The 56,789-nt window shown below is 66.5% G+C and carries 53 protein-coding genes and 1 other RNA gene (1 of these 54 running past the window's edge); 27 read left to right on the top strand and 27 right to left on the bottom strand.

Annotated elements, in window-relative coordinates:
- The 9 genes from B4E96_RS06340 to B4E96_RS06300 form a co-directional block, all read right to left on the bottom strand.
- A protein-coding gene (locus B4E96_RS06340; protein WP_286956816.1) for a pilus assembly protein TadG-related protein crosses the window boundary here: on the bottom strand, nt 1-452 show its 5' portion. It extends 10 nt beyond the left edge of the window; only the first 452 of its 462 coding nucleotides appear in the window; the start codon lies at nt 450-452; its stop codon lies beyond the left edge, outside the window.
- Nucleotides 449-901, bottom strand: coding sequence for a hypothetical protein (locus tag B4E96_RS06335; protein ID WP_102162987.1), 453 nt, complete (start codon nt 899-901; stop codon nt 449-451). Before B4E96_RS06335 ends, B4E96_RS06340 begins: the two co-directional genes overlap by 4 nt.
- Nucleotides 902-909: 8 nt before the next feature.
- The gene (locus B4E96_RS06330) at nt 910-1,350 is read right to left on the bottom strand and encodes a TadE family protein (RefSeq protein ID WP_257995222.1); all 441 of its coding nucleotides are present in this window, start codon (nt 1,348-1,350) and stop codon (nt 910-912) included.
- A gap of 2 nt (nt 1,351-1,352) precedes the next feature.
- Nucleotides 1,353-1,649, bottom strand: a complete 297-nt coding sequence (locus B4E96_RS13370; protein WP_375544673.1) for a hypothetical protein — start codon at nt 1,647-1,649, stop codon at nt 1,353-1,355.
- Nucleotides 1,650-1,727: 78 nt separating this feature from the next.
- Complete coding sequence (locus tag B4E96_RS06320) at nt 1,728-2,705, bottom strand: type II secretion system F family protein (RefSeq protein ID WP_102162986.1); 978 nt, start codon at nt 2,703-2,705, stop codon at nt 1,728-1,730.
- A gap of 12 nt (nt 2,706-2,717) precedes the next feature.
- The gene (locus B4E96_RS06315; protein WP_102162985.1) at nt 2,718-3,590 is read right to left on the bottom strand and encodes a type II secretion system F family protein; all 873 of its coding nucleotides are present in this window, start codon (nt 3,588-3,590) and stop codon (nt 2,718-2,720) included.
- Nucleotides 3,591-3,596: 6 nt separating this feature from the next.
- Nucleotides 3,597-4,823: a CpaF family protein gene (locus tag B4E96_RS06310; protein ID WP_286956815.1), complete on the bottom strand. Its 1,227-nt coding sequence runs from the start codon at nt 4,821-4,823 to the stop codon at nt 3,597-3,599.
- A gap of 350 nt (nt 4,824-5,173) precedes the next feature.
- Nucleotides 5,174-5,647, bottom strand: coding sequence for a RidA family protein (locus B4E96_RS06305; protein ID WP_286956814.1), 474 nt, complete (start codon nt 5,645-5,647; stop codon nt 5,174-5,176).
- Nucleotides 5,648-5,789: 142 nt separating this feature from the next.
- Nucleotides 5,790-6,248 (bottom strand): GNAT family N-acetyltransferase, encoded by a 459-nt coding sequence (locus B4E96_RS06300; protein ID WP_170274575.1) that lies wholly within the window; start codon nt 6,246-6,248, stop codon nt 5,790-5,792.
- A 138-nt stretch (nt 6,249-6,386) separates the two neighbouring features.
- Here B4E96_RS06300 and B4E96_RS06295 point away from each other — a divergent pair, with 138 nt between their 5' ends.
- The 7 genes from B4E96_RS06295 to B4E96_RS06265 all read left to right on the top strand — a co-directional run bounded on the left by B4E96_RS06295 (nt 6,387) and on the right by B4E96_RS06265 (nt 14,591).
- Complete coding sequence (locus B4E96_RS06295) at nt 6,387-7,256, top strand: FAD-dependent oxidoreductase (protein ID WP_414632678.1); 870 nt, start codon at nt 6,387-6,389, stop codon at nt 7,254-7,256.
- Entirely contained in the window at nt 7,253-7,552 is a 300-nt protein-coding gene (locus tag B4E96_RS06290) for an FAD-dependent oxidoreductase (protein ID WP_414632677.1), read from the top strand. Before B4E96_RS06295 ends, B4E96_RS06290 begins: the two co-directional genes overlap by 4 nt.
- 3 nt (nt 7,553-7,555) lie before the next feature.
- Nucleotides 7,556-10,411, top strand: a complete 2,856-nt coding sequence (locus tag B4E96_RS06285; RefSeq protein WP_219722641.1) for a DEAD/DEAH box helicase family protein — start codon at nt 7,556-7,558, stop codon at nt 10,409-10,411.
- A 59-nt stretch (nt 10,412-10,470) separates the two neighbouring features.
- The gene (prfB, locus tag B4E96_RS06280; RefSeq protein WP_259845001.1) at nt 10,471-11,601 is read left to right on the top strand and encodes a peptide chain release factor 2; all 1,131 of its coding nucleotides are present in this window, start codon (nt 10,471-10,473) and stop codon (nt 11,599-11,601) included.
- Nucleotides 11,602-11,732: 131 nt separating this feature from the next.
- Nucleotides 11,733-12,422 carry a cell division ATP-binding protein FtsE gene (ftsE, locus tag B4E96_RS06275; RefSeq protein ID WP_286956813.1) on the top strand — a complete coding sequence of 230 codons (690 nt, stop codon included), beginning with the start codon at nt 11,733-11,735 and terminating at the stop codon, nt 12,420-12,422.
- Nucleotides 12,419-13,333: a permease-like cell division protein FtsX gene (gene ftsX / locus B4E96_RS06270; RefSeq protein ID WP_286956812.1), complete on the top strand. Its 915-nt coding sequence runs from the start codon at nt 12,419-12,421 to the stop codon at nt 13,331-13,333. The genes ftsE and ftsX overlap by 4 nt, the downstream gene beginning before the upstream one ends.
- 10 nt (nt 13,334-13,343) lie before the next feature.
- Nucleotides 13,344-14,591: a peptidoglycan DD-metalloendopeptidase family protein gene (locus tag B4E96_RS06265; protein ID WP_286956810.1), complete on the top strand. Its 1,248-nt coding sequence runs from the start codon at nt 13,344-13,346 to the stop codon at nt 14,589-14,591.
- A 182-nt stretch (nt 14,592-14,773) separates the two neighbouring features.
- Here the strand turns inward: B4E96_RS06265 and B4E96_RS06260 are convergent, their stop codons facing one another.
- Nucleotides 14,774-16,405 carry an HNH endonuclease signature motif containing protein gene (locus B4E96_RS06260; RefSeq protein WP_286956809.1) on the bottom strand — a complete coding sequence of 544 codons (1,632 nt, stop codon included), beginning with the start codon at nt 16,403-16,405 and terminating at the stop codon, nt 14,774-14,776.
- Nucleotides 16,406-16,766: 361 nt separating this feature from the next.
- On the opposite strand from B4E96_RS06260, the gene smpB reads away from it, so the two are divergent.
- Together smpB and ssrA are read left to right on the top strand one after the other, a co-directional pair.
- Nucleotides 16,767-17,237 (top strand): SsrA-binding protein SmpB, encoded by a 471-nt coding sequence (gene smpB / locus B4E96_RS06255; RefSeq protein ID WP_102162974.1) that lies wholly within the window; start codon nt 16,767-16,769, stop codon nt 17,235-17,237.
- A gap of 613 nt (nt 17,238-17,850) precedes the next feature.
- Nucleotides 17,851-18,227: a transfer-messenger RNA gene (ssrA, locus tag B4E96_RS06250) on the top strand.
- Nucleotides 18,228-18,323: 96 nt separating this feature from the next.
- On the opposite strand, the gene B4E96_RS06245 is transcribed toward ssrA, so the two are convergent.
- Nucleotides 18,324-18,743, bottom strand: coding sequence for a hypothetical protein (locus tag B4E96_RS06245; RefSeq protein ID WP_259835342.1), 420 nt, complete (start codon nt 18,741-18,743; stop codon nt 18,324-18,326).
- 591 nt (nt 18,744-19,334) lie between these two features.
- On the opposite strand from B4E96_RS06245, the gene B4E96_RS06240 reads away from it, so the two are divergent.
- The 8 genes from B4E96_RS06240 (at nt 19,335) to B4E96_RS06205 (ending at nt 28,811) form a co-directional block, all read left to right on the top strand.
- A complete protein-coding gene (locus tag B4E96_RS06240; protein ID WP_286956807.1) occupies nt 19,335-21,149 on the top strand; it encodes an ABC transporter substrate-binding protein in 1,815 nt (604 codons plus the stop codon).
- Nucleotides 21,150-21,305: 156 nt separating this feature from the next.
- Nucleotides 21,306-22,358: an ABC transporter permease gene (locus B4E96_RS06235; protein ID WP_259835349.1), complete on the top strand. Its 1,053-nt coding sequence runs from the start codon at nt 21,306-21,308 to the stop codon at nt 22,356-22,358.
- A 1-nt stretch (nt 22,359) separates the two neighbouring features.
- Nucleotides 22,360-23,370, top strand: coding sequence for an ABC transporter permease (locus tag B4E96_RS06230; protein ID WP_239557071.1), 1,011 nt, complete (start codon nt 22,360-22,362; stop codon nt 23,368-23,370).
- Nucleotides 23,370-25,181 carry an ABC transporter ATP-binding protein gene (locus B4E96_RS06225; RefSeq protein WP_286956806.1) on the top strand — a complete coding sequence of 604 codons (1,812 nt, stop codon included), beginning with the start codon at nt 23,370-23,372 and terminating at the stop codon, nt 25,179-25,181. The genes B4E96_RS06230 and B4E96_RS06225 overlap by 1 nt, the downstream gene beginning before the upstream one ends.
- Nucleotides 25,178-26,164, top strand: a complete 987-nt coding sequence (locus tag B4E96_RS06220) for a S66 peptidase family protein (protein WP_259835355.1) — start codon at nt 25,178-25,180, stop codon at nt 26,162-26,164. Before B4E96_RS06225 ends, B4E96_RS06220 begins: the two co-directional genes overlap by 4 nt.
- A complete protein-coding gene (locus B4E96_RS06215) occupies nt 26,161-26,964 on the top strand; it encodes a serine hydrolase (RefSeq protein WP_259796825.1) in 804 nt (267 codons plus the stop codon). Before B4E96_RS06220 ends, B4E96_RS06215 begins: the two co-directional genes overlap by 4 nt.
- A 75-nt stretch (nt 26,965-27,039) precedes the next feature.
- Nucleotides 27,040-28,089 (top strand): dipeptidase, encoded by a 1,050-nt coding sequence (locus B4E96_RS06210; protein WP_102162953.1) that lies wholly within the window; start codon nt 27,040-27,042, stop codon nt 28,087-28,089.
- Nucleotides 28,086-28,811, top strand: coding sequence for a type 1 glutamine amidotransferase (locus B4E96_RS06205; protein WP_102162952.1), 726 nt, complete (start codon nt 28,086-28,088; stop codon nt 28,809-28,811). The genes B4E96_RS06210 and B4E96_RS06205 overlap by 4 nt, the downstream gene beginning before the upstream one ends.
- 78 nt (nt 28,812-28,889) lie before the next feature.
- Here the strand turns inward: B4E96_RS06205 and B4E96_RS06200 are convergent, their stop codons facing one another.
- From B4E96_RS06200 to speB, 3 genes are all read right to left on the bottom strand, one after another.
- The gene (locus tag B4E96_RS06200) at nt 28,890-30,353 is read right to left on the bottom strand and encodes a sodium:solute symporter (RefSeq protein ID WP_170274564.1); all 1,464 of its coding nucleotides are present in this window, start codon (nt 30,351-30,353) and stop codon (nt 28,890-28,892) included.
- A 187-nt stretch (nt 30,354-30,540) separates the two neighbouring features.
- Entirely contained in the window at nt 30,541-32,244 is a 1,704-nt protein-coding gene (locus B4E96_RS06195) for a thiamine pyrophosphate-dependent enzyme (RefSeq protein ID WP_102162950.1), read from the bottom strand.
- Nucleotides 32,241-33,272: an agmatinase gene (speB, locus tag B4E96_RS06190; protein ID WP_102162949.1), complete on the bottom strand. Its 1,032-nt coding sequence runs from the start codon at nt 33,270-33,272 to the stop codon at nt 32,241-32,243. The genes B4E96_RS06195 and speB overlap by 4 nt, the downstream gene beginning before the upstream one ends.
- 156 nt (nt 33,273-33,428) lie before the next feature.
- Here speB and B4E96_RS06185 point away from each other — a divergent pair, with 156 nt between their 5' ends.
- Nucleotides 33,429-34,943, top strand: coding sequence for a PucR family transcriptional regulator (locus B4E96_RS06185; protein WP_180964827.1), 1,515 nt, complete (start codon nt 33,429-33,431; stop codon nt 34,941-34,943).
- Between the two features lie 43 nt (nt 34,944-34,986).
- Here B4E96_RS06185 and B4E96_RS06180 read toward each other — a convergent pair whose 3' ends face one another.
- The 6 genes from B4E96_RS06180 to B4E96_RS06155 are packed head-to-tail and all read right to left on the bottom strand — an operon-like array spanning nt 34,987 to nt 40,269.
- Nucleotides 34,987-35,940: a hypothetical protein gene (locus tag B4E96_RS06180; RefSeq protein WP_286956803.1), complete on the bottom strand. Its 954-nt coding sequence runs from the start codon at nt 35,938-35,940 to the stop codon at nt 34,987-34,989.
- Nucleotides 35,937-36,965, bottom strand: a complete 1,029-nt coding sequence (locus B4E96_RS06175; protein ID WP_146004406.1) for a vWA domain-containing protein — start codon at nt 36,963-36,965, stop codon at nt 35,937-35,939. The genes B4E96_RS06180 and B4E96_RS06175 overlap by 4 nt, the downstream gene beginning before the upstream one ends.
- Nucleotides 36,962-37,948, bottom strand: coding sequence for a vWA domain-containing protein (locus B4E96_RS06170; protein ID WP_286956802.1), 987 nt, complete (start codon nt 37,946-37,948; stop codon nt 36,962-36,964). Before B4E96_RS06170 ends, B4E96_RS06175 begins: the two co-directional genes overlap by 4 nt.
- Entirely contained in the window at nt 37,939-38,400 is a 462-nt protein-coding gene (locus B4E96_RS06165; protein WP_102162945.1) for a hypothetical protein, read from the bottom strand. Before B4E96_RS06165 ends, B4E96_RS06170 begins: the two co-directional genes overlap by 10 nt.
- Nucleotides 38,384-39,271, bottom strand: coding sequence for a DUF58 domain-containing protein (locus B4E96_RS06160; RefSeq protein ID WP_170274557.1), 888 nt, complete (start codon nt 39,269-39,271; stop codon nt 38,384-38,386). Before B4E96_RS06160 ends, B4E96_RS06165 begins: the two co-directional genes overlap by 17 nt.
- Complete coding sequence (locus B4E96_RS06155; protein ID WP_102162943.1) at nt 39,271-40,269, bottom strand: AAA family ATPase; 999 nt, start codon at nt 40,267-40,269, stop codon at nt 39,271-39,273. Before B4E96_RS06155 ends, B4E96_RS06160 begins: the two co-directional genes overlap by 1 nt.
- 610 nt (nt 40,270-40,879) lie before the next feature.
- Here B4E96_RS06155 and nrdH point away from each other — a divergent pair.
- The 6 genes from nrdH to B4E96_RS06125 all read left to right on the top strand — a co-directional run bounded on the left by nrdH (nt 40,880) and on the right by B4E96_RS06125 (nt 47,298).
- On the top strand, nt 40,880-41,131 hold the full coding sequence (nrdH, locus tag B4E96_RS06150; protein WP_259835373.1) for a glutaredoxin-like protein NrdH: 252 nt from the start codon (nt 40,880-40,882) through the stop codon (nt 41,129-41,131).
- Between the two features lie 7 nt (nt 41,132-41,138).
- Nucleotides 41,139-41,552 carry a class Ib ribonucleoside-diphosphate reductase assembly flavoprotein NrdI gene (gene nrdI / locus B4E96_RS06145; protein ID WP_165883417.1) on the top strand — a complete coding sequence of 138 codons (414 nt, stop codon included), beginning with the start codon at nt 41,139-41,141 and terminating at the stop codon, nt 41,550-41,552.
- Nucleotides 41,522-43,684, top strand: coding sequence for a class 1b ribonucleoside-diphosphate reductase subunit alpha (gene nrdE / locus B4E96_RS06140; protein ID WP_286956801.1), 2,163 nt, complete (start codon nt 41,522-41,524; stop codon nt 43,682-43,684). Before nrdI ends, nrdE begins: the two co-directional genes overlap by 31 nt.
- Nucleotides 43,685-43,732: 48 nt before the next feature.
- The gene (gene nrdF / locus B4E96_RS06135; RefSeq protein ID WP_102162939.1) at nt 43,733-44,707 is read left to right on the top strand and encodes a class 1b ribonucleoside-diphosphate reductase subunit beta; all 975 of its coding nucleotides are present in this window, start codon (nt 43,733-43,735) and stop codon (nt 44,705-44,707) included.
- A 128-nt stretch (nt 44,708-44,835) separates the two neighbouring features.
- Nucleotides 44,836-46,074, top strand: coding sequence for a Fic family protein (locus B4E96_RS06130; protein ID WP_286956800.1), 1,239 nt, complete (start codon nt 44,836-44,838; stop codon nt 46,072-46,074).
- 60 nt (nt 46,075-46,134) lie between these two features.
- Nucleotides 46,135-47,298: a CobW family GTP-binding protein gene (locus B4E96_RS06125; RefSeq protein WP_286956798.1), complete on the top strand. Its 1,164-nt coding sequence runs from the start codon at nt 46,135-46,137 to the stop codon at nt 47,296-47,298.
- 9 nt (nt 47,299-47,307) lie between these two features.
- Here the strand turns inward: B4E96_RS06125 and B4E96_RS06120 are convergent, their stop codons facing one another.
- Nucleotides 47,308-48,300, bottom strand: coding sequence for an NAD-dependent epimerase/dehydratase family protein (locus B4E96_RS06120; RefSeq protein WP_286956797.1), 993 nt, complete (start codon nt 48,298-48,300; stop codon nt 47,308-47,310).
- A 419-nt stretch (nt 48,301-48,719) separates the two neighbouring features.
- On the opposite strand from B4E96_RS06120, the gene B4E96_RS06115 reads away from it, so the two are divergent.
- The gene (locus B4E96_RS06115) at nt 48,720-49,055 is read left to right on the top strand and encodes a hypothetical protein (protein WP_102162932.1); all 336 of its coding nucleotides are present in this window, start codon (nt 48,720-48,722) and stop codon (nt 49,053-49,055) included.
- Nucleotides 49,056-49,122: 67 nt separating this feature from the next.
- On the opposite strand, the gene B4E96_RS06110 is transcribed toward B4E96_RS06115, so the two are convergent.
- The 5 genes from B4E96_RS06110 to B4E96_RS06090 form a co-directional block, all read right to left on the bottom strand.
- A complete protein-coding gene (locus B4E96_RS06110) occupies nt 49,123-49,893 on the bottom strand; it encodes a crotonase/enoyl-CoA hydratase family protein (protein WP_286956796.1) in 771 nt (256 codons plus the stop codon).
- On the bottom strand, nt 49,890-50,870 hold the full coding sequence (locus B4E96_RS06105) for an NAD(P)H-dependent flavin oxidoreductase (protein WP_286956795.1): 981 nt from the start codon (nt 50,868-50,870) through the stop codon (nt 49,890-49,892). The genes B4E96_RS06110 and B4E96_RS06105 overlap by 4 nt, the downstream gene beginning before the upstream one ends.
- 147 nt (nt 50,871-51,017) lie before the next feature.
- The gene (locus B4E96_RS06100) at nt 51,018-51,794 is read right to left on the bottom strand and encodes an enoyl-CoA hydratase (RefSeq protein ID WP_286956794.1); all 777 of its coding nucleotides are present in this window, start codon (nt 51,792-51,794) and stop codon (nt 51,018-51,020) included.
- Nucleotides 51,791-52,837: an enoyl-CoA hydratase/isomerase family protein gene (locus tag B4E96_RS06095; RefSeq protein ID WP_286956793.1), complete on the bottom strand. Its 1,047-nt coding sequence runs from the start codon at nt 52,835-52,837 to the stop codon at nt 51,791-51,793. The genes B4E96_RS06100 and B4E96_RS06095 overlap by 4 nt, the downstream gene beginning before the upstream one ends.
- Nucleotides 52,838-54,004: an acyl-CoA dehydrogenase family protein gene (locus tag B4E96_RS06090; RefSeq protein WP_259835382.1), complete on the bottom strand. Its 1,167-nt coding sequence runs from the start codon at nt 54,002-54,004 to the stop codon at nt 52,838-52,840.
- A 282-nt stretch (nt 54,005-54,286) separates the two neighbouring features.
- Between B4E96_RS06090 and B4E96_RS06085 the strand changes: the two genes are divergently transcribed.
- Nucleotides 54,287-54,820, top strand: a complete 534-nt coding sequence (locus B4E96_RS06085) for a putative immunity protein (protein ID WP_286956792.1) — start codon at nt 54,287-54,289, stop codon at nt 54,818-54,820.
- A gap of 6 nt (nt 54,821-54,826) precedes the next feature.
- On the opposite strand, the gene B4E96_RS06080 is transcribed toward B4E96_RS06085, so the two are convergent.
- Nucleotides 54,827-55,330, bottom strand: coding sequence for a MarR family winged helix-turn-helix transcriptional regulator (locus B4E96_RS06080; RefSeq protein WP_180964825.1), 504 nt, complete (start codon nt 55,328-55,330; stop codon nt 54,827-54,829).
- 72 nt (nt 55,331-55,402) lie between these two features.
- On the opposite strand from B4E96_RS06080, the gene B4E96_RS06075 reads away from it, so the two are divergent.
- The gene (locus B4E96_RS06075) at nt 55,403-56,131 is read left to right on the top strand and encodes an SOS response-associated peptidase (protein ID WP_217007646.1); all 729 of its coding nucleotides are present in this window, start codon (nt 55,403-55,405) and stop codon (nt 56,129-56,131) included.
- Nucleotides 56,132-56,789 lie beyond the last annotated feature (658 nt).

The following is a 56,789-nucleotide window of genomic DNA, read 5'->3' as shown; positions in this document are numbered from 1 at the left end:
AGACGCAGGCCGCCGCGGGAGGTGGCCGTGGCCTCCAGCGGGATCCCATCCGGGACGAACGGTGAGAGCGCCACCGGCCGGAACCGCGTCGAGATCGACACTTCGACAGTCGAGTCATCGACCGCCCGGCCGCGCACGCCCACCCGGTAGAACCTCTCGGACCGGGGCACCTGCCGCAGGTAGTCATGGGCCCGGGCCTGCACCTCGGCGTCGGAGAACTCGATCCGCGGTTCCGAGCCTTGATAGGAGGGCTGGAAGCTGTCAGCGGCACTGAGCGCAGCCGAGTCCGCCAGCGCGTAGAGCTTGCGCTGGGCGAGATAGATGTCGCTGATGACGACGGCGAGGAAGATGAGTGCCAGGCCGATCGCGGTGAACCCGATCGCCAGCGGCGTGATCGACCCGTCGTCGCTGGTGAGCCTGAGTCTCCCGGGCTTCGGGGCGTGGGCGATCATGGCTGCGCGCCTGCATCGCGGTGCGGGTAGATGACGTCGGAGTGCTCGGCGGTGACCGTCAGGTGCGGGGTGCGCTGCGGGCCGAAGATCGCCGGCACGCCGGGGACCGGGATACGCGCCCGGACGTGCGCGGTGACGATGTCGCCTGCTTCGGTGCACGAGTCCGAGCAGCGGAAGGTCACGTCATAGGTGGCGTCCTCGACACCGAAATCGGTGAAGTGCATCTGCGCCAGCGCCTCGGCTCGGGCCTGTGCGCTGCCGGGGTGTTCGGCTGCCACGCGGGCGGCGTTGATCGCCGTCGTGTTCGTCGCATAGGACCCCGCTTGCAGGTGCCCGAGAGTGAGAATGAGGTAGATGAGCGGGATCAGCAGCACGACCGAGGCGAAGATGAACTCAATCGGCGCGGTTCCCTCATCATCTCTCAGCCGCTGGCGCAGCGCGGACGTCATCGGCGACCTCATCCGTCGATGTCCTCAACGAGAGCGCGGCCACTGAGCTGCCAGGTGCCCGTGGGTCCCAGCAGCCCGATGACCGGCACAGGCGTAGTGACCGTCACGGTGACGATGTCCTCTCCGCCGACGGTGCTGTAATCGACGTCGATGCGCTCGGCATACCGGCTGCTGACAGCATCACTGATGAGCTGCTGGGTCAGCTCGGCGCCCTCCCGTGGTGCGGCGTCAGGCAGGGAGGCGAGCCGGGCCCCGGCGACGGCCGAGTCGATGACAGTGTTGCGCACATGCATCGCCAACCCGAGCTGAATGACCGCAAGGAACACCAGACTCAGCAGGGCAGCCACCATGACGAACTCAGCGACAGCGACACCATCGTCGCTGCCGAGACCGAGACTGCGGTGACTGCTGCGGCCGCTGCCGGGGAGGCTCTCAGCTGTGCGGGCCACACTCACCCGCCAGAACCGCGCACCTTCGACATCGAGTCCTCGAACATCGACGTGAAGGCATCCCCAGCCAGCGCCCACAGGGCCACCACAAGCCCGGCGGTCATCATCGTGATGAGCACCCAGCCGGGCACGTCGCCGCGGTCTGGGCTCGTCTCCCTGCGGCCCCGCTCGTCCCTCCCGGGCAGGTAGGCGAAGGGGTCGATCACGAAGGCGATGACGAGAAGGTGCCAGCTGGTCCACCGGCGGGTGGGCGCCTCAGCAGGGGAGTGCGCGGCCGGGGTGCGTGTCGGGGTGGTCATGGTTTCTCCTTTCGGTGTGCCGCCAGAAAGCGGCCGGTATCAGGTGCCGCGGCAGACGCGCGCGGTCAGGACAGAAGGTCAGTAGGACAGATTCAGCACCGCCAGGGACGGGAAGATCGCGAACAGAACGGTGATGGGCAGCACGAAGATGACGACGGGAACGAGCATCCCGACTTCCTTCTTGCCGCTGAGCTCCATGAGCTGCCGGCGTCCCTCATCGCGGACATCGGTGGCCTGGGCGCGCAGCACCTCGGACAGCGGAGTGCCGCGGGCGATCGCGACGGCCATCCCGTCGACGAACTGCGCGATCGACTGGATGCCGGTGCGCTTGCCGAGGTGGTCGAGCGCCTCAACGAGCGGAGTGCCGGTGCGGGCCTCGGCGAGGGTGTAGGCCAGCTCCCGGCTCAGTTCGCCTTCGGTGGCCCGGCAGGCTCGGTCGAGCGCATCGACTGTTCCCTCACCGGCGGTGATGGACAGGGCCAGCAGCTCGGCGATCGTCGGGAACTCCGCGAGGATCCGCGCTTCCCGCTGCCGCACCCGGTGCGAAAGCCACCAGTCGTTGAGCAGATGCCCGGCGACGGCACCGAAGATGAGGCAGCCGAGGATGATGATTGGGTGTGGGCCGCGGCTGACGGACACGAACGCCGCCAGCAGCGCCCCGGCTCCGAACCCGCCGGCGATGAGCAGCAGCTGCTGCGCCCGGAACCGCTCGATCGTCTCTCCGGGCCCGAGGCGGTCGAGACGTGCCGTGATCCCGGCATTGGTCGTCAGCCTGGAGGTCAGCCAGGACCCTCCGCGGTTGAGCCACGAGGTGAGGATGCCGCGCACACCGGCATCGGAGGGTTCGGTCTCGGCGAACAGGGCCGCGATCCGCGGCTGATCGCGTAGATACGGGGCGATGCGGTCAGCGAGTGTGATTCGGTTGAAGACCGGCCAGTTGGTGACGAAGAACGCAAGCGACAGCCCGAGCACCAGCCCGGTGGCAATGACGACAGCCGGGTGCGTCGGATCGATGCGCACCGACCCGAACAGGCCGAAGGGAATCTCAAAGGGCATGACGCACCGTCCTCATCGCAGCACTCGCGGTTCAGCAGGAAGCCGGCCGATGCGCTTCATTGCGCTGTAGGCGACTAGTGAGACGGCCAGCCCGGCGAGTAGCAGCAGCGTGCCGGTTGCCGAGTTGTACGCCTGCGCGGTCTCCGGGCGGGTGGCGAGCAGGGCGAGCACCACCCATGGGGCGGCGACGGCAAGCCGGGCGCCGGTGACCGTCCAGCTCTGTCTTGCCTGCATCTCCGCACGGGTGCGGGAGTCATCGCGCAGGAACTGGCTGAGCGTCTTGAGCATCGTGCCAAGATCGGTGCCGCCGACCTCGCGGGTGACTGCCAGTGCGGCGACGATGCGATCGGCGACCGGGTCGGCACAGGCGGACTTGAAGGCGGTGAGCGCCATGGAGAACGATCCGGTTGCCCGGTACTCCTCAGCGAAGACAGCGAACAGCGGACGCAGCGGCTCGGGCCCGCGCTGGGCGAGCCCGCCGAGCGCCTCGGGCAGGGCGAGACCGGCCCGCACACCGGAGTTGAGGTGGTCAATCGCCTCCGGCCACAGGGCCCGGCGGGCTACGGTGCGCGACCGTGCCCGGTGCCGCACCGCGTAGTACGGCACGAGTGCGGCGAAGAAGGCGAAGCAGCCGGCGATCGCGATCGCGTTCGTGACGGCATAGGCAAAGAGGAACACGATCCCGGCAGCCCCCAGTCCTCCGAGCACGAGGTGGTAGGGCCGCAGCCTGGGCAGGCCGGCGGTGGTGAGCATGTCCTGGGCGTCGCGGATGAAGCGCGGCGGCTCGGTCTGGCGTGGCGGGGACTCCCAGCACGACCACCAGATGAGGAACAGCCCCACCCCGATGCCCAGCCCGCACAGCGCTCCGCTCAGCGACGTTGTCATGGGCGATCACGCCGCCTCGAGCACGGTGTGGATGTCATGGCCGAGCTGCGCAAACCGCTCACCGAGGTGGGTATAGCCGTGGCCGCGCACCAGCCGCCGGTCGGCAGTGGAGGTGAAGACGGTTTCGAGTTCGATGACCTCGCCTTCGATGCCGCCGGGCACGGCGACGATCTCCTCGACCCGGCGCTGCCCGCTGCGATCGAGCCGCATATGCACGACGAGGTCGACGCAGCTGGCGACAGTCGGGGTGACGAACGACGAGCCGATGTTCGGGCCGGCCAGGAGGGGGAGCGTGCACAGCTTCGTCACTGCCGCACGCGCGGAGTTCGCGTGGATCGAGCCCATCGACGGCAGCCCTGAGTTCATCGCCACGAGCAGGTCGAAGCTCTCAGCCTCGCGGACCTCGCCGACGATGACGCGGTCGGGCCGCATCCGCAGTGCCTCCTTGACCAGGTTGCGCAGCGTCACCTCGCCGGTGCCCTCCAGGGAGGCCTGCCGGCACTGCATCGGCACCCAGTCGCGGGAGGGAACCGAGAGCTCGAAGACCTCCTCGCACGTCACCACCCGGTCGCGGACCGGGATCGCCCCGGTGAGCGCGTTGAGCATGGTCGTCTTGCCGGCCTGGGTGGCCCCGGAGACGAGCACATTGGCACCTGCTGCCACGGCGATGGAGAGGAACTCAGCCGCCGCCGAGGTGAGGGTCCCGAGTGCGACGAGGTCGCCGAGGTTGCGGGTGCGGGTGATGAACTTGCGGATGTTGATCGCCGGATGCTTGCGCGTGATGTCCGGCAGCACGACATGCAGCCGTGATCCGTCGGGCAGCGAGGCGTCGACGAAAGGGCTGGAGAGATCGACGCGCCGGCCGGTTGTGCGCAGCATCCGCTCGATGAGCTCGTCGACATCCGCCTCACTCAGCACGGTGGTCGTCAGCTCGCTGACTCCGCGCCGGCTCACGAAGATCTGGTGCGGGGAGTTGAGCCAGATCTCCTCGACCTCGGGGTCGTCGAGGTACTGCTGCAGCGGCCCGAAGCCCGAGACCTGGTCGAAGATCTCCCGGCAGGTCTGTTCGACGTCGGCAAGCAGAGGAAGGGAGCCTGCCAGCGTCCGCTCGTCGTAGTCGTGGACGGCCTGCACGACGAGCTCTCGGGTCGGCGCCGGTTCGGTGCGCGGGTCGATGCCGCGTCTGCGGATCTCCTCGCGCACCTCTGCGGCGATGATCTCAGCTGCGTTCATCTGGGGTACCTTCACTGTTTGAGGGGAGACCTATATGCCATCAGACATATAAGGGTGTTAATCAAATTAACGGGTGTCTCCCAGCCTTTCAAGAGGCTGCGCCCAAACTGTGGAAAGAAGTCGCGACCGGCGTCCCTGCTGTCGCGGCCCTGTCTCCCCCGGTTGAAGCGGCAGGCTGGAACTGGGGCCACAGCGAAGAGTCTGGTCGGAAGGACTCGGATCGGGCGCAGGCGCCACCGCAGGACTGCCCGCTCATCGCGTCGTCCACGGTTCAGGCGGTATGGGCTCCTTCATCGCCCGCCACCGCGACTACACCGGAGTTGTCCCGCCGGACCGCCGGGCGCTGAGCTTCAGCGCAGCTCTGCCACGCACTCCACTTCGACGCAGATGTCGAATGGCAGTTCGGCCACCCCGATGGCCGCCCGCGCATGCGGGATGCTCTGCGGCCACAGCTCGTTGATGAGTGAGGAGAACCCGTCGATGATCGGCGGCAGGTCGATGAATCCCGGTGCGCAGTTGACGTAGCCGTTGACCTTGACGAACCCGGCGACTGCCGACAGGGAACCGCAGTGTGCCTCCAGCGAGGACAGTGCATTCAGGCACGTGAGGTAAGCAGCATGCTGCGCCTGCGCGAGGCTGACATCGCGGCCGACCTTGCCGGTGACCGGAACATCCTCCGGCGCGTTTGTCGGGCCCATCCCGGAGAGGAACACAAGGTTCCCGACCTGCCGGACAGGACTGTATTGACCTGCCGGCGACAGCGGCAGCGGCAACGTGATCCCCTTCTGCCGCAGCACCTCGGCCGGATCTGTCATCGGTGTCATCGGCACTCCCTCTTCTCAGCGCACACCACGCACCTGCGAGGACTCCATCGTCGCACCGCCTCCAGCCGCTGGCCATGACTGGCGCCCACGATGTGTCTGAGGAACCGGAAGGCTGGGTCACAGCTACACCTGCGCATGTGGGTCATGTCAGGCAGAACGTGAGTTCAGGCGGCATGCGCCCTGGAATCGACCCGCTGGGTGCTTCACCGATCCGAATCGCGCCATGATGGGCATAGAACGGTTCGGCCCCGGGGTCGGCTTGAAGCGTCAGCGACGTGAAGCCTCGATTTCGTGCAATCTTCAAAAGGTGCTGGAGCAGCCCTCCGCCGACCCCGCGGCCCATTGCGCCGATGTCGACAAAGAGCGCTTCCAATTCGCCGTCGGGTGGAGTTCCGTCGATCGCTGCAAAGCCCAGAACCTGGCCGTCCTGTTTGGCGACGAAGACGTCTCCCGATGCACACTTTTCGGCCGAATAGGTGAGTTCATCTCGACACAGTTCGAGGAAGTCCTCGCTGTAGTTCCAGTGGCCTTTCGACCGCAGGGCTAGAGCCGACAGAGTCGCTGCCTCGCCAGCTCGCGCGAATCGAATGGTGTAGGTCACCCACGGAGTCTACAAGGGCGCAAAGATCTGGGGCTTTCCTCTGGACACATGCGCATGCGTTCGCAGAAGATGGGACACAGGCCTGCAGCTTCGGCTGCCGGCCCGCATCGTGACTGGCCACCAGCAAGGAGGCCCCGCGTGGATTCCGCCGAATACGTCGTCATCGGAGCCGGGCTCGTCGGTGCATCGATTGCCCGCAGCCTCGCCAAGCGCGGTCGCGAGGTCATCGTCGTCGACCAGCACGAACCTGCCGGCCCGCGCGGCAGCTCCCACGGTTCGGCCCGCATCCTGCGCATCACCTACCCCGAAACCTTCTATTCCGATATGGCGCTGCGCGCCCGCCGCCTGTTCGACGAACTCGCCGACGAAACCTGTCACCAGCTCATCACCGCCACCGGCACGCTCGACCACGGCCAGGTCCGCCAACCTGATCGCCTCGCCGAAGTCCTGGCCGACCTCGGCGTCGACTACGAACTCCTCACCGCGGAGGCGGCGATGGAGCGCTGGCCGCAGTTCCGCTTCGACGGGCCCGTCCTCTTCCACCGCGACGCCGGCGTCATCGACGCTGGGACAGCGGTGACCGCCTCACTCGAATCTGCGCTCGCCCACGGCGCGCAGCTGCGCACCCAATGGCAGGTCGACAACGGCTCCCGCGCTCGAGGCGGGCCTCCGCCCGGTGCCAACCTCACCTCCACCTCGGCGACGGGGGAGCAGCTGGGTGCCCGCCATGTCATCGTCGCCGCCGGAGGCGGGCTGCCCGGGCTGTGCTCCGGGCTGCCGGTCTGTGATCGCGCGCAGAGCGCGCTCAACCGGGTCACTGTCCGCCAGGAGCAGGTCTACCATTTCCCCATCGCAGCCGGGATGCCGACCGACTGGCCGACCTTCATCCACAAGGATGCTGCGATGCAGGCCTACGGGCTGCCCGGCGGCCGCGACGGCGCCTACACCGATACGTCTGGCACCGCCCGCCTGGCACCAAGCTCGCTGAGTTCAACGGCGGGCAGGTGATCGGCGATGCCGAGGAGCAGACCGGACGGCTCGACGAGGCCGGGCAGGCGCGGATGATCGACTTCGTCAGCGACCGCATCCCCGGGCTGGTGGCCGAGCCGTACGCCGAGGCCACCTGCCTGTTCACCTCAACACCTGACCAGGACTTCATCATCGACACCGCCGAGGACATCACGATCGTCTCCGCGTGCTCTGGCCACGGCGCCAAGCTCGCCCCAGCCACCGGCGAGGCGGTCGCTGCAGCGCTCGCCGAGCGCACCGCTCTGCCGGAGCGCTTCGCCTTCGTCCGGGACTGATCGATGACACACGCACCACGGCTGTACGGCGAGACGCTTGCGCGTAGAGTGGCCCCGGGCATCTCGACGAGAGGGGAGATGATGACGGCAGGAGCTCTGCCGCCTCTGCGCCGGCACCAGCGGGAAGCGCTCGCCGCTCTCGCCGCCGCGAGCGCTGCTGATCAACGCCGGTCGTGGATCGTCCTGCCTCCCGGTGCCGGCAAGACACGCGTCGGGATCGAGCACGCTCAGACGCTACTGGCTCAGCACACCGTTGACACCGTGGTCGCCTTCGGTCCCAACACCGCGATCCAAGGCCAGTGGGCGCATGCGTGGAACGGTCGCGGCGATGACGATTTCGGCGCCGCCGGCACGGACCGGGGGCTGCACGCGACATTCACTGCGCTGACCTATCAGTCACTGGCTGTGTTCGATGACGAGCGCAGCATGGGCAGCCTGCTCGAAGAGCTCGCGCCGGGCGGCAGGGCGCTCGTCGACCGGATCGCAGCTGCCGGCTCGGTGCTGCTCATCCTCGATGAGTGCCATCACCTGCTCGACGTGTGGGGTTCGCTGCTGGCTGAGCTGCTCGACATGCTTCCCGAGGTGTGGGTGCTCGGGCTGACCGCCACACCTCCGGCGACGATGACGCGACAGCAGAACGAGCTGGTGGACAGTCTCTTCTCCGAGGTTCGCTACGCAGCCTCGATCCCGGCTGCGGTCAAGGAAGGCGATCTGGCGCCCTTCGCCGACCTCGTCTGGCTGACAACCCCAACCCGCGAAGAAGCGGACTGGCTGGCAGCGACCAGCGTTCACTTCGACGAATTCATCACCAGCATCCTCAGCCTCGGCCACACCCATGGCAGTTCGGGATTCCTCACATGGGCCGATCAGCGGTTCCTCGGCACCCGCGCTGAAACAGTCAGCTGGACGGACCTCAGCAGGGCCGCTCCCGAACTGGCCGACGCCGCTCTGCGCCTCCACCACGCGGGACTGCTGGGTCTTCCCCCGGGTGCCAGAGTCGGCGAACAGCATCGCCGGGACCCCGACATCGACGACTGGATGAGGCTGGTCGACGATTGGATGCGCAACAGCCTGCGCGTCTCCGGTCACGCCGGTGATGCGGCCAACGCCGAGGCGATCCGCCGCGCGCTGCCGGCCCTCGGCTACCGGTGGACCCGGCACGGCATCCGTGCCGGTCGCTCGCCGGCCGACCGGGTCATCGCCCGCTCGGCTGCCAAACCGCAGGCGTGTGCCGACATCATCGCCATTGAAGCAGCCGAGCTGTCCGAGCGTCTGCGGATGCTCATCCTGTGTGACTTCGAATCCGCCACCGCGCGATTGTCTGCTGACGTCAGCGCCGTGCTGAGCGAACAATCCGGTTCTGCACTCCTCGTCCTCGAAACGCTCATCGCCGATCCGCGCACCGAGCCGCTGCGCCCGCTGCTGGTGTCCGGGCGCACGGTCGCCGGCGCTGCCGGTGTGCTGTCCGACCTTCACGCGTGGATCGCCGAGAGCGACACAGCTCTGGCGTCACGGCTGGCCATGAGCGAGCCGTCGAACGGGGTCAGCCGCCTCGAAGGAGGCTGGACCGCCCGCACCTGGCTGCCGCTCATCACCGAGTACTTCAGCCGCGGGCATGCTCAGATCCTCATCGGCACCCGGGGGCTGCTCGGCGAGGGCTGGGACGCCCCAGCGGCCACCGGGATCATCGACCTGTCCACCGCGACCACTCCGACAGCAGTCACACAGACCCGCGGACGTGCGCTGCGAAAGGACCCCGCATGGCCGGAGAAGGTGGCACTCAACTGGACTGTCGTCTGCTCCAGCTCGAACCACCCGCGCGGAGACCAGGACTGGATCCGACTCGTCCGCAAACACGACGGCTTCTTCGGCACTGATGCCGACGGAGACGTCGTTGACGGCGTCGCCCATATCGATCCGTCGTTCTCCGCCTTCGAACCTCCCGCCGACGCGATGTTCGACGAGATCAACGCTCGTATGATCACGCGAGCTCAGGCGCGGTCTGAGGTGGCCCAGCGCTGGAACGTCGGCGGAGAGTATCGGGACGAGCCGATCAGGACGGTGCGCATCGTCTCCGCGCCCGATGCCGGGAACCGACCGAACAGCGACGCTTCGGGCATCGACGCCATCACCGTGTCGCCTCGTCACCGTTCCGGCGACCCCGGGAACCTGCTGCCATTCCGCCTCGGCTTCGGAGCCCTGAGCGCATGGAGCGGCATCGGGTTGCTTGCCGCTGTCGGCGCGGTCGCGAGCAGTGGTCTGCTCGCCGCAGCGCTGAGTGTCATCGCTGCACTCACACTCGCCAGCCTGCCGGTGACGTTGTCTGTCGCTGGACATCGGCGCCGGCGTCTGTATGGGCGTGCACCGACTGTCGCTGAGATCGCTGGAGCAATCGCCGATGCTCTGCACGACACAGGTGCAAGCTCCGCAGGTGCGGACGCGGTGCGTGTGAGCATCGATGCCTGCGGGGACCAGCGGATCCATCTCGACGCCGATCCTGGATCAGCTGAGGTCTTCGCGCTCGCCCTCGACGAGGCTGTCTCGCCGATCTCAGATCCGCGCTATCTGATTCCCAGCTGGCATCTGGAACCGCGGCGCCCAGGGCTGCGTGGGCTCTGGGAGGATCTGCGCTCCGGGGCCGGAAGGGCACATGAACACACACCGGTGTGGCATCCCGTGCCGGCAGTGCTGGGAGCGAACCGATCCCGGGCAGAGGCCTATGCACAAGCGTGGGAGATGTGGGTCGGAGGCGGGGCACCGGTCTACACTCGCAGTCCTGAGGGAGCCGGCATCCTCACCGCGGTGCGCTCCCACGCGCCGCTGGAGCTGACGACGGTGCTGCGCACAGCGTGGCGCTGAAGCAGCAACCGGGTGAGCCACCGCGGCCGCAGGCATCATGCACTACGCTAGGGAGCACTATGGCCATTGACTTTTCTTCCGAGATCGCTGCCCTCAAACAGACCTACGCCTCGATCCGCGATGTCTCCGACATCGACCAGCTGCGCTCCGAGGTCGCAGAGCTGACCGAGGCTGCGGCGGCACCGGACCTGTGGGACAACCCGGATGAGGCACAGCAGGTGACCTCGAAGCTGTCCCACCGGCAGGGGCACCTGGAGAAGCTCGAGAAGTTCGACTCCCGCATCGAGGACGTCGAGCTGCTCGTCTCGATGGCCGAGGACGAAGACGACGCCGACACCCTTGCCGAGGCCGAAGACGAGATCGGCAAGCTGCGCCGCGAACTCGACTCCCTGGAGATCGCCACGCTGCTCTCAGGCGAATACGACGAGCGCGCCGCGGTCATCACCGTCCGCTCCGGCGCCGGCGGCGACGATGCCACCGACTTCGCCCAGACCCTGACCCGCATGTACATCCGCTGGGCTGAGAGCAAGGACTACAGCGTCCAGGAACTCGACACCTCGTACGCGGAAGGCGCCGGCGTGAAGTCGGCGACCATCCAGATCAACGCCCCGTACGCCTACGGCACGCTCTCGGTCGAGGCCGGGACGCACCGGCTCGTGCGCATCAGCCCCTTCGACTCGAACGCCCGCCGCCACACCTCGTTCGCCGCCGTCGAAGTCATCCCGCTCATCGAGGCGACCGACCACATCGACATCGACGAGAACGACCTGCGCATCGACGTCTATCGTTCCTCAGGCCCCGGCGGCCAGTCGGTCAACACGACCGACTCGGCGGTGCGCATCACCCACGTGCCGACCGGCACCGTGGTGAGCATGCAGAACGAGAAGTCCCAGATCCAGAACCGTGCCGCTGCGATGCGCGTCCTGCAGTCCCGTCTGCTGCAGCTCAAGCACGAGGAGGAGGAGCGGGAGAAGAAGAACCTCGCCGGTGACATCAAGGCCAGCTGGGGCGATCAGATGCGCTCGTACGTCACCCACCCGTACCAGATGGTCAAGGATCTGCGGACCGGGCACGAGGAGTCCAACCCGCCTGCCGTCTTCGACGGCGACATCGACGCGTTCCTCGAAGCCGGTATCCGCTGGCGCAAGGAGCAGCAGAAAGCCGCCGAAGCCGAGGCGGAACTCGCCTGATCTGACCGGTCACCGCAGGCGATCTCACACCGAACCGTGAGCGACTCGCCAGATGAGGTGCGCGCATTGGCCGGTGGAAGTTCGTACAGTGGGAGCGATTGCCACTGTCCCTCTGCGATTGCGAACCTCATTTGATCACCCTCGAATCGGTCACCAAAGTCTACGATTCCAAGGCTCAGCCAGCCCTGAACGACATCTCCTTCACCGCTGAGGCCGGCGATTTCGTCTTCCTCGTCGGCGCCTCGGGCTCGGGGAAATCGACCGTCATCCGCCTGGTGCTGCGCGAAGAGGTGCCCACCAGCGGGCGGATCCGGGTGGCCGGGAAGTCCGTCGTCAAGATGGCCTCATGGCGCGTGCCGTACCTGCGCCGCAATATCGGCACCGTGTTCCAGGACTTCCGGCTGCTGCCGAACAAGACCGTCTTCGACAACGTTGCCTTCACCCTCCACGTCATCGGCAAGACCCGGGCCGCGATCTCAACGCTCGTGCCCGATGTGCTCGAAACCGTTGGTCTCGAGGGCAAGCACAAGCGGTATCCCCACGAGCTCTCCGGCGGTGAGCAGCAGCGCGTGGCCATCGCCCGCGCAGTCGTCAACAAGCCGGCGATCCTCCTCGCTGACGAGCCGACCGGCAACCTCGACCCGATCACCGGCGACGAGATCATGGAAGTCCTCCAGCGCATCAACCGCGCCGGCACCACCGTGCTCATGGCCACCCACGACGGCGACATCGTCAACCGGATGAATCGCCGCGTCATCGAGCTGAGCCACGGCCGGATCGTCCGTGACGACGAGCACGGCAGCTACGGGGTGAGCGCATGAGGTTCTCCTTCATCCTCTCCGAGACGTGGAACGGCCTGCGCCGGAACATGTCGATGGTTGTTTCGGTCATCCTCGTCACGTTCGTCTCCCTGCTCTTCGTCGGCGCGGCCGCACTGCTGCAGATGCAGATCTCGGGCATGAAGGACTACTGGTACGACCGTGTGCAGGTGGCGATCTTCTTGTGCCCGCCGGATTCCGAGGCACCGACCTGCGCGACCGGCGAGGCGACGGCCGAGCAGAAGCAGCAGATCGAGACGGCCCTCGAAGGTGCTGACCTGAGCCCGTATGTCGAAGACGTCATCTTCGAGGACAAGGCGATGGCCTACAAGCTCTTCCAGGAGCAGTTCGAGGGCACCTCGCTCGAGGGCTCCATCCCCGAAGACCAGATGCAGGAGTCGTATCGAGTCAAGCTCGCTGACGCTGAGCAGTACGAGATCATCAACGAGTACTTCTCCGCCACGCCCGGTGTTGAGGAAGTCGTCGACCAGAACCAGCTGCTCGATCAGCTGTTCTCGGTCATGAACGTCATGACAGCGATCGCGATCGGCATCGCTGGGATCATGCTGCTGTGCGCTGTCCTCCTCATCGCCACGACGATCCGGCTCTCAGCGTTCTCCAGACGCAGAGAGACCGGCATCATGCGCCTGGTCGGCGCGTCGAACATGTTCATCCAGCTGCCGTTCGTGCTCGAAGGCGTGATCGCTGCGGCGATCGGCTCCCTGTTGGCAGCCTTGGGATTGGCTGTGATCGTGCACTTCGGCATCACTGGTTGGCTACAATCGCAATTGTCGAGCTTCGACCTGGTCTCAGTCGCCGACGTCGCTCTCATCGCACCGTTCCTGGTGCTGGTGGGCGTGCTCATGGCTGGACTGTCCTCGCTCGTGACACTGCGCCGGTACATGAAGGTCTGAGTGGGAACAGATGCTGAAGACGAACGGACGGATCCTTCCCGCGCTGCTGCTGGCGGCGATCGCCATGTTCCTCACCCTGCTGATGCCGCTGACCTCAGCAGTGGCGAATCCCAAAGAGCAGAAGAACCGAATCGACAAGCGCGTCGAGGAGCTGCAGAAGGAGTTCCGCGACCTCGACGATGACCTCGCCCGCACCATCGCAGAGAAGGAAGCAGCCGAAGAGGAGATGCCCGGGGCTGAGGAAGCCCTCGGCCAGGCGCAGGAAGAACTCGAGGACGCACAGCGCGAAGACGAAGAACTCGGCGCCCGCCTGACGTCGGCCGAGAACGCCCAGTCGAGCCTGCAGGATGACATCAACAAAGGCGAAGCCGATCTGGACAAGAAGCAGAAGTCGGTGACGAAGATCGCCCGCCAGGCGTACCAGAACTCCGGAGTCACCTCCGATGTGGCGATGCTGCTGCAGATGGCCAGCAAGCAGAACGGTGCTTCGGGAGCGACGCGCGTCGACTCGGCGGTGCGCGCGCAGCAGCGCAGCATCACCCAGCTGTCTGAGCAGCGCTCGCTCAACATGAACAACAAGGACCGCCTCGATGCAGTCACCGAGGAGATCGCAGATCTGAAGGAAGAGGCTGCGAAGGTGGTGCTGCGCAAGGAAGCCGCAGAGCGCGACGCGAAGCAGAAGCGCGATGACCTGGACACGCTCATCACCACGAAGGATGAGGCTTCCAAGCGCATCGAGGACAGCCGTGATGAGGCTGAGCGGCAGCTTGAGGAGCAGCAGGCAGAGCAGGACCGGCTTGCCAAGGAAGTCGAGGAGTGGGAGAAGGAGCAGGAGAAGAAGGGCCTGCCCACCGGCAACGGCGACCTCATCAACCCGGCACAGGGATACCCGATCACCTCACCGTTCGGCTACCGCATCCACCCGATCTCCAAGCGGCGCAAACTGCATACCGGCACCGACTTCGGCATGGGCTGCGGCTCGCCGGTGCGCGCATCCGGTGATGGTGTCGTCGTCTCAGCCGGCTGGGCTGGTGGCTATGGCAACCGGGTCGTGATCTCCCACGGCAAGATGAAGGGCTCCAAGATCGCATCGACCTACAGCCACAACTCCAGCCTGAAGGTGCGATCCGGTTCGCGGGTCAAGCAGGGCCAGGTTATCGCCTCCTCTGGCACGACTGGTGCCTCCACTGGCTGTCACCTGCACTTCGAGATCATGCAGAACGGCTCGTACGTTAACCCGATGCCCTGGATCAGCTGATCCTGCCTATGGGTGCGGCCGAGCCGGAAAGCCGGCCCAGCCACACCCGAAGGGCCACGTGTTTCACTGTGCGGTTTTCAAACAACGGTCGCTCAGCCCCTGTCCTGCGCTGCTGCGACATCGGCTGACACTGGCTGTGCCGACGTGTCGCTGCGGGCCCAGGTGTGAGGGCGGCGAGGTTTTCATGACGGGCATGCTTCGGCAGGGGAGAAGAGCCCGTCGTTTGGTTCGTTGTGTGGGTCTGGCGAGCCTGGCTGGTGGGGTTCAGCTGGTGTGGTGCTGGCGATGAGTTCGGCATGCCGGCGGTGCAGCACTGACCCTGGTGGATGGGTCGTTGCTGTTGTGCCTCCTGGCAGCGTCCATGTCAGCACCCCTGCTCGGGGCTCGCGTCTGAGTCTGAACACCCCTTGCGTCTTGAGCTGATGGTGCTGCTTGCACAAAGGATGCAGGTTTTCCATGGTTGTTGGCCCACCGCGGGTGGGGTGCCGATGGTTGAAGGGTTCGATGTGATCGAGTTCTGCTTTTGTTGCTGGCCGGTCGCAGCCGGGGGCTGTGCAGTATCGCCAGCGAGCCACGAGTGCGTGCCGCATGCGTGCACCGATCGTGTAGGTGGTTGCGACATGGTCGAGGACTTCACCGGTGTTCGGGTCGGTGAGCAGCCGGTAGACGGTATCACCGGCGGAGCCGACCAGCTGGCGGGCCACATCAGCGCTGACGGGGCTACCGTCGACCGAACCGGGCAGCTCGTCAGCGGCTGGACCGTCGGTGAGTGCCATGGCCGGTACGGTGATGGTGATCTTGGCCTGGCGTGCCAGCCATTGGCCGCTGGCCGGGCATGAGACGGGCGTATCACTGAGCAGGTCGGCGCGATCATCCGCCAGCGGATCCAGTGGCGAACCAATGTGTCCCGAAGCTTCCTGCCGTTTGGCCAGCGCCTCCTGTGCGCGGTCGAGGGTGTTGACATCCCCGCCGATCGTTGCGCCGATGAGGAAGTCGTACTTCAGCTGCTCAAAGGAGCGGGAGTCAGCGAAGACATGGTTGTCCGGCAGGTCGAAGCCGGCAGTGTAGCCGCGGACCACACAGCGGGCCATGCCTTCGAGGCGGGCGTGCAGCAGTGCGATCTCATGGGACGGGCCCTGCACGATGAGTGTGCCGCGGCCATGTTGGTCGTAGAATGCCTCGACGCGGCGGCGCTCCCGGATCTGCTGAGCCTGTTCGGCGCGCGTGACCAGCGCGGCAATGGCGGCCTTGACCTCGGAGAAGTACACGCTCTTCTTCGTCGCGGTGATCGAGGCGAGCAGCGTATCGAGCTGACCGAGCAGGGCCGGGTCGACTGATGCTGCCTGCCCGGCGGCGAAGACGAAGCGATCGAAGCTCAATCTGCCCGCGCGCACCTGTGCGGTGAGTTTCGGCAGTCCGATGAAAGCCGTGGCAGCACCGGTCACCCGTGACCATGCCGTGTTGGAGGTAACGTCGAGAGCATGTGCGAGGGCGGTCAGGGTCGGTGTGCCGATGCGCTCCCGCAGCCAGGTCAGCGCCTCTGCGCGCGCTGCGTCGGAAGCCTCGCCTGCCGTTTGCGGCTCAGCAGTGGCGTCGGTCGGGTCGGCACTGGCAAGGGAATGCAGTGCATCGACCTGGGTGTCGATGTTGTCGCGGCTGTCGGCGCGCACTCGTTCGAGCACGACGCCGAACATCTCCTCATAACCCTGCAGCTGGACTCGCTCGAGCGCGCTGAGGGATTTCTCGAAGGCGCAGAACCGGGTCCGGTACGCCCCAGCAGCCACCGCCACGGGCGCTTCAACTGTCGCAGTCATCGCCGTCGCTTCCCTCCGCTTACCGGTGCAGTGGTTCCATCACACCACGAGGCACTGACAACGCCCCCTGACCAGGGGAGACGCCGGAAAGCAGCACCCGTGACGGCCACTGGATTCACGATCATGGCCACCACTCCTTTGTGCTCCTGGCTTCCGTGCTTCTCCTGCCTTGCTTCCATCACAGCACGAGGCACTGACATCGCCACCTCACCAGCCCAAACACACGAAAACGACAGCGAGACCGCGCGCCGGCCACCGCCTCGGGAGCGGCCCGCCCAGCGAGCACAGGGCCCCGCGAGCCATCCGGTACAATGGTGCCTTCGTGCGCACACACGTGCGCCCAAAACGTGAGAGGAGGAGCATGGCCAAGGAACAGGGCAGGAAGACGATTGCCAAGAACCGCCGCGCCCGATACGAATACCACATCGAGGACACTTATGAGGCCGGGCTCGTCCTTACCGGCACCGAGGTCAAGTCGCTGCGCGAGGGACGCGCTTCGCTGACCGACGGCTTCGGGCTCATTTTCCAGGGTGAGGCGTGGCTGGAGAACGTCTACATTCCCGAGTACCTGCAGGGCACGTGGACGAATCACTCGGCCCGCCGTAAGCGTAAGATGCTGCTGCACAAGGACGAGATCCTCAAGATCTCGCACAAGCTTAAGGAATCCGGTCGCACGCTCGTTCCGCTGGAACTGTACTTCGACGGTTCTAGGGCGAAGGTCGAGATCGCGGTCGCGCGCGGTAAGAAGGACTGGGACAAGCGCGAAACGCTGCGCCGCAAGCAGGATGAGCGCGAAGCTCAGCGCGCAATGTCGCTGCGTCGCCAGGCCTGATTCTGAGGAGGCGGCAGTGGCGCTGCCGCCTGGTCCATACGTGCCTGTGACCTCTCGTGGGGCCGTTCCCGAGGCGGGCCATCCACAGCATGCCATCCCGCCTCTGGCCTGTGGTTAGGTGTGGATTGCAGACATGTTGTCCACAGTATCTGTGGATATGTGTGGATAACATCCTCGCTGCTGTGCATGAGCTCATCCGGACTCATTCCAGCTAAGCGCAGACCCCCACCTGACAGTTCTCTGACCAGTATCGATGCAGGATTTCGCGGGCTGTGATAAAGGCCGACGCTGAGGTCGAGTGCAAACGCCGCAAAGCCTTTCCCTGTAAGGAAACAGCCGGGTTTCCACAGTTTTGAACGGGGGCTGTGGACAGGGGGCTGGCTTGTGGAAAAGAGTGTGACCTATGGTCGTCTGCGCCACCTGCGGGCGTGGGAATCGAACCAGCGGTTCTGACTGCCGCCGCCCGTCGCGGTGATGCAATGCACCGGCCGGAACCCTACCGCCAGGAATAGACTTGGGCGGCCGCATGTTGTGCTGATAGACTCACGGTCTGCCGTTGACGGACAGTCGCCCCAGGGTGGCCCCGCCAGCGGGTTGTTTGGAAAGTGAATACGGGGATGATCGGTTTCGACGTCGTTCAATGCGTCGGGAGAAGCGGGCCGAGAATGTAGAGTCATCTCGTTAACGTTCTCTGCAAAAAAATAAGTGCTAAGTCTAACGACCGCACCGAATTCGCCCTCGCTGCCTGATTTCAGCGAGCTGCGATTCTGTCAGCCTAGAGTCGCTTCCGCTCTAGTACCTGGCATCAGCTAGGGAGCCACTGCCGCTGGCATATGTTGGGGATGTCAGTGGAACACTTACTCAACTCCGTTCGTTGGCCACCGTGTTCGTGCGAGGGCCAGGACCTAAGAGACGTTTTCACGAACTGCGCCCGGAGAAGTCCCGATAACTTGCCGACGGACGCGGGTTCGATTCCCGCCATCTCCACTTTCGAAAAGCCCTGTGGGCCGGTGCATCACCGGCCCACAGGGCTTTTGTCATGTCCGCTGGGCCGCGATGCTCACCCGGACCGAGGCGGTGGTCGCCTCACCATCCCGGCGGCCGGTTCATCGCCGCGTACGCCTGCTGACGCGCCCGCGCATTGTGGTTGCCAGCCGCGACGCCAGCCCAGATCGCACACACCGGCCAGGTGAGGAACAGCCCGAGCCCAAACGTCAGGATCCCGATGACGATGTTGACCCCGAACATCACGAGCGCACCGATCCCGGTCGCATAGATCATGCCGATGGGCCCGAAGAAGAATCCGAGCAGCGCGGCCACCGCGACGTTCTTCTCCACCACGATGACCTGACTGTGATGGGTGACCGTGTGTGGACCGGTGACCGGATAGTGGGTCTGCGGATGCATCCCCGGCTGCATCGGCTGCGGGTGACCGACCGGCGCTGAGGGATAGCCAGCCGGGTCCGACGGGTTGCCAGCCGGGGCCGACGGGTGGGACGGCTGCATCGCTGGAGGGGCGCTGTAGGGCTGCAGCGCCTGCCCCGGCGGCGGCCCCGAAGCCGGGGAAGCCTGCGGGAATCCCTGCGGTGAGTGTCCCTGCGGCGGGAACGGCCGCGGTGCCGAACCGGCCGGCATCGGCCCGGTGACCGGAGGAGCCGGGGGTCGGTTCGGTGGCTGTGCGCTGTACGGTTCCGGCATCGTCGTGCTCCTTTGCAGATCGGCTGGCTGGGCGCTCCCGCCGCGCGACGACGAACAGCCGGCAGCGAGCCACATCTCCACTGTAACCCCGTCCGGGACGAAAACAACCGGTTTCCGCAGCGCTCGTGACCGCCCCCGAGGCGGATGGCACCTGCCAGCCCAACGCCACCGGTGACCTGGGCTGATGATGGAACGCAACCACCACCTCGGGCGCGGGGAGCAGACGACATATAGATCTTCCCGCGCCGTGGAATGCCCTTGAACGGATGATGAATGAGATATACGTTACAGTGACGGCTTTACTGACGAGGCGGTGAATCCCCGGCTGCCTCAGGCCATCCAGCGCGGGTATGTCGCGAAGGAGCGCTGCCGGCGGGGTGAACGACCTGGAAGGACGACATGCTCTCACACACTCTCCGGCGCTGTGCCGCCGGCACTATGGCGCTGGCACTCACAGGGCTGACCGCCACCTCTCTCACTGCGCCAGCGAGCGCCTCGACCGAGCAGGCCCCAGCCGATGAGTCGACGATGCGCATCGCCACCTCGGGCCAGGTCGACAGCTTCAACCCCTTCACCTCGATCTACCTCACACCCACTGCGATCAACCGCTACGTCTACGAGAGCCTCGTGCAATACGACTCCACGGATTTCGGCCCCACCGAGGGGATGGCCGAGTCGTGGGACACAAGCGACGACGGCAAGGAGTGGACGTACAAGATCCGCGAGGGCATGAAGTGGTCTGACGACGAGCCGATCACCGCCGACGACGTCATCTACACCTTCACCCAGATGATGGAAGACCCTGCGATGGGCGCGGCGAACGGCTCGCTGGTGCAGAACTTCGACTCCGTCGAAGCCACCGACGACCACACAGTGACGATCACACTCAAGGAGCCGCAGGCCCCGAACCCGGGTGGGGAAATCCCGATCGTGCCCGAGCACATCTGGTCCGAAAAGGACGACCCGGCAGGCGACGACAATGACACCGAGGTCGTCGGCTCCGGCCCGTTCACGCTGGAGAGCTACGAGGCCAACCAGTCGATCACGCTCAAGGCCAACCCGAACTTCTGGCGCGGGGCACCGAAGATCGACACGATCCAGTACGTCTACTACACCAACAGCGACGCCCAGGTCCAGGCCCTGCGGGCCGGCGACGTCGACTTCGTCACCGGCCTCAGCCCCGAGCAGCTCAAGGCGCTCGAGGGCGCTGACAATGTCGAGACGAACATCGGCAAATCCCGTCGCTTCACCGCCCTCGGCCTCAACTCCGGCTTCGAGACCCCCGAAGGCGAGGCCTACGGCACCGGCGCAGAGGCGCTCAAGGACGTCAAGGTCCGCCAGGCGCTGCGCCTGGGCATCGACATGAACACGCTGCGCGAGCAGGTGATGCAGGACTACGCGACCGAGGCGACGAGCTTCGTGCCCGAATCGTTTGAGAAATGGCACCTGCCGAAGTCGGACAAGATCGTCTCCTCGGACCCGGAGGCGGCGAAGAAGCTGCTTGACGAGGCCGGCTGGACCGAAGGCTCCGACGGCATCCGCGAGAAGGACGGCGAGAAGCTGTCGCTGCGTCTGCTCACCGATGCGCAAGCGCCGACCGAGCAGACGATCGGCGAGTTCCTCACCCCGTGGATGCAGGACATCGGCGTCGAGCTCAAGGTCGAATCGAGCGACTCGGACACGATCGCCGACCGCTCTCTCGTCGGTGACTTCGACTTGTACATCACCGGCTGGTCGGTCACCCCGGACCCGGAGTTCCAGCTCTCGATCAACACCTGCGCTTCCCGCCCGGACGCGGAGGGCAACGGCCCGACCTCCCAGGACGGCTACTGCAGCGAGAAGTTCGACGAACTGTACGCCAAGCAGCACGCCGAGCTCGACGAGTCCAAGCGCATCGAGTACGTCCACCAGGCCCTGCAGCAGCACTATGACGACGTCGCGCAGATCACACTGTGGTACCCCAGCCAGCTCGAGGCCTTCCGCTCGGACCGCTTTACTGGCTTCACCACCCAGCCCACCGACGGCGGCGTCATCGGCAACCAGTCCGGTTATTGGGGCTTCCTGTCCGCCGAACCGGCCGCTGAGGCCGACGCCGGTGACAGCGGGGGAGGACTCTCCGCGATCGCCTGGGTGGGCATCGGCATCGCTGTGCTCGCCGGCGCCATCGGCATCCCGCTGGCGCTGCGCCGCCGCAAGGCCGAGGACCGCGCCTGACCAGGTGGCCGGCTGATCCGGTGACAGGACACCCCGTGCCGGAGGCGGTGGGCGGCACCCGCGTGCGCCCCGCCTCGGGACCGGGCTCCGGTCACTATGAGCACCATGACTGCGCTGCGCACGTGTGCGGCAGCGTGTGGAAGGCAGGAGACTGACGTGTCAGTGAACGCAGAGACCGAGGCAGCCGACCCGCAGTCGGCCGACGGGCGGGAGGACATCGACGCACCCCCACCGGGGCAGTCGTTCGGCGGATACCTGCTGCGCAAGGTCGGCGGGGCGCTCATCAGCCTGCTGATGGTCGTGCTGCTGGGCTTCTTCGCCTTCAGGATCCTGCCCGGCGACCCGGTGCAGAAGATCGCCCGCGAACGCCAGATGAGCCCGGAGCAGATGGAGTTGCTGCGCGCCGAGTACGGCCTCGACAAGCCGCTGGTCGTGCAGTTCTGGGACTACCTCGTGGGCATCTTCACCGGCAATCTGGGCACCAGCTACGTCTACCGGCAGCCGGTCAGCCAGCTCATCGCCGAGTACGCCTGGCCGACCCTGCTGCTCACCGGCACGGCGGCGATCCTCGCGATCGCCCTCGGGCTGTGGATGGGACAGCTGGCGGCCTGGAAGCGCGGTTCGCTGTTCGACAAGCTCACCACCTCGACCAGCCTCGTGTTCTGGTCGGTGCCGACCTTCTGGCTGGCGCTGCTGCTGCTCATGATCTTCGCCGGCCGGCTGCAATGGCTGCCGACCGGCGGAATGGTCTCACCTGGTGTCGAGTCCGGCAGCCTCGAATACGTCGTCGACGTCGCCAAGCATCTGATCCTGCCGGTCATCACGATGACCGCTGTCGTCTACGCCCAGTACCTCATGGTCATGCGCGCCTCGCTGCTCGGCGAGATGAGCGCCGACTACCTCACGACCGCCCGCGCCAAGGGCCTGCGCGAGGATGATGTGCGGCTCAAGCATGCGGTGCCCAATGCGCTGCTGCCGACGGTCACACTCGTGTTCATGCACATCGGCGGGCTCATCACCGGTGCGGTCACCGTCGAGACGGTGTTCTCGTGGCCGGGGCTGGGGAAGCTGACCTATGAGGCGATCTCGGGTCCGGACCTGCCGCTGCTGCAGGGCACCTTCGTCGTGTTCTCCTCGGCGATCATCATCATGAATCTGCTCGCCGACCTCATCTACCGGCAGCTCGACCCGCGTGTCAGGAGGGCATGAGATGGCACATTCCAGCACCAGCCAGCCCAGCACCAGCCAGCCCAGCACCAGCCAGCCCGGCGCTAGTAAGACCAGCCAGCCAGGCACCAGCAGGACCGGCCCAGCCACCGCCTCGGGTCCGGCCAGCCCGCGGGCACTCGCCTGGAACCGCCGCCTGGCCGCCGCACAGAAGAACTGGAAGGTCTTCTTGGAGGACCGCGCTGGAGCCGCCGGCGGGATCGTCCTCATCCTCGTCGTCCTCGTCGCCGCATTCGCCCCGCTCATCGCCGACCGGTCCATGCTCGACGTCACCCAGAACCTCGACCAGCCGCGCTACGCACCGCCCTCGGCCGAACACCCGCTGGGCACCGACAACTACGGCCGCGAGCTGTGGGCCCGCCTCGTGTGGGGCGCCCGGGTCTCCCTCATCGTCGGCCTGGCTGCGACTGCGATGTCGATGGTCATCGGCACCATCATGGGCATGGCCGCCGGCCATTTCTCAGGGCTGTTCGGCGGGCTCATCATGCGCATCATCGACTTCTTCCTGGTGCTGCCCTCCCTGCTGCTGGCGATCGTGCTGTCCTCAGTGCTCGAACGCGGCGTCCTCACGATTGTCATCGCCATCGGCATCACCTCCTGGGCCGGCACCGCGCGCATCGTGCGCGCCCAGACGCTGTCGGCTGAGTCCCGGCTCTACATCGAACGGGCCAAAGTGCTCGGCGCCGGGCACTGGCACATCATCCGCACCCACCTGCTGCCGGCCGTTATGCCGCTCGTGCTCGCCAACACCACCCTGACCGTCGGCTCGGCGATCATCGCCGAATCGACGCTGGCCTTCTTGGGCCTGGGCGACACCACGCAGCAGTCGTGGGGCACGATCCTGAAGAACGCGATGGACGTCTCGGCCGCGACCTCGGGCTACTGGTGGTACATCCTCACCCCCGGGCTCGCCATCGTCGCGGTGGTCCTGGCCTTCACCCTGGTGGGCCGGGCCATCGAAGCCATCGCCAACCCGACCCTGAGGAGCCGCTGATGAGCAGAACCGACCCAGCCACCGCCTCGGGAGCCCAGCCGGCCGGCAGCGACCTCGTCTTCGACGACGTCTCGATCCTGTACTCCTCGCGCACCTCCCGCGGCGACATCGCCGCGGTCAAGAACGTCACCCTCGAACTGCCTGCCGGTGGCACCCTCGGCATCGCCGGCGAATCCGGTTCCGGGAAATCGACGCTCATCCTTTCGGCGCTGCGGCTGCTGCCGCACAATGCGGCGCTGACCGGTCAGGTGCGCTTAGGCGGCACCGACATCGCGGAGCTGAACTTCGGGCAGATGCGCGCGGTGCGCTGGTCGCAGGCCGCGATCATCTTCCAGGGCGCCCTGCACTCGCTCAACCCGGTCCGCCCGGTCGGCAAGCAGATCCTCGAAGCCCTTGAACTCCACGTCAAGGACGACTGGCGCACCGATGCCGCCCGCAGCACGCGCATGCACGAGCTGCTCGGCCACGTCGACCTCGGACCCGAGATCGCGAAATCGTATCCGCATGAGCTCTCCGGCGGGCAGAAGCAGCGCGTCATGATCGCGATGGCGCTGGCCTGCGACCCGGACATCATCATCGCCGACGAGCCGACCACCGCCCTCGACGTCATCGTCCAGGAACAGATCCTCACCCGCCTGCGCGCACTCGTCGAAGCCCGCGGTATCTCGCTGCTCATGATCTCCCACGACCTGTCCGTCCTCGCCGCCGCCTGCGACCGGCTGGCGATCATGCGCGATGGCGAGATCGTCGAACTCGGCCCGTCTGAACAGGTGTGCAACGACCCCAAGGAGGAGTACACCCGGCAGCTGGCCGACGCGTTCCCCACCATCGGCGACCCGGACTCCCGGCTCAACCCGATGACCCGCAACCCCGCCCGCATCACCACCGACACCCCACACGAGATGACCGACGAGGTGATGCTCGCCGCCGAGAACCTCAACGTCACCTTCTCCGCCCGCGGGCGCACCGTGCGTGCTGTGCGCAACGTCGACCTCACCCTGCACCGCTCGGAGATCCTCGCCGTCGTCGGCCAGTCCGGTTCGGGCAAGACGACCCTGGCTCGCGCACTGCTCGGTCTGCAGCCACCGGATCGCGGCTCGACGCTCACCTTCCGCGGCAAGCCGCTGCCCACCTCGGCGAAGGGTCTGCGCGCGTTCCGCCGGGACGTGCAGATGATCCTGCAGGACCCGTCAGGATCACTCAACCCGGCATTGTCGGCGTACGAATCGGTCGCTGAGGGTCTGCGGGTGCAGAAGTTCACCGGCGATGAGCGCGAGCGCGTGCGCGAGAGCCTCGAATCGACTGAGCTCATCCCCGGTGAGGACTTCTTCGAACCGATTCCGCAGGAGCTCTCCGGCGGACAGCGTCAGCGCGTCGTCATCGCCAGCGCGCTCGCCCTCAACCCCGACATCCTCATCGCCGATGAACCGGTCGCCTCCCTCGATGCCTCCGTGCGCGGGGAGATCCTCTCGCTCATCCTCGCGCTGAAGAAGAACCTCGGGCTCACCGCGCTCGTCATCACCCACGACCTCGGCCTGGCCTGGAACATCGCCGACACGGTCGCGGTGATGTACCGCGGTGAGATCGTCGAGCGCGGGCCGGTCGAACAGGTGCTGCTCGATCCGCAGCACGACTACACCCGCCAGCTGCTGGCCGCCGTGCCGAGCTTCCGTTCCCAGCGGGTCGCGATGACCGCGTCCGAGGCGCCGGGCACCCCCTGGCGCCCGGGTGCCCCCCAGCACAGCGCCACTGAGCGCACGGGTGCCTCCCAGCACTCCGGCGGTGTCGCGCAGGCGGTGAACCCGCAGTGACGGACCCCACCGGGCACACCGCTCAGGCACCCCTGGCAGCCGGCGACCGGGTCTGGCTCATCGCACCCTCCGGGCCGGCACCTGAGGGCACCGTCGAACCGGCCATCGCCTGCCTCGAAGACTGGGGTCTGGAAGTGAAGGCCGGCACCCACCTGCGGTCAGTCGACCGGCGGGCGAGCTACCTTGCCGGCAGCGACGCCGAACGGTCAGCAGACCTCATCGAGGCATGGACCGACCCAGATGCGGCCGCGGTCATCGCCTTGCGCGGCGGGTTCGGGGCGATGCGCCTCATCGACGGCCTCGACTTCGACGCCCTCGCCGCTGCTGCGCTGCGCCCGGACGGGCGGGCGAAGCTGCTGACCGGCTCGAGTGACCTCACCGCTCTGCACCAGGCCTGGGCGCACCACCTGAGAATCCCGACCCTGTTCTGCCCGATGGTCGGCAACGACGTCTTCCGCAGCAGCGAGCGGATCCGCACCGACGTGCATCGCTGGCTGTTCAGTCCATGGGCCGACCAGCCGGTCAGCCTCGGTGAGCACGCCGAGGCGCTCGTGCCCGGCGAGCACTTCGGCATCACCTACGGCGGCAACCTCAGTCTGCTCGCCGCCGGCCTCGGCTCCCCGGAGTTCGCGCCCGGCGCCCCGGAGGAACCGGGCATCCTCATCCTCGAAGACGTCGACGAGGAGGTCTACCGGCTCGACAACCTGCTGCTGCAGCTGAAGCGCGCCGGCTGGCTCGCCCGCGCCGGTGCGGTGGTGCTCGGCTCCTGGGAGAACTGCGGGGAGAAGCCCGCCCAGCGCGAACTGCTGCGCGAGTACTTCGCAGACGCCGGCGTCCCGGTGGTGTGGGAGGCCGAGCTCGGCCACCATCCGCACGCCGGTTCGATACCGTTGGGAGTGCCCGCCCAGCTCACCGCCGGCAGCCCAGCCACCGACTCGGGCGCGGTGAGCCTCACGATCGCCCCGATGGAAAGGACTCGATGACCGACATCTTCACCCAGCTCGACGGGGTCGAATTCTCCGCCCGCGCCATCGACATCGACACCGGCTATGAGGTCTTCAGTCACCAGCCCGACCGGGTGCTCTCGACCGCCTCGATCGCCAAGATCTTCTTACTCCACGCCGCACTGCGGATGCGCGAGGCCGGCGAGCTGCGACTCGAGGAGCGCCTCACCCGCACCGCTGCCGAGCGGGTGCACGAATCCGGGCTGTGGTACCTGCTGGATCAGCCGGACCTCACGGTCCACGACATCGGCATGCTCATCGGCGCCTTCAGCGACAACTACGCCACCAACGTCCTCATCTCCCGCATCGGCCTCGACCGCGTCGCCGAGGAGGTCGCCGCACTCGGCTACACCGACTCCGCCCTGCACGACTTCCTGCGCTGGCCGCGTCCGGCAGGCGCCCCGGCTCGCCTGTCGTCTGGGACCGCCAGTGAGCTGAGCGACTACATGGCACGGCTGTCGCTCGATGAGCTCTTCGACTCCTCGACCTCGGAGATCATGCGCCGGTGGCTCGGCGCCGGAGCCGACACATCAATGGTCGCCTCCTACTTCGAGCCCGACCCGCTGGCGCACTACTACTACACGCGCGGGGAGTGGATCGTGAACAAGACCGGCACCGACGACACCGTCCGCGCCGACACCGGCATCGCCTTCACCCGCCAGCGCCGCGTGGCCTACGCCGTGTTCGCCAACTGGGAGGCCGGCACCGACCGGGTGCTGGAGGTCATGCCGCTCATGCGCGCAGCCGGCGGCCTCATCAGCGACCACCTCCACGCCTGAACCGCGCCTGATTCGCACACCTGACCTGCGCCGGCTCCAATCCCCACACCTGCGCCACCGACCGAAAGGACCCCGATGACCGCAGAGCCCATCCCGATCTTCGACGGCCACAACGACCTGCCCTACTACCTGCGCGAGACCCGCGACTCCTCCGTCGCCGGGCTCACTGATCCTGCGACCGCTCCGCAGACGGTCATTCCGCAGCTGCGCGCAGGCGGTGTCGCCGCCCAGTTCTGGTCAGTGTTCGTCCACTCCGATGTCACCGGGGATGAAGCCGTGCGCGTCACGCTCGAGCAGATCGACCTCGTCGACCGGCTCATCACCGCCTACCCCGACGACCTCGCCTGGGCGACGACCGCCGAGGCGATCCGTGCCGCCCGCACCTCCGGGAGGATAGGCGGGCTGCTCGGCATCGAAGGCGGCAACCAGATCAACGAATCCCTCGGCGCCCTGCGCATGTTCGCCCGGCTCGGCGCCCGCTACATGACCCTGACGTGGTCGACGACCCACAGCTGGGCGGATTCGGCCACCGACGATCCCGTCCACGGCGGTCTCAGCGACTTCGGCCGCGAGGTCGTTGCCGAGATGAACCGGATCGGCATGATCCTCGACCTTTCGCACGTCGCCCCCACCGTCATGGACCAGGCCTTGGAGATCAGCGAGCTGCCGGTGCTGTTCACCCATTCGAACGCCCAGGCGCTGTGCTCGCACCCGCGCAACGTCCCCGATGAGATCATCGACCGGCTGCCGGCCAACGGTGGCGTCCACATGCTCACCTTCGTGCCCTCCTTCGTCTCCGAAGCCCGCTACGCATGGGTCAAAGACGGCGAGAAGGGCACCGCCCCAGAGGTGACGATCGCCGATGTCGCCGACCACATCGACTACGTGCGCGAACGCATCGGCGTCGACCACCTCGGGCTCGGTTCCGACTTCTGCGGCACCGACGCCTTCCCCACCGGCCTCGACAACGCCGGCACCTACCCAGCACTCATCAACGAGCTGCGCAACCGTCGCTGGTCCGAGGCAGACCTCACAAAGCTCGGGTTCGACAATGTGCTGCGGGTACTCGAGGCCAACGACGACAACTACCGCCGCTTCATCGCCGCAGGTCAGGAGTTCGCATGACCCGGGTCCTCATGATCGTCAACGACATCGACTCCCAGCCGCGCCGGTTGCTCACCCGGCTCATCGCCCACCACATCGACGTCGACATCCGCATCGGCCCCGGCCGTGACGGCACGTGGAATGCGGTGCCCGGGCCCGAGGCGGTGGACGCCTACGACGGGTTCGTCTACTTAGGCGGTGGGCTCATGCCCGATGAGACCGACCGGGCGCCGTGGCTTAAGAACGAGGCAGCGCTCGCCCAGGCCGCACTGGACGCTGACAAGCCGCAGCTGGGCATCTGCCTCGGCGGGCAGCTGCTGGCCCACATCACCGGCGGTGAGGTCCGCGCCCAGACCGGCGCCCCGGAGAAGGGCGCGACAGCAATCACGATGCTGCCAGCCGCAGTCGAGGATCCGGTGTTCGGCCAGGTGAGCCGGCGGACGCACTTTATCGAAAGCCACGTTGACCGGATCACCGCACTACCGCCGGAGGCGACCCTGCTGGCCAGCAGCGAACTGTGTGAGATCCAGGCGTTCCGCGTCGGCCGGTCGTGGGGCATGCAGTTCCACCCCGAAGCCTCGGCCGAGTCCGTGCGCGGCTGGGAGGCTGACAAGCTCGCCGCCCTCGGCTTCGACAAGGACACCCTCGTCGCCGAAGCCGACGCGGTCGAAGCTACCAGCGCCCGCGACGCCCAGGCACTCTTCGACGCGTTTGCGCAAGAGGTCATCGGCACCGGCAGCTGAGACGACAGCGGGCCCGGTGACTTCTGAGAGTCACCGGGCCCGCCTGCATTCACGCCAGCAGCGGCGCGCAGCGCCGTATCAGCGTGCCAGGCGCTCCCGCCACGCGGTCATGACCGCAGGATCGGTGGGCTTGGAGGCAAGCGAGCCGATGACGTAGGCGACAGCTGAGGCGGTGAGCGCCAGGTAGATCGCGGAGTTGGCGAACACGTCGACGAAGGCCATGATGCCGATCGCGGTGGCCGCACCGGCGACCATTGCCGCGAGCACGCCGACGATGGTGCCGCGCTTCCAGATGAGCCCGCCGACGATCGGGACGAACAGGCCGCCGACGAGCAGGTTGTAGGCGACCGTGAGCGCCATGACGACATCGGGCATCGCGATCGCCAACAGCAGGGTGACGATGCCCAGCAGGACGAGGTAGACGCGGGAGTCGCGGACCTCGTCGCCGGTCTCGCGCACGAGTGCACCGGCCAGCTGGCCGCCGAGTCCGCCGTCGGAACCGGACTTGGCGATCCGGCGGCTTTCGAAGACGGGCTCGATGACGTCCTGGCGGAACACTGTCGAGGCCGCCAGCAGCGCACCTGAGGACGTCGACATGACAGCTGAGAGTGCGGCGGCGAGGACGAAGCCGGCGATGAGCGGTGACATCGTGGCGTCGACGACGGCGGGGAAGACGTCATCGCGTTCGGCGATGCCGGGCACGATCTTCTGTGTGGCCACACCGACGAGCGCTCCGGCCACCGCATAGAACAGGCAGTAGACACCGGCCGAGACGCCGCCCCAGCGCGCCACGCCGGGGGTGCGGGCGGTGAAGACGCGCTGCCAGATGTCCTGGCCGATGAGCAGGCCGAGGCCGTAGACGAGGAAGTACATGAGGATGGTGTCCCAGCCGGTGGCCAGCGGGTTGAACATCTCGTCGGGCAGCTCAGCTTTGAGCGTGCCGAGGCCGCCGGCTTTCGTCAGCACGATCGGCAGCAGGATGAGGAAGATGCCGATGGTCTGGATGATGAACTGCACGAAGTCGGTCAGGGTGATCGACCACATGCCGCCGAGCATCGAGTAGATGATGACGATCGAGCCGCCGAGCAGGATCGCCGGGACCTTGTCGATGCCGAACAGGGCGTGGAAGATCGTGCCGTAGGCGACCGTTGAGGTCGTCGAGATCATGAGCCCGTAGCCGGTCATGATGATGCCCGAGACCATGCGCGAACCCTTCCCGTAGCGCAGTTCGAGCATCTGGGAGACCGTGTAGATCTCCAGACGCTGGATGCGCGGGGCGAAGAGCAGGGATAGGGCGATGATGCCGAAGCCGATGAAGAAGACCAGCCACATGCCGGAGATGCCGTTCATATAGCCCAGCCCGATGCCGCCGACGGTCGAGGCCCCTCCGAGGACAACGGCGGCCATGGTGCCGGTGAAGAGCAGGGGACCGAGGCGGCGGCCGGCGACGAGGTATTCCTCTTGGTTCTTCGCCCGCATTCGTCCCCAGACGCCCACGGCGAGCATGCCGATGAGGTAGAGGACGACGACTGCAATGTCCATGGTGTGTCCTTTCTGTGCCCGCAGGCAGCGGGTCGGTGGTGCGTGGCGTGCCCGCAGGCGGGTGTTCGCGCCGGGGGATGGAGCTGTGAACGACGCAAGCGCCGGTGCTCAAGGGGTGAGCTGCGGGCACCGCAGGCCCGGGTTCGTCAGCCTGAAGCTGTCAGCCCGGGGACTGCCGGCCCCGCGGTTAGGCGCCGGGCAGGGTGACCCGGATGACGGCCGGACGGTCGCCGGCCAGGGTGGTGCGGATCGCCTCGGCGAGCTCAGTGTCGATGGCATCAGCGCTGATCGTCACACCGCGGGCGCCCATCGACTCGCCGAGGGCGGCGAAGTCGGGCCGGTGCAACCTGACGGCATAGGGGTCCATGTCCCGGTCCTCCATCTGGTGTTCGATCTCCGCGTAGCCGCCGTTGTCGACGATGACGAAGGGGATCGGCAGCCTGAGTTCGACGGCGGTGACGATCTCCTGGATGGAGAACATCGCCGCACCATCGCCGACGACGCACACGACCGGCCGAGGCGGGGCGGCGAGCTTCGCTCCGATCGCTGCCGGGATGCCGTAGCCCAGGGTTGCGAAGCCTGGCATGTACAGCAGCTGGTCCGGGGTGTGGGCAGTCAGCGCGTGCACCGTGCCGTCGTAGGTGATCTGCGAGGAGTCACCGGCGATGATGACATCGGCACCGGCGGCTGCGGTGATGACCTCGTGCAGGTGCACGTTCGTCGACGCGAAGTCGAAATCGGCCTGGTAGGCCTCGGTGAGCGCCGTGACCCGGTTCTGTCCGTCGCGCTCGCCGGCAGCACCGGCAAGCCTGTCATGTTCGAGCAGTGCGGTGAGGAAGTCTGTGCAGTCGGCAAAGGCGTGGATGTCTCCGCGCAGGTTCTTGTTCAGCTGATCGGGGTCGATGTCGCAGCGGATGACCGTCTGCCCAGCCTGAGAACCGGCCACGGCTTCAGCCCCTGCCTCGGCGTTCTCGCCGTTCGCGCCGATGCGCCCGCCCCACAGGTCGGAATCTGCCAGCTCGGAGCCGAGCACGAGCAGCACATCAGCCTCGGCCGAGGCGCGCTGGATGGCCGGGAACCTGACGTTGGCGCCGAGTGAGAGTGGATGGTCCTCATCGAGGATGCCCTTGCCGTTGGCGGTCGTGACGACCGGCGCGTCGAGCGCCTCGGCCAGCGCCCTGACCTCGGCAGCAGCCCGGCGTGCCCCGCCGCCTGCGACGATGAGCGGCGTCCGGGAACCGGCCAGCGCCTCGGCGGCGGTGGCGACCATGTCCATGTCGAGTACCGGGCGGCGCGGGGCCTGCGGGGCCGGGACGGCACCCCACCACTGGCCTTCGAGCACGTCGAGGGGCACCTCGATGTGGACCGGTCCGGGCCGTTCGGAGGCGAAGAGCGCGAACGCATCGGCGACCGCCTGCGCGGCGCCCTCGGCGGTGCGGGTGCGACGCGAGGACACGAGCAGGTGCGACAGCGCCCCGGAGGAGTCCTTCGTCTCGTGCAGCATGCCGATGTCAGCGCGTTCCAAGCCGATCGGCACACCGGGGGAGAGGATGAGCATCGGCCGCGATTCGGCGTAGGCGGTCGCCGCGGCGGTGATGACGTTCGTCAGCCCCGGCCCCGAGGTGGTGATGACGACCCCGGGCTTGCCGGAGACGAGGAAGTACCCGTCGGCCCCGTAGCCGGCGCCCTGTTCGTGGCGCGGGGTGATCGCCCGGATCCCGAAGTCGGGCAGGTGCCGGTAGAACTCCAGGTTGTGGGTGCCGGGGATCCCGAAGATCATGTCGACGCCGTGGGCGGCCAGCGCTGCGACGACGGCCAGGCCGCCGTTATGGAAGCGCTTTTCCGTCGCCGAGGCGGTGGTCGCCGCGGCCAGTGTGGTCTCCTGGGTCATGCGTCCTCCTTCCCGAAGCCGAGGCCGGTCGCGGCCGGGCCGCTGGGTTCGCTGTGTCCGCCGGCATCGGCGGCCCACAGGCTCAGCAGCTCGTAGCCGAGCTGGGCTGCGGCCAGGCCGGTGATCTCGGCGTGGTCGTAGGCGGGGGCGACTTCGACGATCTCAGCGCCGACGACGTTGAGGCCCTGCAGTCCGCGCACGGCGTTCATGAGCTCACGGCTCGTCAGCCCGCCGGCTTCCGGGGTGCCGGTGCCAGGTGCTGCGGCCGGGTCGAGGACGTCGATGTCGATGGAGATGTAGACCGGGGCATCGCCGAGGCGGCGGCGCATCCGGGCGACGATGTCGGAGACCGGGGAGAACTGGAAGTCATCGGAACGGATGATCTGGAAGCCGAGCACCTCATCGTCTTCGAGGTCTTTGGCACCGTAGAGCGGGCCGCGGATGCCGACGTGCATGCAGCGCTCCAGATCGAGCAGACCCTCTTCGCTGGCGCGGCGGAACGGGGTGCCGTGCGTGTACGGGGCACCCATATAGGTGTCCCAGGTGTCGAGGTGGGCGTCGAAGTGCAGCACGGCGATCTTCCCGTGGGTCTTGGCCACCGAGCGGATGTTCGGCAGGGCCAGGGTGTGGTCGCCGCCGAGCGTCAGCAGCTTCGCGCCATCAGCGCGCAGCGCATCGGCGTTGTTCTCGACGGTGGTGATGGCCTCTTCGATGTTGAAGGGGTTGACGCCCAGGTCGCCGCAGTCGGCGACCTGCTGAGCGGAGAACGGGTGCATGCCGGTGGCCTGGTTGTACGGCCGCAGCAGCTTCGAGGACTGGCGGATGTGGGCCGGGCCGAAACGGGCGCCGGGCCGGTAGCTGACACCGGCGTCGAAGGGCACGCCGAGGACCTTGACATCGATCGGCGCGCCGGGTCGGGCGGCCTCGACCTCGTCGATGCGCGGCAGCAGCCCGAAGGTCGGCGGCCCGGCAAACCGGGGTGTCAGGCTGTAGTCCGCCGGTCCCAGCGGGGTGGTCTCATTCGTCATCGCGAATCCTCTCTCGTCTCGGAATGCTCGGCCGCGTGCGCAGGCAGCTCTGCCCGCTGACGGCAGACCCACCCTACGGGTATGTGCACAACCACCGATATGTCCACCATGGCAGGGTGTGGGCAATCACAGTCCACCACGGATAGAATCAGCGTTGTGGTCACCCTTGGACAGTTGCTCTCCCTGCCCGAACTGCACCTGCAGGTCGTCTCCGATCCGCCAGGCTGCCGCAGCGTACCGGTGACGATCGTGCACTCGTCCGAGCTGCCCTCGGTCGACCAGTGGCTGGCCGGCGGCGAGGTGCTGCTCACCATCGGCGCGCTGCAGGACCTCGATTCCCCGGACGCCGCCGACTACATCCGCCGCGTCCACGCCGCAGGAGCCGTCGCACTGGGCATCGGGCTCGGCGAGCACCTGCCGAACGCCCGCGCGCCCGAGCAGCTCATCACCCACGCCCGCGCGGTCGGGCTGCCGCTGTTCATGGTGCCCGAACCGGTGCCCTTCGTCGCTGTTGTCGAGGCTTTCACCCGTCTGCGCGAAAGCGAATCCGCCCACGAGGTCTCAGCGCTCGTGCGCACCCAGCGCCGCTTCGCCACCGCCTTGGCCGCCCGCGGCACGAACGCCCTGCTGGCCGAGATCTCCCGGGCGCTTGGCGCCCCGGTCGCGCTCGCCTCACCGACCGGCCGGCTGCTCGGCACCACCGAACGTGTGGCCGCCCGCCAGGCGCTGCCGGGCCTGTTGCGCGAGGAGCTCATCACCGCTGCCGCCGCCGGTGGGACCGCGCCGCGGCTGCTGCGGGCCACCGCGCCCGAGGTGGTGGCCGGTTCGGATCTGGAGGCGATCCCGGTCGGCTCGGAGACGGTGACCGGTTGGCTGCTCACCCCGGTCGCCGGCACCCGGCCCGGTGGGGACCGGCACAATTCTCGCACCCTGCTGCTGGCGACCGCGGCAGCGCTGCTGGCGCTGCAGGACACCCGGCTGGCCGATCGCCGGGAGCTGGCCGCACAGCTGTGCACCGGGCTCATCGGGGCCGATGAGCTGCCTGAGCGCTTCGCAGATTCCACCGGCTTCAGCCTGCCAGCCGCGCTGAGCTTCGCGATTGCCGGCGGCGAGCGGGCGGCAGAGCACAGCGAGGAAAGCGGGGCGAACTCCCGATTCGACGCGCTTCTCACCGATCTCAGCCCGGGCGTGCTCCACCATCCCACCGCCTCGGGAACGGCGCTCATCTGCCCGCCAGGGCTGCGCGGCTTGGTCGAGGCCATCTGCCGTGCGCTCGGCATCCCGGTGACCGATTGGTCGGACGGCACCCCCGACCAGGTGCATGATCGGTGGCATGAGTGGCGCTACGGTGCTGGCGATCGCCGCTCACAGCTGGGGCAGCTGCTCGCCTCTGTCAGCCGCGAGGCCGCCGCCGATTTCGTCCAGCGCACCCTCGGCCCGCTCACTGCAGCCGATGACGACGGGATCCTCATGCGCACCTTAGAGCACTTCGCCTCAGCTGGCGGCAGCCGTGATGCGGTCGCTCAGGCCCTCGGCGTGCACCGCCACACGGTGCGCGCCCGGCTGGAGCGGATCCGCCAGATCCTCGGCTACGACCCGCGCGAACCCGGCCACCTGCAGGCGATCGGCATCGCCTTCCTGCTGCGCGAGACCACCACAGCCCACCGTTGAGACCCGGCCCCGGCCGCAGCCATGCGGCTGTGCGGGCGCCTCGTCACCAGGGTTTGGTGTCGCTGCCGCTGCTGTTGTCGCCCCGGTCGTCCTCATCGTCGCGCTGACGCTGGTCGGCCTCCCGGTTGCGCTCCTCGAGCTCACGCTGTTTGCGTTCGGCTTCGGTCTCCTGACCACCACCGTCGCTGCCATCGCCGCCAGAGCCTTCGTCCTCGCCGTCACCGGGCTCGCCACCGCCGCCGTCGCCGGAGTCGTCTCCGCCGTCACCGCCTTCGTCGTCTCCACCGGAGCCGTCACCGCCATCGTCGCCGCCGTCTCCACCGTCGCCGGGGTTGTTCATGTCCTCCTGGGACTCATCGATGCGCTGTTCGGACTCGTCCATCTGCTGGTCGCTTCTGCTGCCTTCCGGCCGACACTCCTCAGGAGCCTCCTGGAGGGTGGTGCGGGCCAGATCGAACTTCTCATTGGCCTCATCAGTGCTCTCAGCGGTCTTGAACTCCTCGGCCTGCTGCTCGTAGACGTAGGAGAGGTTGACCCGCACAGCGCACTCATCGCGCACCGGCGTGAGGTCGAGGGCGCGTTCGAGCAGGGGCTGGGCATCGTCGTAGCGGCTTTCGGCGGCTGCCACGGTGCCGATGTTGAACGGCGGCTTGTGGTGTTCGAAGAGGCTGATCTTCTCGAACCGCTTTGAGAGCCGGACAGTCTCGTCGTAGTCCGCCTGCTTGTAGGCCCGGGATGCGCTGTGCAGCGTCCAGACGCACATAAGACTGTAGATGCACACGAGCGCCAAGGCAGTGCCCAGCGTCCCGCGGATGAGGTGCGGCCACAGTCGGCGGCGCGGCTTCTTCTCCGGTTCCGCGGTCGGCTTCGCCTGTGCATCAACCTTCGTTTCGCCTGGCTTTGTCTCACCCGGTTTCGCCTGCGCGGACTCTGCCGGCTGCTGTGCAACCGGATGCTTCTTCGGGTCCTGTGGCTGCCGGTCAGTCGAGTTGTTCACCGTGACCTCCTCAGCAGTGCGTAGAGTCGGTTGAGGGACCGGAACTGGCCCAGGGATCGCCCGGCGTCGACGGTCAGCAGCGCGATGACGCCGAGCAGCGGAATCCAGAAGTAGTCGCTGCGGCCGTCTGCGACGTGCTCGTCGTTGTGCTGCTCTTCCAGCTCCGGCATCGTCACCGCCGCCTTCAGCTCGGTGCCGGCGGTGCGGTGGGTGTAGTCGACCCCGAGGTCCTTGGCGATGGCCTTGAGCTGGTCCTCATCGATGACCGACAGGGCATCCTTGCCGGTCTCCGGGTCCTGGATGTACTCAGGTGGTTCCGGATCGGTCGTGCTGCCGTCGATCGACCAGTCGAAGCCGGCGGTCTCCAGCATCCGCCCACCAGCAGAGGTACCGTAGCCGAACACCCCGCCGCCGTCGATGCGGTCGCCGATGTCGGCCAGCGACTCGGGCTGCTGATCGGAGGTCTGCTCACCGTCGCCGAAGTAGAACACGAACCGCTGGTTGTCCGGATGGTTCTCCTCGCTTTTGTCCAGCCGGGAGACCAGCTCACCGCGGGCGGCGGTGACCGAGCTGCCGGTCGACGAGGTGGTCCGCTCCGGGCGCATCACCTCGAAGGCGGAGCGCACTGCGGCATGATCGGTCGTCAGCGGTACCCGCACGCTGGCACGGGAGTCGAAGGTGATGACGCTGACGCGCGCGCCTGGCAGCTGTTCGAGCAGCGCGTCGACATCGGCGCGCACACCCTCGAGCCGCGGCTTGTCGCCGTCCCAGTCTTCGGCCACCGCCGAGGCGGTGGTGTCGACGAGCAGGAATACGTCGGCTGCCGCGACGGGCACCTCGGTGGTGACCTCGGTCGGTACGCCCGGTCGCAGGCATGCGCCGATGAGGAGGGCGGCAGCGACGGCGCGCAGGATCCAGGCGATGCGCCGGCGGCGGATGAGGATCGCCAGGGTGATGCATCCGCCGATGAGCAGCACGGCGAGCACGGCCAGCAGCGGCCACGGCATGATCGGGGCGATGCTCATAGCCGGAACCTCCATGCGAAGACGAAGGCGATGATGACGCCGATGAGTGTGAGGGTCAGCGGCACGACTGGCCGATCGTGGACAAGCGTGACCGGGGTGGCATCGGTCAGCTTGGCCTCCTCTTCCTGGATCGAGCGCACGATGCCGTCAACGGCGGACTGCCCGCCGAGTGAGTAGTGCTCCCCGCCGGTGCTGTTCGCGGTGTTCTTCAGCTCGCCCATCGGGCCGGCGCCGAGGAAGGAGAACGGCGGGGCGAGGGTGTAGACGTGGATGTCGCGTTCGACGGCGAGCTCGGTGGCCTCATTGAGCTGGTAGATCGGCACTCCGGCCAGTTCGTTGTCGGTGGCGAAGATGATCGAGCGGGAGCGCTCCTCGTCCTCCTTCTTGTCGAAGGAGCCGATGCAGGAGGCCAGCCCGTCGCCGATGAGTGAGGATCCGCTGACGTTCGGGTCGATGGTCCCGGCCATGAAGCCGGTGCCCTCGGTGCCCCAGGACTCGAAACCGGCCTTGGCCTCTTCGAGGAATTCGCGGACCATGTCGTAGTCGTCGGTAAGCGGGAAGACGGTCACGGCGGTGGAGTTGAAGACGGTCATGCCGATGCGCTCGCCTTGGAAGGAGTCGAGCATCTGGATGTAGGAGTCGACGATGTCGGCGTCGTAGGTGAGCATCGAACCTGAGGCGTCGAGGCAGAGTACGACGTCGCGGCGGTGCTGATCAGGGGTGATCGTCTGCACGGTCGAGGGCCGGGAGACTCCGACAAGCGCGCTGAGCAGCGGCAGCAGCGTGACGAGGAAGACCGCGAGTGCGCCGAGCAGCAGCCGCTTGCGGCCGCGGGCGAAGGCCGGCAGGGCGGTGAGCCGGCCGATGTGGGCAACCGGGACGCGGCCGTGGCGCTCGTGCTTGCGCGGCCGGGAGAGCAGCCAGATGAGCACGGCCAGGACGGGCAGGAGGGCTAAGGGCAGCCACCAGAATGTCAGGACCATCGGTCGACCAGCCCCCTCACACGCGCAAGCTGAGTGCCGGCGTTCGTCGGCTCCTCGCGGGCGAACTCATCGGCATACAGGCGCTCGACGACCTCGGCGACGGTGCCCAGCCGGAAGGCCTTGAGCTCGCGCAGGGTCATGTGCCGGATGTTGAGGTTCCAGGCGTCGCGGGCGAAGTCGCGCACGATCTCCGAGAGCCGGTGGGCGACCTCGCGGTCGGACAGCTCGCCGGCCTGCCAGGACTTCCCGACCTCGTCGACGGTCACCAGGTACTTGTGCCGGACACGCTCCGGGACTCTGGCGGTGCCGTCACCGCGCAGCCCGGCGCGGTAGACGCGCGCGCCCAGCGGCCACAGCAGCAGCACGGCAGCGGCCAGCGCGGCGAACACGACGGCGGCATACCACCAGTCGCTGGGTCCCAGGGCCGGGTGCAGGCTAGCGGCGAAGAGCATGCTGTTTCCTCATGAGCCGGCGCAGCTGGCGCAGCGCGTGCCGGGAGTCGTCAACACGGACATGGGCGATGCCGGCCGAGCGGAGGAACCCCTCGGTGCGGTGCTTGCGTTCGGCCTCGGCGTGGGCGTACTGCTCAGCGAGCTCCTTGCCGCCGAGCAGCTCGTGCGGGATCGGCAGGTGCCGGTCATCGGAGATGTCGAAGGGCACCGCGCCGCGGCCGAAGCCGGTCAGCTGCGCATCGGAGACTGTCAGCCACATCATCTCGTGCTGGGCGCTCAGCCGGCGCAGCAGCGGCATGTCCTCACGCACCAGGCCGATGTCATCGGCGATGACGAGGAGCATCATCCGCCGCCTGAGGTGCTCTGCCGCCCAGGTCAGCTGCCTGCGCACATCCGAGGGGCGCCCGCGGCCGCCGGCGGACTGGATGCCGCGCAGCAGCTGCTCCAGGTGAGCTTCGGTGCCCTTGAGCCGGCTGGCCGCGGTGTGCTCGGCATCGCCGTGCATGAGCATGACGTCATCGCCGTGGCGCACTGCCAGATACCCGGTCATGCCCGCGAGCAGGATCGCCAGTTCGCGCTTGCTCTCACCGCTGGCGGCGATGGCATCGAAGTTGCGCCCGGAGTCGGCGATGATGCCCAGGGCGTGCCGGCGGTGGGCGACATAGCGCTTGACCAGGGGAGAGGTGTGCCGGGCGGTGGCCTTCCAGTCGATGTCGCGGATCTCGTCGCCGACGACGTATTCGCGCAGGTCATCGAAGTCCATGCTGTGGCCGTGGTAGATCGAGGCGTACTCGCCTTCGAGCAGCCCGCGCATCTTGCGGTGCGCGTGGATCGTCATGTTCGCCTTGACCTTCGTCAGCAGGGCAGTCATCACGGAGTCCTGATCGCAGCGAGCAGGTCGTTGATGATCCGCTCGACCTTGACGTCCTCGGCCACGGCCTCGAAGTTCAGCAGGATGCGGTGGCGCAGCACGCGGTGGGCGATGTCCTTGACGTCTTCGGGGATGACGTAGTTGCGCCCGCGGATCATCGCCAGAGCACGCGAGGCGTTGGTGAAGGCGATCGAGGCGCGCGGGGAGGCGCCGCACTCGATGAATCCGGCCAGCGGCCCGATGTAGCGGCCGGCTGAGCGGGTGGCGGTGACGATCTCGACGAGGTAGCGGGTGATCGCCGGGTCGATGTAGATGCTGCGCGCATAACCGCGCAGCATGTGCACGTCCTCCAGCGAGCACGCCGGCGGCATCTTCGCGGCCTTGTCGAACACCCCGGCATCGAGCCGACGCAGGATCTCCATCTCCTGGTCCGGGTTCGGGTAGTCGAGCAGATCCTTGAGCATGAACCGGTCGAGCTGGGCCTCGGGCAGCTGATAGGTGCCCTCCTGCTCGATCGGGTTCTGGGTGGCCATGACGAGGAACGGCTCGGGCAGCGGATAGGTCCTCCCGCCGATCGTCGTCTGCTTCTCCTGCATCGCCTCGAGCATCGCCGACTGCGTCTTCGCGCTCGAGCGGTTGATCTCATCGAGCAGCACGAGGTTGGCGTGCACCGGGCCCAGCTGGGTTTCGAACGCACCGGTCGAGGAGTTGTAGATCTGCGAGCCGATGATGTCGCTGGGCAGCAGGTCGGGGGTGCACTGGATGCGGTTGAAGGAGGCCTCGACCGAATCGGCCAGCGCGGCAGCCGCCGTCGTCTTCGCCAGTCCCGGCACGCTTTCGAGCAGCAGGTGCCCGCCGGTCAGCAGTCCCAGCAGCAGGGTCTCGCGCAGCCGCACCTGTCCGACGACAAGTGAGTCGAGGTACTTCTGGATCCGTGACAGGATCGCCTGTGCCTGGGTGATCTCCTGCGTATTGGCCGGACGCTCATCGGGTGCCATGGTGCTCCTCATGTTGCCTGCCCGGGCCCGGCCCGGCGCAGCGGGGTCATCTGCGTGGTCCCCACACTATCGGCCAGCACTGACGTCTGGCTGACCGTGGTGTGACAGGCCTGCCACATGTGTGACATGGTCGGTTCCCGGTCCCGAGGCGGTGGTCGTCTTACCGTGGCGTCGGCCACGTGCCGGCGGTGGGTCCGGTCACAGGATTCGGGTCCGGTGGAGCGGTCGCGACACGCGGCTGAAAATATTCGCGGGAATTTTCGGCTGTGGATAGAGCGGTTCGTCATGGGGAGGAGATGTGGGTGTTTCCAGGGTGTGAATCGCGCTTGCCCGCACGGACGCTGGCAAGCGAACTACACGCATGTTGTTCACATGGTGTGGATGGCCGGTGTGGGCCGTGTGCACCGCTTGTGCAAAACCGTTGACACGCTTCAAATCACACTGGTGTAACACATGATCTAGGGGTACGCTTGTGGGCAGACACAACATCTAGTGGTTGAACTGCCGGCGCGGGTCTATGGCCCCGATCACCGTCAGGACGGGGAGAGCGCCGGATGACCGCCCATCAGAACACCGCATCAGACACCGAATTCCTCTGGAGGAAGACGCCATGATCACCGTGTACACCAAGCCAGCATGTGTGCAGTGCACCGCAACTTTCCGCGCGCTTGATTCGCGGGGAATCGACTACCGAGCCGTCGACCTCACTGAGGAGCCCGGTGCACTCGATGTCGTCAAGGCAATGGGCTACATGCAGGCTCCGGTCGTCGTGACCGACAGCGATCACTGGTCGGGATTCCGCCCGGACAAGATCGCCACACTCGCCGGCAGCGGTTCCGCCTCCTCTGTCGTGGCCTCGTGATGCAGTCGTGCTCGTCGTCTACTACTCAAGTGGATCTGAGTACACCCATAAATTCGTCAACAAGCTGGACCATCCCGGCCTGCGGCTTCCCCTGCTGACAAAAGAGCCGACTCCCATCGTCGGCGAGCCCTTCGTGCTCATCACCCCGACCTACGGGGCGGGCAAGAACCGGGGAGCGGTGCCCAAACAAGTCGTCAAGTTCCTCAACGTTGAGGAGAACCGCAATCGTCTCGTCGGCGTCATCGGCGCAGGCAACACCAACTTCGGTGAGTACTACTGCGCTGCGGCCTACAAGGTCGCTGCCAAGTGCCAGGTGCCGCTGCTGTACAACTTCGAGTTGCTCGGCATGCCCGAGGACGTCGAGAAAGTCAACAAAGGATTGGATTCACTGTGTCAACAACCGTTGAAGACCGCGACCTAGAAGCGATCATCCGCGAGGAGACCGACCTCGACTACCACGCGCTCAACGCGATGCTCAACCTCTACGATTCCGAGGGACGCATCCAGTTCGCACGCGACCGTCAGGCGGCCCGGCAGTTCTTCCTGCAGCACGTCAACAACAACACCGTCTTCTTCCACGACCTCAAGGAGAAGATCGACTACCTCGTTGAGCACGACTACTACGAGAAGGAAGTCCTCGACCAGTACTCGTTTGAGTTCATCGAGAAGCTGTCGAAGCAGGCGTATGCCAAGAAGTTCCGCTTCCAGACCTTCCTCGGCGCGTTCAAGTTCTACACCTCGTACACGCTCAAGACCTTCGACGGCAAGCGCTACCTTGAGCGCTTCGAGGACCGCGTCGTCATGGTCGCGCTGTTCCTCGCCCGCGGTGACGAGCAGCTGGCGACCCAGCTGATGGAGGAGATCATCTCCGGTCGGTTCCAGCCGGCCACCCCGACCTTCCTCAACGCCGGCAAGCGCCAGCGCGGCGAGCTCGTCTCGTGTTTCCTGCTGCGCATCGAGGACAACATGGAGTCGATCGGCCGCTCGATCAACTCTGCTCTGCAGCTGTCCAAGCGCGGCGGCGGTGTGGCCTTCGCCCTGACGAACATCCGTGAGTCCGGTGCCCCGATCAAGAAGATCGAGAACCAGTCCTCGGGCGTCATCCCGATCATGAAGCTGCTGGAGGATTCCTTCTCCTACGCCAACCAGCTCGGCGCACGCCAGGGTGCCGGTGCCGTGTACCTGCACGCCCACCACCCGGACATCTACAGCTTCCTCGACACCAAGCGCGAGAACGCCGACGAGAAGATCCGCATCAAGACCCTCAGCCTCGGCGTCGTCATCCCGGACATCACGTTCCAGTTGGCGAAGAAGAACGAGGACATGTACCTCTTCAGCCCCTACGACATCGAACGCGAGTACGGGGTGCCGTTCAGCGAGATCTCGGTGAGCGAGAAGTACTACGAGCTCGTCGACAATCCGCACATCAAGAAGAAGAAGATCAACGCCCGCGAGTTCTTCCAGACCCTGGCTGAGATCCAGTTCGAGTCCGGCTACCCGTACATCATGTACGAAGACACCGTGAACCGCGCGAACCCGATCGACGGCAAGATCATCATGTCGAACCTGTGCTCGGAGATCCTCCAGGTCTCCTCGCCGAGCACCTACCATGCTGATCTGTCCTACGACGAGGTCGGCAAGGACATTTCGTGCAACCTCGGTTCGCTCAACATCGCCATGACGATGGACTCGGAGGACTTCGGTCGCACCGTCGAGACCGCCATCCGCGGCCTGACGGCAGTGTCGGAAGCTTCGAACATCGACTCGGTGCCTTCGATCGCCCGCGGCAACGACATGTCGCATGCGATCGGGCTCGGGCAGATGAACCTGCACGGCTACCTGGCTCGTGAGTGCATCCACTACGGCTCCGACGAGGGCCTGGACTTCACGAACATGTACTTCTACACCGTCGCCTATCACTGTGTGCGCGCCTCAATGCTGCTTGCCAAGGAGCGTGGCCGCGCCTTCGAGGGCTTCGAGCGCTCGAAGTACGCGACAGGGGAGTACTTCGAGAAGTACATCAAGGGCGACTGGACGCCGCGCACCGAACGCATCGCACAGCTCTTCGCCGACGCCGAGGTGCACATCCCGACCCCGCAGGACTGGGAGGAGCTCAAGGCGCAGGTCGCCGAGCACGGCATCTACAACCAGAACCTGCAGGCCGTCCCGCCGACCGGCTCGATCTCCTACATCAACAACTCGACCTCGTCGATCCACCCGGTCGCCTCGCGGATCGAGATCCGCAAGGAAGGCAAGATCGGCCGCGTGTACTACCCGGCTCCGTTCATGACCAACGACAACCTGGAGTACTACCAGGACGCCTACGAGGTCGGCTACGAGAAGATCATTGACACCTACGCTGAGGCCACTCAGCATGTTGATCAGGGGCTGTCGCTCACGCTGTTCTTCAAGGACACCGCGAGCACCCGCGACGTCAACAAGGCGCAGATCTACGCGTGGCGCAAGGGCATCAAGACGGTGTACTACATCCGCATCCGTCAGCTCGCCCTGCAGGGGACGGAAGTCGACGGCTGCGTCTCCTGCATGCTGTAAGCCGGCACGAGGCAACCTCACCACATCTTTGAGTTATCAGGAGTGAACATGACCGAGCAGCTCAAGCTCGTGTCCCATGTGGACGCAATCAACTGGAACCGTATCCAGGATGATGTCGACCTCGAGGTCTGGGATCGGCTGACAGCCAACTTCTGGCTGCCGGAGAAGGTGCCGCTGTCCAACGACGTGCAGTCGTGGGCAACGCTGACCGAGGATGAGAAGACGCTGACGATGCGCGTCTTCACCGGACTGACCCTGCTCGACACGATCCAGGGCACCGTCGGCGCAGTCTCCCTGCTGCCGGACGCGCGCACCCCGCACGAAGAGGCGGTGCTGACGAACATCGCCTTCATGGAGTCGGTGCACGCCAAGTCGTACTCGTCGATCTTCTCGACGCTGGCCAACACCCGCCAGATCGACGACGCCTTCCGGTGGTCGACGGAGAACCAGTCGCTGCAGAAGAAGGCGCAGATCATCCTCAAGTACTACCGTGGGGACGATCCGCTCAAGCGCAAGGTCGCCTCGGTGATCCTGGAGTCCTTCCTCTTCTACTCCGGGTTCTACCTGCCGATGTACTGGTCGAGCCGGGCGAAGCTGACGAACACCGCTGACCTCATCCGCCTCATCATCCGCGACGAGGCCGTGCACGGGTACTACATCGGCTACAAGTACCAGCGCGGAATCGCCGAGGTCGACGACGCCCGCAAGCAGGAGCTCAAGGACTACACCTTCGAGCTGCTCTTCGAGCTCTACGAGAACGAGGTGCAGTACACCCACGATCTCTACGACTCCGTCGGGCTGGCCGAGGACGTCAAGAAGTTCCTGCATTACAACGCCAACAAGGCGCTGATGAACATGGGCTACGAGGCGATGTTCCCGTCATCGGTCACCGACGTGAACCCGGCGATCCTGTCGGCGCTGTCACCGAATGCCGATGAGAACCATGACTTCTTCTCCGGCTCCGGTTCGTCCTACGTCATCGGCAAGGCCGAAAACACCGAAGACGAAGACTGGGATTTCTGATTCCTGGCTCAGCGGCTCACCTCCTCAGCGGGGTGGGCCGCTTTCGTCATTCAGTCCTGAACGGCAAGCTGAGGGCACGCTATCGCGTTACCAACACTTATTCTCTTAAATGTTGGTAAAATCAGATCATGTCGTCAGCCTCGGACACGGTCGTACCGATCGACCCGGTCTCTTCGGAGACGTTCGGCTGGGTGCCTCGGGCGCCCGGTCTGTACTCCCGTGTTGAGGTTCGACGCCAGACAGGTCCCTATGACGCAACTGTTCCGGCCGCTATCGCCAGCTGGGAACCACACATGGCCGGTGAGATGACAGCCGACATCGAGGACGCGACCCGGCAGCTCGTCGAATTCGACGCGCACGCACAGAAGCGACTCGGAACAGACAGCCCGGCACTCGGCCCGATGACCGCCATCCTGCTGCGCACCGAATCAGCATCGAGCTCACAGATCGAGCAGCTGACGACATCCGCAAAGCAGCTCGCCCTCGCCGAGATCCACGAAGGAGACAAGGCGAACGCCGTCACCGTGCTGGGCAATGTGCACGCCATGGAAACCGCACTCCAGCTTGCAGGCGACATCACAGCCGAGGACATCCTCGGCATGCACTCCGAGCTCATGCGCCATCAGCACGAGTTCGCACCTGTTGATGCGGGACGTTTCCGCGAACAGCAGGTCTGGATCGGACGCGGAGATGCCGGCCCGCGAACTGCAGACTTCGTCGCTCCGCACCACGCACGGGTTCCGGACGCAGTCGAGGACCTTGCGGCATTCATCCGGCGTGAGGATCTGCCTGTGCTCGCTCAGGTGGCAGTCGCACACGCCCAGTTCGAGACCATCCACCCGTTCACGGACGGCAACGGGCGCACCGGACGGGCCTTGGTCCACGCAATGCTGCGCCGGACCGGCTTGGTGACGTCCACTGCCGTTCCGGTCTCAGCTGGCCTGATGACCGACATCGACCGGTACTTCGCAACCCTCGGTGCCTACCGCCTCGGCGACGCCGGCCCCATCATCCGCGCCTTCACACACGCTGCCCGAACGGCTGCCGTCACAGGTGCAGACCTCGTCGACAACCTGGCAGCCGAACTGGAGAACTCCCGAGCCAAGCTCGCCGGCCTGCGCGCAGATGCCGCCGCCTGGACGATCCTGCCCGTGCTCATCGGACAGCCGGCGGTGAACACCCGCTACCTCATGAACCGGCTCGGCATGGGGGAGATGACTGCGCTGCGAGCCCTGGCCACGCTGACCGAACGCGGAGTGCTGACCGAGATCTCCGGTCGAGCGCGCGGCCGCGTCTGGCAGCACCGAGGCATCCTCGACGTCCTCGACGACTACGCCGCCACCATCCGCCGCATGGCCGCCCACTGACCCCACACATGGCTCTGTCCGCATTCCCCTCAGCGGCGAGCCGCCGCTACTCTGGACTCCGTGCCTCCCACGCAGACGACGACCAGCCCGCGGGCGGCGGCAGATCAGCTGCCGAACGCCCGTACCGCCGTGCCGGTCATCGTGCTCACCGGCTACCTCGGCGCCGGCAAGACCAGCGTTCTCAACCACCTGCTGCGCCACCCAGCCGCCCGCATCGGCGTCATCGTCAACGACTTCGGCGAGCTCAACGTCGACGCCGGACTCATCAGCGGCCAGGTCGACGAACCGGTCTCGATCTCCGGCGGCTGCATCTGCTGCCTCACCGACGCCGGCGGCATGGAAGACGCCCTCATCGCCATGGCCGCACCCGCGCTCGCCCTCGATGCGATCATCGTCGAAGCCAGCGGATTCGCCGAACCCCTCATCCTCGCCCGCATGATCTCCCGCTGGGGCCGCAGCCGCTTCCGCCTCGGCGGACTCATCGACGTCATCGACGCCTGCGAGCACTTCACCACCATCGACGACGGCGACCTGCCGCCGGTCCGCTACGCCGCAGTCACCCTCGCTCTGGTGAACAAGCTCGACCTCCTCCCCGAAGCCGAACGCGGTGCCCGTCTTGATCGCATCCGCGACCGGGTGCACGCCCGCAATCCACGGGCCGCGGTGCTCGGCACAGTGCTCGGCCGCATCGACCCGCACCTGCTCTTCGACGGGGCTGCCGCGTCCGAGGCGGAGGGCACCACAGCAGATCGGTCACCTGACGGCGCAGAGAGTTGGCAGCAGGGGGAGCTGCCGTTGCACGAGCTGTTCATGGATGCTTACACCGCCCGTGACGAGGCGATGCTGGCCGAACTGGACACCCCAGTCCACGACCACATCCACGCACACGCCGTTACCGTCGAAGTCCCCGGCGCTGTCGACGCCGATGCCGTGCTCGACCTGTTGGAGAACCTGCCGGCCGGTGCCTACCGAGCCAAGGGCGTCATCGCTGTGCCGACAGGTCGCGGGACGCGCTCGTATGTGGTTCAGGCAGTCGGCCCGAACGTCTTCGCCGCCGTCTCCGACGGGCCGAGTGAGGGCAGTGCGCTCGTCATCATCGGCGCAGAGTTGGATGAAGATGCGGCTCGGGCCGCTGCGACTGCCGCGCTGGCCGAGCTGCCAGCAGATGGCCCCGCGTCGCCGGGGTTGGACCGAATCCGCTCACTCATCCGGCTGCACAGCTGAGGCGCGGGCTTAGTCCCCGCGCGCCAGCCGGCGCAGCGTCTCCTCCATGGCATCGGACAGTCCAGCAGCACCGGCAGCGATCGGCCCGCCGCGGGATTCTTCGAAGGCAAGAGCATCGGCAAAGGTCTGTTCCTGCGGCCGACGCGTCAGCCCGCGGGCGCGTGCTGCATCAGCCCCGACCGTGCCGATGAAGGGCATGTCAGGGATCTCAGCCCACAGCGGCAGACTCTCCGGGCCCATCCACATGCCCGCTCCGGCATCGGTGAGCAGGCCCGCGTCGACCGGAAGCAGCTCCAGCTTCGTGCCGGCAGCCTGCTGCGCGGCGTCGAGCAGCTCTCCGAGCGTGGCCGTCGGCCCAGCGGCATTGAGAATTCCGGTGATCCGGTGCTCAGCGCAGTGCACGATCCAGTCGGCCAGGTCGGTGACGGCGAGCAGGCTGAGAGGGAATCCGATGTCCATCGGAACCACCACCTCGGGCCCGGTGGGATGCGCGAACCGCCACGGGTAGTAACCCGACCGGCCCGTGTCATCGCCAGCACCGCCGAGCAGCCCGGGGCGGATGATGAGGTGATGGGTGGCGAGTCGTTCGACAGCTGCCTCGCAGGCCGACTTCGCGGCACCGTAGTCGGTCATGGCTTCCAGCTTGTCGTCGGCCATCGCCGGGTGGATCGGGGCCGTCTCGTCAGGTTCGAAGATGTCGCCGCGGGCGTAGACGCTGGCGGAGGAGATGTAGATCCAGTGCGCGGCATCGACGGCCCCGAGCGCGTCGCGGACGAATCCCGGGTGGCTTGTCAGATCGATCGCGACGTCCCAGGTGCGGCCGGCCAGTTGTTTCAGAGCGTCAGCGGAGTCGCGGTCGACGGTGATGAACTCGGCGGCCTCGGCAACGGGAGTCGTGCCGCGGCAGGCGCACGTGACGTGATGACCGGCGCCGGCGAAAGCAGTGACGAGCTGCCGGCCGAGCATGCCGTTGCCGCCGAAGAGAAGCACTGAGAGACTCATGCCCTCACGCTAGGGCGCAGGGCGGTCGACGACAATGGTGATCTGCTGTCAGCAGAAGGCGCGAGGCGATAGAGCGGATCATAGCGGTACCGGTCGAAGCTTCCTTCTCGCGGACGGGTTGAACGAGGGATATCCACAGATTTGTCCGATGCGTTGCGGAGCAGGTTTGGGAAAGTACCGTTTTGGAGTATGGGGCGATACTGGAAGAGGCATCCGAAGAAGGAGCTCGAAGCGCTGCTGGGAGAGTTTCATGAAGCAAACTGGAAGATCGTTGGCCCGCGGAAGAAGTACTATAAGGTGAAGTGCCCCTGCGGCAAGCACATTCGAACGATCCACCTCTCGCCGAGTAATCCGAACTACGTCAGGGACACACTTGGGTGGTTGTACAGACAGCCTTGCTATCCCTGGGAGGAGGGCACATGAGTCAGCAACAGAGCGTCATGGTAGTTTCCGAGATCGAGTTCCGCGTTTCCATCAGTGGCGATACTGATCTGGAATCAGTCTTCGATGCCCTCGCCGATGAGCTTGCGTCGTTGGAGGACGCGACAATGGGTCTGCTCGATTCGACCGTCTCCATGGACGCGAACGAAAGTCTCATTGCCGCCACCGTCACGACCGAAGGTGACACTTTCGAAGCGGCGGCTCAGACAGCCGACTCCGCAGTTCGGGCAGCCGTGCACGCGGCCGGCGGCGCGACGCCGGGCTGGAACGCCATCACCGTCAGAGACACCTCAGAGCTCGTCTCGAACTCGTGAATGAGCAAAGCGCCTCGCACTGAATACAGTGCGGGGCGCTTCGTCGTTCAGCAGGTGGGGGTGGTTCTCACCGTCCGGTCCAGCGCGGCGCGCGCTTCTCGGCGAATGCCGTGGCGCCCTCGCGGGCATCGTCGGATTCGATGACCGGGTCGCTGATGGCAGCCTGGCGAGTGAACTTCTCACCGGCCGGCCAGCCGGGGCTTTCGCTGATGATCTGCTTCGAGGCGCGCACAGCCAGCGGCCCGTTCGCGGCGATCCGCTCAGCCAGCGCGAGCGCTCCGTCGAATGCCTGGCCCTCAGGCACGAGCGCGTTGACGAAGCCGTGCTTCTCACCGAAGGCCGCCGGGTAGATGTCACCGGTGAGCGCCATCTCCATCGCCACCGCCCGGTGGGTGCGCTCCGGCAAAGTCACGAGACCACCGGCTGCAGCGACCAGGCCGCGCTTGACCTCTGGGATGCCGAACTTCGCCGACTCCGAGGCGACGACGAGATCGCAGGCGAGCATCGTCTCGAACCCACCGGCCAGCGCGTAGCCTTCGACGGCGGCGATGAGCGGCTTGGCAGGTGGTGCCTCGGTCAGCGCCAGGAATCCGCGGCCGGGCAGGCCGGGCAGCTCACCGCGCACGAATCCCTTGAGATCCATCCCGGAGCAGAACGTTCCGCCGGCACCGGTGAGCACGGCGACGCTGAGGCTGTCATCCGCATCGAAATCGTCGATGATCCCGGCCATGAGCCGGGCCATCTCGGCGGTCGCTGCGTTCTTGGCCTCGGGCCGGTTGAGGGTGATGACGAGGACGCCGCCGCGGACCTCGGTGAGCACCTCGGGCTGATCGGTCATGATCCGGCCCCGAGGGTGGCGAGCATGTCGGCCTTGGCAGCCTCGTACTCATCGGCCAGTCGGGCGACGAGCTCACCGGCCGGCAGGGACTCATCGATCGTGCCGATGCCCTGGCCGGAGCCCCAGATGTCGCGCCAGGCCTTCGACTTCTCCGAGCCGCCGGAGCCGAAGTTCATCTTCGAGGGGTCGGATTCGGGCAGGTTGTCCGGGTCGAGGCCGGCGGCTTCGATGCTGCCGCGCAGGTAGTTGCCGTGCACACCTGTGAAGAGGTTGGTGTAGACGATGTCGCTGGCCGTGGAGTCGACGATCATCTGCCGGTATCCGTCGGTCACCTGCGCCTCCGGGGTCGAGAGGAACGCCGAGCCGACATAGGCGAAGTCGGCACCGGCCGCCTGGGCGGCGAGGACCGAACGGCCGTGGGCGAGAGCTCCGGAGAGTGCGATCGGGCCGTCGAACCAGGCGCGGACCTCGTTGAGGAAGGCGAACGGCGAGAGCATTCCGGCATGTCCGCCGGCGCCGGCGGCGACGAGGATGAGCCCGTCGGCGCCTTTCTCGATCGCTTTGTGCGCGAAGCCGTTGTGGATGACGTCGTGGAGCACGATGCCGCCGTAGGAGTGCACGGCGTCGTTGACCTCGGTGCGCGCGCCCAGCGAGGTGATGACGATCGGCACCTGGTGCTTGACGATCGTCTCCAGGTCGGCCTCGATGCGGTTGTTCGACCGGTGCACGATGAGGTTCGCAGCGACCGCGCCGACCGGCTTGTCCGGGTTCGCTTTGGCGAAGGCCGCATTGGATTCTTTGATCTCGTTCAGCCACTCGTCGAGCAGCTCGGCCGGGCGTGCATTGAGAGTGGGGAACGCGCCGATGACACCGGCCTGGCACTGCGCGGTGACGAGCTGGGGGCCGGAGGCGATGAACATCGGCGATGCGATGACCGGCAGCCGCAGGGGACGGGTGAGGACCTCGGGAAGAGCCATGTTTCTCCTCGGAAATATCGGGGTGACCGAACGATTGTTAAGCACTGTCGCCCACTACTGTAACCCACACCACGCGCAAGGCGGCGGTCACCCGTTCAGGTGACCGCCGCCTCGGGCGCGGTTGCCGGCGGCTGCCGGCAGAACCGATCAGGTGTCGGTGAAGTTCGGGTCGCGCTTCTCGACGAAGGCGGCCATGCCCTCAGACTGGTCGTTGGTCGCCAGCGAGGAGTGGAACAGACGGCGCTCGAAGAGCAGACCCTGCTGCAGCGTCGTCTCGAAGGAAGCGTTGACGGCCTCCTTGACCATCGCCGAGGCGATGCGCGACTTGCTAGCGATCGTCGCGGCGATCTTGCGGGCCTCGTCCATGAGCTCGTCGTGCGGGACGACGCGGGCCACAAGCCCGGAGCGCTCGGCTTCCTCGGCGTCCATCATCCGGCCGGTCAGGCACAGGTCCATCGCCTTGGCCTTGCCGATCGCGCGGGTCAGGCGCTGGGAGCCGCCCATGCCCGGCAGCACGCCGAGGTTGATCTCCGGCTGACCGAACTTCGCCTTCTCCGAGGCAATGAGGATGTCGCACATCATCGCGACCTCGCAGCCGCCGCCGAGCGCGAAGCCGTTGACCGCAGCGATCGTCGGCTTGCGCACCGAGGTCAGGCGGCTCCAGCCGGCGAAGAAGTCGGTCTTGAAGGCGGTGGCGAAGTCGAGCTCGGCCATCTGCTTGATGTCGGCACCGGCGGCGAAGGCGCGGTCGGTGCCGGTGATGATGATCGCCTTGACGGCATCATCGGCATCGAACTGCTCGGCGGCGGTGGCGATGTCCTCGAGCACCTGCTGGTTGAGGGCGTTGAGCGCCTTCGGGCGGTTGATCGTGATGACGGCGATGCCGTCGGCGGATTCGGTGAGGATCGTCTCGAAGTCGGTCATGAGAAAACCTTCCTGTCCTGTTCGGTGTTGAGGATCGCGTCGACCTCGGCCTGCTCGACCTCGCCGAGGGTGGCCGGGTTCCACTGCGGGTTGCGGTCCTTGTCGATGACCTGGGCGCGGATGCCCTCGCGCAGATCCGGGCGGGCGGCGATTTCGGTGCCGGCGCGCAGATCGCGTTCGAGGACCTCCTGCAGGGTCATCGTCTTGGCGGTGCGGATCATCTCGAAGGTCACGGCCAGCGACTGCGGCGACTTCGACTTGATGACCTCGGCGGTCTTCGCGGCGTCCTCGTCGCCGTGGGCGAGCAGGGCTGCGATGATCGCCTCGACGGAGTCGTGAGCGAAGCAGGTGTTGATCCACGCCTCGGCTTCGGCCAGCTCATTGGCCGGCGCGTCTGCCGCGAAGGTCGCCAGGGTCTGGACGGCCTTCGTGCCGTCGGCCTCGAGGGCTGCGACGAGCTCGTCGACCTTGTCCTGGGGGACGAAGGTGTCGGCCAGCCCATAGGCCAGTGCCGCACCCGGTCCGATCGGCAGGCCGGTCAGGCCCATGTACATGCCGATCTCACCGGGGGTCTGGGCGAGCAGGTAGGTGCCGCCGATGTCGGGGAACAAGCCGATGCCGGTCTCGGGCATGCCGAGCTTCGTCGTCTCGGTCACCACGCGGTGCGAGCCGTGGACGGACACGCCGACGCCGCCGCCCATCGTGATGCCGTGCATGATCGCGATGTAGGGCTTGGGGTAGTTGGCGATGTCGAAGTTCATCCGGTACTCCTCAGCCCAGAAGTCCTGGGATTCGGAGGTGCCGGCGACCAGATCCTGGTAGATCGCCTTGATGTCGCCGCCGGCGCACAGGCCGCGCTCGCCGCGGCCTGTGATGAGCACAGCGGCCACGGCGTCATCGTCGCGCCATTCGTTGAGTGCGCTGTCGATGGAGGCGATCATGTCGCGGCCGAGGGCGTTGATCGCCTTGGCCTTATTCAGCTCGATGCGGCCGAGGCCGTTCACCACGCGTGTGATGACGAGCGCGTCGTCAGATGACGTCATTTATCCCACTCCTGTGCTCTTGCGGGAGATGATGACCCGCATGATCTCGTTCGTGCCTTCGAGGATCTGGTGGACGCGCAGATCGCGCACCAGCTTCTCGATCCCATACTCGTTGAGATAACCGTATCCGCCAAACAGCTGCAGGGCGTCGTTGGCGACCTCGAAGCCCGCGTCGGTGGCCGCCAGCTTCGCCATCGCCGCCAGCAGCGAGGTGTTGGGGTCCCCGGCATCGTAGGCGGCCGCTGCGCGGCGCAGCAGCGAGCGGGCGCCTTCGAGCTTGGTCTGCATATCGGCCAGGCGGAAGCGCAGTGCCTGGAAGCCGTTGAGCTCGGTGCCGAAGGCCTGCCGCTCACCCATGTAGGTGATGGCCTTCTCGAGGGCGGACTGGCCGCCGCCGAGCGAGCAGGCGCCGATGTTGAGGCGGCCGCCGTCGAGGCCGGACATCGCGATCTTGAAGCCCTCGCCTTCTTCGCCGAGGCGGTTCTCGACGGGCACCTTGACGTTCTCCATGAACACCTGACGGGTCGGCTGGGCGTTCCAGCCCATCTTGATCTCATTGGGCCCGAAGTCGAAGCCCTCGGTTCCCTTCTCGACGATGAATGTCGAGATGCCCCGCGATCCCTCCTGGCCGGTGCGGGCCATGACGAGGTAGATCTCCGAGGTGCCGGCACCGGAGATGAACTGCTTGACGCCGTTGAGCACGTAGTGGTCGCCGTCGAGGCGGGCGGTGGTGCGCAGGGCTGCGGCGTCGGAGCCGGCGTTGGGTTCGGTGAGGCAGTAGGACCCGAGCTTCTCGAAGGCCACGAGCGGCTGGAGGTACTTCTCCTTCTGCTCCTCATTGCCGTACTTGTCGACCATCCACGCGACCATGTTGTGGATGGAGATGTAGGAGGCCACCGACGGGCAGCCGGTCGACAGGGCCTCGAAGATGAGCGCGGCATCGAGCCGGCCGAGTCCCACGCCGCCGGAGTCCTCGGAGACGTAGATGCCGCCCATGCCGAGCTCGGCGGACTTCTGGATGACGTCGACGGGGAAGTGCTTGTTGGCATCCCAGTCAAGAGCGTGCGGAGCGATCTCGGCATCGGCGAAATCGCGGCACATATTGGACAGTTCGATCTGGTCGTCGGTCAGCCCGAATGTCAGAGCGGACGCGGTTGAGCGTGCCATCGTGGCTCCTTCTGCTGTGGGTCGTGCCGTGCACCGGCGGGCGTGCGGCAGCCGCGGAATGCACGACCGGTCTGTTTCTAAGGGTAGTGAAGATTACTTGGACGTCCAACTAATTTTCCTTGGCCACCATTGTGCCATCCGCGCCCGAGGCGGTGGGCACCCAGGTGCCGGGAACCGGGGTCTGGCAGGTGGTGGCGGTAGGCTGTCGGTGCGACCGCGGTCATCCCGCCGCAGTCGGCCTGCCTCCTCGATCCCCAGAGATTTCCCCGGAAGGTCATCCCCATGGTCTCCTCGCAGACTCTCAGCCTTGCCCACCGGCGCGCAGCCGCCGCCTGGGCTGCCGACTGCGCCTGGCGTGTGCTGCCCCTGATCGAGGCCGAGACATCTGATGAGCGCATCCGCGATGCGATCGAGCGCGCCTACGCCTTCAGTCGCAGCGAGCTCGGGGCCGCCGGCCAGATTCAGTGCCGCGTCGACGCCGTGCGCGCAGCCAGCTCCGCAAGCTCACCAGCCGGCGCGGCCGCGGCCCGGGCCGCAGCGCAGGCAGCAGCGGTGGCGCATATGGGTGCCCATGCTCTCGGTGCTGCCGCCTATGCGGCCCAGGCGGCCGGTCTTGCGCTGCCGGCCGACGCCGAGGCGGTCGATGATGAGGTGCGCTGGCAGCTCGGGGCGCTCACACCCGATGCCCGCACGGCACTGCGCCAGCTGCCGCGGCTGGGCACCGACGACGGCGGCCCGCTTGGATTCGGGCTGCCGACGACCGGCGTGCGTGGTCAGGTCATCTCCATCATCCAGGCCCACGCCGGCGCCCAGTGATGGGCATCAGGCCTGAGCGGAGTCGCCGAGTCCGGCGCGCAGTGAGGCGAGCTCACCGAGCAGCCGGCTGACATCGGCAGCATCAAGGCCGGGCTGTTCGAACACATCCCGGTTGAGGTCAGCTGTGGCCTCAGTGACGAGCTGACGGCCGGCCTCGGTGATCTCGACGAGCGTCGTGCGCCCGTCAGCCGGGTGCGGGCGGCGGGCGACCAGGCCTGCGGCCTCCAGCCGGTCGACCGAATTCGTCGTCGAGGTCGCATGCACCTGCAGTCGCTTGGTGATCTTGTTCATCGGCAGACTGCCGCGGCGGGTGAAGGACAGCAGGGCGAGCACTTCATAGCGGGAGAAGGTCAGCCCCAGCGGCCGCAGGGTCTGATCGACCCGGGCGAGCAGCAGCTGGTGGGCGCGCATGATGGAGATGACGAGCGTCATCCCGTCGGCGGCGTCGGTCCAGCCATGGGCAAGCCACTGCCTGCGCGATTCGTCGATCGGGTCGAACTCCCGTTCCACGTCGTTCCTCCTGCTGGATCTGCTCACCTGCGAACACTTGGCACCAGCATACTGACGTGGCACGATCAACATATGTGCGGACGACTGAACATGGCGACCGATCCACACGACATCGTCGGTGAGCTCGGCATCGATGTCGTCGACTACACGTTCGCGCCTCGGTACAACGTCCCTCCTGGCGCCGCCCTGCCGATCGTCGCCGAACGGGTCGAGGACACAGGAGAGGTCATCCGCCGGCTGGAGACCGCCCGCTGGGGACTCGTGCCCGGCTGGGCGAAAGAGGAGAAGATCGGCTTCAAGGCCTTCAACGCCCGCGGTGAGACCGTGCACGAGAAGCCGATGTTCCGTCATGCTTTCGCCTCCCAGCGCTGCATCATCCCAGTCACCGGCTACTACGAATGGGAGAAGACCGAGACCGGCAAGCAGCCGTGGCTCATGCAGGCTCAGACCGAGCGGCCCCTCTATATGGTCGGGCTCTTCGAGTTCCGGCGCCGCCCTGACCTCGACGGACAGGTCGTGACAGACCCGGCGATCAAGAACGGATGGCTCGTCTCGACCACGATCATCACCTGCCCCTCGACAGGGCACCTGGCCGATGTGCATGACCGCATGCCGGTGATGGCCGAGCCCGAGGCCCTCGGTGACTGGCTGGATCCATCGCATGAGCGCGAAGGCGCGCGCACGGTTCTCGACGGCCTCATCGCAGGCTTCGACCCAGCATCGGTTGGACGCGTCAAAGTCGGAGCAGCGGTCGGAAACGTGAGAAACCAAGATCCTGAGGTCGCGCAACCTGTCGAATGACACCCGCCCGGCAGGCGCAAATGGCGTCAGCAAGCCGATCGTGGCGGTGTATCCGCAGCCTGCGGCCACTCCTGTGACGAAGGGCACAGCGTTCGGAGTTGCATCGGCGCTTCGCAGGGGTCTAAGTTAGTACTCGTTGCCCAGCGCGACGGACGCAAGTTCAAGTGCTCTGACCAGGCAAAACGCTTGGAAAGACGGGTAACTCTGCTCCATGTCGGAGGGGATGGAAACATCACCCGGAAGACGGACCAACAGGCAGGTGAGCGAGACCGCAGACAGCGACTTGCACATCGGGTCGCAGATCGTCTAGAGTAGAACACCGCCCGCCTCGCAGGGCGGCTGCGGAAACGCAGCGAAAGCGGGGCCACCCACACGAACTTCAAAACCCGGCCGAGTGTCGAGTTGACAAAGTCTGAGTGGGAGGTAAGATAGAGAAGTTGCCTCGACGAGGCCGGCGCAAGCCAGGCGGAGTCGATGAGCGTCTGTTCTTTGAGAACTCAATAGCGTGTTTGTTTGTTTTTGTGATGCCAGAATGTTTTTGTTTCTGGTTGAAGCAAGGATGTAATGACATTTGATGACCATTTTTGGTTTGTCTCTTGTCTTTTTCTTTGATTTCGGCTGGGATTGTTTTTCATATTTTTTATGGAGAGTTTGATCC

The organism is Brevibacterium sp. UBA7493, assembly GCF_002479565.1.
GTDB lineage: Bacteria > Actinomycetota > Actinomycetes > Actinomycetales > Brevibacteriaceae > Brevibacterium > Brevibacterium luteolum.
Note: the sequence above shows the minus strand (reverse complement) of the source record. Positions and strands in the feature narration are given on the sequence as shown.

Bases quoted from the DNA above. Each gene is read 5' to 3' on its own strand.
- B4E96_RS06335 (WP_102162987.1), bottom strand. From the start codon at position 901: ATGACGTCCGCGCTGCGCCAGCGGCTGAGAGATGATGAGGGAACCGCG.
- B4E96_RS13370 (WP_375544673.1), bottom strand. From the start codon at position 1,649: ATGACCACCCCGACACGCACCCCGGCCGCGCACTCCCCTGCTGAGGCG.
- B4E96_RS06320 (WP_102162986.1), bottom strand. From the start codon at position 2,705: ATGCCCTTTGAGATTCCCTTCGGCCTGTTCGGGTCGGTGCGCATCGAT.
- B4E96_RS06315 (WP_102162985.1), bottom strand. From the start codon at position 3,590: ATGACAACGTCGCTGAGCGGAGCGCTGTGCGGGCTGGGCATCGGGGTG.
- B4E96_RS06310 (WP_286956815.1), bottom strand. From the start codon at position 4,823: ATGAACGCAGCTGAGATCATCGCCGCAGAGGTGCGCGAGGAGATCCGC.
- B4E96_RS06305 (WP_286956814.1), bottom strand. From the start codon at position 5,647: ATGACACCGATGACAGATCCGGCCGAGGTGCTGCGGCAGAAGGGGATC.
- B4E96_RS06285 (WP_219722641.1), top strand. From the start codon at position 7,556: ATGACACACGCACCACGGCTGTACGGCGAGACGCTTGCGCGTAGAGTG.
- prfB (WP_259845001.1), top strand. From the start codon at position 10,471: ATGGCCATTGACTTTTCTTCCGAGATCGCTGCCCTCAAACAGACCTAC.
- ftsX (WP_286956812.1), top strand. From the start codon at position 12,419: ATGAGGTTCTCCTTCATCCTCTCCGAGACGTGGAACGGCCTGCGCCGG.
- B4E96_RS06265 (WP_286956810.1), top strand. From the start codon at position 13,344: ATGCTGAAGACGAACGGACGGATCCTTCCCGCGCTGCTGCTGGCGGCG.
- B4E96_RS06260 (WP_286956809.1), bottom strand. From the start codon at position 16,405: ATGACTGCGACAGTTGAAGCGCCCGTGGCGGTGGCTGCTGGGGCGTAC.
- smpB (WP_102162974.1), top strand. From the start codon at position 16,767: ATGGCCAAGGAACAGGGCAGGAAGACGATTGCCAAGAACCGCCGCGCC.
- B4E96_RS06245 (WP_259835342.1), bottom strand. From the start codon at position 18,743: ATGCAGCCGTCCCACCCGTCGGCCCCGGCTGGCAACCCGTCGGACCCG.
- B4E96_RS06240 (WP_286956807.1), top strand. From the start codon at position 19,335: ATGCTCTCACACACTCTCCGGCGCTGTGCCGCCGGCACTATGGCGCTG.
- B4E96_RS06230 (WP_239557071.1), top strand. From the start codon at position 22,360: ATGGCACATTCCAGCACCAGCCAGCCCAGCACCAGCCAGCCCAGCACC.
- B4E96_RS06225 (WP_286956806.1), top strand. From the start codon at position 23,370: ATGAGCAGAACCGACCCAGCCACCGCCTCGGGAGCCCAGCCGGCCGGC.
- B4E96_RS06215 (WP_259796825.1), top strand. From the start codon at position 26,161: ATGACCGACATCTTCACCCAGCTCGACGGGGTCGAATTCTCCGCCCGC.
- B4E96_RS06210 (WP_102162953.1), top strand. From the start codon at position 27,040: ATGACCGCAGAGCCCATCCCGATCTTCGACGGCCACAACGACCTGCCC.
- B4E96_RS06205 (WP_102162952.1), top strand. From the start codon at position 28,086: ATGACCCGGGTCCTCATGATCGTCAACGACATCGACTCCCAGCCGCGC.
- B4E96_RS06200 (WP_170274564.1), bottom strand. From the start codon at position 30,353: ATGGACATTGCAGTCGTCGTCCTCTACCTCATCGGCATGCTCGCCGTG.
- B4E96_RS06195 (WP_102162950.1), bottom strand. From the start codon at position 32,244: ATGACCCAGGAGACCACACTGGCCGCGGCGACCACCGCCTCGGCGACG.
- speB (WP_102162949.1), bottom strand. From the start codon at position 33,272: ATGACGAATGAGACCACCCCGCTGGGACCGGCGGACTACAGCCTGACA.
- B4E96_RS06175 (WP_146004406.1), bottom strand. From the start codon at position 36,965: ATGAGCATCGCCCCGATCATGCCGTGGCCGCTGCTGGCCGTGCTCGCC.
- B4E96_RS06170 (WP_286956802.1), bottom strand. From the start codon at position 37,948: ATGGTCCTGACATTCTGGTGGCTGCCCTTAGCCCTCCTGCCCGTCCTG.
- B4E96_RS06165 (WP_102162945.1), bottom strand. From the start codon at position 38,400: ATGCTCTTCGCCGCTAGCCTGCACCCGGCCCTGGGACCCAGCGACTGG.
- B4E96_RS06160 (WP_170274557.1), bottom strand. From the start codon at position 39,271: ATGACTGCCCTGCTGACGAAGGTCAAGGCGAACATGACGATCCACGCG.
- B4E96_RS06155 (WP_102162943.1), bottom strand. From the start codon at position 40,269: ATGGCACCCGATGAGCGTCCGGCCAATACGCAGGAGATCACCCAGGCA.
- nrdH (WP_259835373.1), top strand. From the start codon at position 40,880: ATGATCACCGTGTACACCAAGCCAGCATGTGTGCAGTGCACCGCAACT.
- nrdF (WP_102162939.1), top strand. From the start codon at position 43,733: ATGACCGAGCAGCTCAAGCTCGTGTCCCATGTGGACGCAATCAACTGG.
- B4E96_RS06130 (WP_286956800.1), top strand. From the start codon at position 44,836: ATGTCGTCAGCCTCGGACACGGTCGTACCGATCGACCCGGTCTCTTCG.
- B4E96_RS06120 (WP_286956797.1), bottom strand. From the start codon at position 48,300: ATGAGTCTCTCAGTGCTTCTCTTCGGCGGCAACGGCATGCTCGGCCGG.
- B4E96_RS06115 (WP_102162932.1), top strand. From the start codon at position 48,720: ATGAGTCAGCAACAGAGCGTCATGGTAGTTTCCGAGATCGAGTTCCGC.
- B4E96_RS06110 (WP_286956796.1), bottom strand. From the start codon at position 49,893: ATGACCGATCAGCCCGAGGTGCTCACCGAGGTCCGCGGCGGCGTCCTC.
- B4E96_RS06105 (WP_286956795.1), bottom strand. From the start codon at position 50,870: ATGGCTCTTCCCGAGGTCCTCACCCGTCCCCTGCGGCTGCCGGTCATC.
- B4E96_RS06100 (WP_286956794.1), bottom strand. From the start codon at position 51,794: ATGACCGACTTCGAGACGATCCTCACCGAATCCGCCGACGGCATCGCC.
- B4E96_RS06095 (WP_286956793.1), bottom strand. From the start codon at position 52,837: ATGACGTCATCTGACGACGCGCTCGTCATCACACGCGTGGTGAACGGC.
- B4E96_RS06090 (WP_259835382.1), bottom strand. From the start codon at position 54,004: ATGGCACGCTCAACCGCGTCCGCTCTGACATTCGGGCTGACCGACGAC.
- B4E96_RS06085 (WP_286956792.1), top strand. From the start codon at position 54,287: ATGGTCTCCTCGCAGACTCTCAGCCTTGCCCACCGGCGCGCAGCCGCC.
- B4E96_RS06075 (WP_217007646.1), top strand. From the start codon at position 55,403: ATGTGCGGACGACTGAACATGGCGACCGATCCACACGACATCGTCGGT.